This is a genomic window from Colwellia sp. D2M02 (genome assembly GCF_018860755.1).
Lineage (GTDB): Bacteria > Pseudomonadota > Gammaproteobacteria > Enterobacterales > Alteromonadaceae > Colwellia > Colwellia asteriadis.
On sequence record NZ_JAHKPW010000058.1, the window covers coordinates 149,714 to 201,805 of the forward strand.

The 52,092-nt window shown below is 38.4% G+C and carries 41 protein-coding genes; 30 read left to right on the forward strand and 11 right to left on the reverse strand.

Going from position 1 to position 52,092, the window contains the following annotated elements; genetic code table 11:
• The first annotated feature begins 143 nt into the window (after nucleotides 1-143).
• Both KO495_RS10170 and KO495_RS10175 read left to right on the forward strand, forming a co-directional pair.
• Nucleotides 144-812 (forward strand): outer membrane beta-barrel protein, encoded by a 669-nt coding sequence (locus KO495_RS10170; protein ID WP_215980291.1) that lies wholly within the window; start codon nucleotides 144-146, stop codon nucleotides 810-812.
• Nucleotides 813-1,022: 210 nt separating this feature from the next.
• Nucleotides 1,023-2,045, forward strand: coding sequence for a LacI family DNA-binding transcriptional regulator (locus KO495_RS10175; protein ID WP_215980292.1), 1,023 nt, complete (start codon nucleotides 1,023-1,025; stop codon nucleotides 2,043-2,045).
• 113 nt (nucleotides 2,046-2,158) lie between these two features.
• On the opposite strand, the gene KO495_RS10180 is transcribed toward KO495_RS10175, so the two are convergent.
• The 3 genes from KO495_RS10180 to KO495_RS10190 form a co-directional block, all read right to left on the reverse strand.
• Nucleotides 2,159-3,610: an MFS transporter gene (locus tag KO495_RS10180; protein WP_215980293.1), complete on the reverse strand. Its 1,452-nt coding sequence runs from the start codon at nucleotides 3,608-3,610 to the stop codon at nucleotides 2,159-2,161.
• 177 nt (nucleotides 3,611-3,787) lie between these two features.
• Nucleotides 3,788-4,819 carry a glucokinase gene (locus tag KO495_RS10185; RefSeq protein ID WP_215980294.1) on the reverse strand — a complete coding sequence of 344 codons (1,032 nt, stop codon included), beginning with the start codon at nucleotides 4,817-4,819 and terminating at the stop codon, nucleotides 3,788-3,790.
• A gap of 42 nt (nucleotides 4,820-4,861) precedes the next feature.
• Nucleotides 4,862-7,405 (reverse strand): TIM-barrel domain-containing protein, encoded by a 2,544-nt coding sequence (locus KO495_RS10190; protein ID WP_354668382.1) that lies wholly within the window; start codon nucleotides 7,403-7,405, stop codon nucleotides 4,862-4,864.
• Between the two features lie 282 nt (nucleotides 7,406-7,687).
• Between KO495_RS10190 and KO495_RS10195 the strand changes: the two genes are divergently transcribed.
• The 3 genes from KO495_RS10195 (at nucleotide 7,688) to KO495_RS10205 (ending at nucleotide 14,743) form a co-directional block, all read left to right on the forward strand.
• On the forward strand, nucleotides 7,688-9,358 hold the full coding sequence (locus KO495_RS10195) for an alpha-glucosidase family protein (RefSeq protein ID WP_215980295.1): 1,671 nt from the start codon (nucleotides 7,688-7,690) through the stop codon (nucleotides 9,356-9,358).
• Nucleotides 9,358-11,214, forward strand: coding sequence for an alpha-amylase family glycosyl hydrolase (locus KO495_RS10200; RefSeq protein WP_215980296.1), 1,857 nt, complete (start codon nucleotides 9,358-9,360; stop codon nucleotides 11,212-11,214). Before KO495_RS10195 ends, KO495_RS10200 begins: the two co-directional genes overlap by 1 nt.
• Nucleotides 11,215-11,458: 244 nt before the next feature.
• A complete protein-coding gene (locus tag KO495_RS10205) occupies nucleotides 11,459-14,743 on the forward strand; it encodes a S41 family peptidase (RefSeq protein ID WP_215980297.1) in 3,285 nt (1,094 codons plus the stop codon).
• A 136-nt stretch (nucleotides 14,744-14,879) separates the two neighbouring features.
• Here KO495_RS10205 and KO495_RS10210 read toward each other — a convergent pair whose 3' ends face one another.
• The 3 genes from KO495_RS10210 to KO495_RS10220 all read right to left on the reverse strand — a co-directional run bounded on the left by KO495_RS10210 (nucleotide 14,880) and on the right by KO495_RS10220 (nucleotide 18,308).
• Nucleotides 14,880-16,340, reverse strand: coding sequence for a diguanylate cyclase (locus KO495_RS10210; protein WP_215980298.1), 1,461 nt, complete (start codon nucleotides 16,338-16,340; stop codon nucleotides 14,880-14,882).
• Between the two features lie 269 nt (nucleotides 16,341-16,609).
• A complete protein-coding gene (locus KO495_RS10215) occupies nucleotides 16,610-17,941 on the reverse strand; it encodes a M56 family metallopeptidase (RefSeq protein WP_289847617.1) in 1,332 nt (443 codons plus the stop codon).
• A complete protein-coding gene (locus KO495_RS10220; protein ID WP_215980300.1) occupies nucleotides 17,934-18,308 on the reverse strand; it encodes a BlaI/MecI/CopY family transcriptional regulator in 375 nt (124 codons plus the stop codon). Before KO495_RS10220 ends, KO495_RS10215 begins: the two co-directional genes overlap by 8 nt.
• A gap of 264 nt (nucleotides 18,309-18,572) precedes the next feature.
• Here KO495_RS10220 and KO495_RS10225 point away from each other — a divergent pair, with 264 nt between their 5' ends.
• The 5 genes from KO495_RS10225 to KO495_RS10245 all read left to right on the forward strand — a co-directional run bounded on the left by KO495_RS10225 (nucleotide 18,573) and on the right by KO495_RS10245 (nucleotide 23,856).
• Entirely contained in the window at nucleotides 18,573-19,040 is a 468-nt protein-coding gene (locus KO495_RS10225) for a sigma-70 family RNA polymerase sigma factor (protein WP_215980301.1), read from the forward strand.
• Between the two features lie 17 nt (nucleotides 19,041-19,057).
• Nucleotides 19,058-20,008 (forward strand): FecR domain-containing protein, encoded by a 951-nt coding sequence (locus KO495_RS10230; protein ID WP_215980302.1) that lies wholly within the window; start codon nucleotides 19,058-19,060, stop codon nucleotides 20,006-20,008.
• 103 nt (nucleotides 20,009-20,111) lie between these two features.
• Nucleotides 20,112-22,736: a TonB-dependent receptor gene (locus tag KO495_RS10235; RefSeq protein WP_215980303.1), complete on the forward strand. Its 2,625-nt coding sequence runs from the start codon at nucleotides 20,112-20,114 to the stop codon at nucleotides 22,734-22,736.
• 125 nt (nucleotides 22,737-22,861) lie between these two features.
• Nucleotides 22,862-23,452: a biliverdin-producing heme oxygenase gene (locus tag KO495_RS10240; RefSeq protein WP_215980304.1), complete on the forward strand. Its 591-nt coding sequence runs from the start codon at nucleotides 22,862-22,864 to the stop codon at nucleotides 23,450-23,452.
• The gene (locus KO495_RS10245) at nucleotides 23,449-23,856 is read left to right on the forward strand and encodes a YbaN family protein (RefSeq protein ID WP_215980305.1); all 408 of its coding nucleotides are present in this window, start codon (nucleotides 23,449-23,451) and stop codon (nucleotides 23,854-23,856) included. The genes KO495_RS10240 and KO495_RS10245 overlap by 4 nt, the downstream gene beginning before the upstream one ends.
• Before the next feature lie 124 nt (nucleotides 23,857-23,980).
• On the opposite strand, the gene KO495_RS10250 is transcribed toward KO495_RS10245, so the two are convergent.
• The gene (locus KO495_RS10250; protein ID WP_215980306.1) at nucleotides 23,981-25,531 is read right to left on the reverse strand and encodes a tryptophan halogenase family protein; all 1,551 of its coding nucleotides are present in this window, start codon (nucleotides 25,529-25,531) and stop codon (nucleotides 23,981-23,983) included.
• 126 nt (nucleotides 25,532-25,657) lie between these two features.
• Nucleotides 25,658-28,465 (reverse strand): TonB-dependent receptor, encoded by a 2,808-nt coding sequence (locus KO495_RS10255; protein WP_215980307.1) that lies wholly within the window; start codon nucleotides 28,463-28,465, stop codon nucleotides 25,658-25,660.
• Nucleotides 28,466-28,767: 302 nt separating this feature from the next.
• Between KO495_RS10255 and pulA the strand changes: the two genes are divergently transcribed.
• Together pulA and KO495_RS10265 are read left to right on the forward strand one after the other, a co-directional pair.
• On the forward strand, nucleotides 28,768-31,560 hold the full coding sequence (gene pulA, locus KO495_RS10260) for a pullulanase-type alpha-1,6-glucosidase (RefSeq protein WP_215980308.1): 2,793 nt from the start codon (nucleotides 28,768-28,770) through the stop codon (nucleotides 31,558-31,560).
• Between the two features lie 225 nt (nucleotides 31,561-31,785).
• Entirely contained in the window at nucleotides 31,786-32,139 is a 354-nt protein-coding gene (locus tag KO495_RS10265; RefSeq protein ID WP_215980309.1) for a DUF1428 domain-containing protein, read from the forward strand.
• Nucleotides 32,140-32,410: 271 nt separating this feature from the next.
• Here KO495_RS10265 and KO495_RS10270 read toward each other — a convergent pair whose 3' ends face one another.
• From KO495_RS10270 to KO495_RS10280, 3 genes are all read right to left on the reverse strand, one after another.
• Nucleotides 32,411-35,458: an efflux RND transporter permease subunit gene (locus tag KO495_RS10270; protein WP_215980310.1), complete on the reverse strand. Its 3,048-nt coding sequence runs from the start codon at nucleotides 35,456-35,458 to the stop codon at nucleotides 32,411-32,413.
• Nucleotides 35,459-35,467: 9 nt separating this feature from the next.
• Nucleotides 35,468-36,580: an efflux RND transporter periplasmic adaptor subunit gene (locus KO495_RS10275; protein ID WP_215980311.1), complete on the reverse strand. Its 1,113-nt coding sequence runs from the start codon at nucleotides 36,578-36,580 to the stop codon at nucleotides 35,468-35,470.
• Between the two features lie 80 nt (nucleotides 36,581-36,660).
• Entirely contained in the window at nucleotides 36,661-37,383 is a 723-nt protein-coding gene (locus KO495_RS10280) for a TetR/AcrR family transcriptional regulator (protein WP_215980312.1), read from the reverse strand.
• Nucleotides 37,384-37,896: 513 nt separating this feature from the next.
• Between KO495_RS10280 and KO495_RS10285 the strand changes: the two genes are divergently transcribed.
• From KO495_RS10285 to KO495_RS10370, 18 genes are all read left to right on the forward strand, one after another.
• Nucleotides 37,897-38,592, forward strand: a complete 696-nt coding sequence (locus KO495_RS10285) for a hypothetical protein (RefSeq protein ID WP_215980313.1) — start codon at nucleotides 37,897-37,899, stop codon at nucleotides 38,590-38,592.
• A gap of 194 nt (nucleotides 38,593-38,786) precedes the next feature.
• Nucleotides 38,787-39,266: a hypothetical protein gene (locus tag KO495_RS10290; protein ID WP_215980314.1), complete on the forward strand. Its 480-nt coding sequence runs from the start codon at nucleotides 38,787-38,789 to the stop codon at nucleotides 39,264-39,266.
• A 114-nt stretch (nucleotides 39,267-39,380) separates the two neighbouring features.
• The gene (locus KO495_RS10295) at nucleotides 39,381-39,818 is read left to right on the forward strand and encodes a GNAT family N-acetyltransferase (protein ID WP_215980315.1); all 438 of its coding nucleotides are present in this window, start codon (nucleotides 39,381-39,383) and stop codon (nucleotides 39,816-39,818) included.
• Nucleotides 39,819-39,963: 145 nt separating this feature from the next.
• Nucleotides 39,964-40,479 carry a hypothetical protein gene (locus KO495_RS10300; protein ID WP_215980316.1) on the forward strand — a complete coding sequence of 172 codons (516 nt, stop codon included), beginning with the start codon at nucleotides 39,964-39,966 and terminating at the stop codon, nucleotides 40,477-40,479.
• Nucleotides 40,480-40,598: 119 nt separating this feature from the next.
• A complete protein-coding gene (locus KO495_RS10305; protein ID WP_215980317.1) occupies nucleotides 40,599-41,093 on the forward strand; it encodes a hypothetical protein in 495 nt (164 codons plus the stop codon).
• An 82-nt stretch (nucleotides 41,094-41,175) separates the two neighbouring features.
• On the forward strand, nucleotides 41,176-41,733 hold the full coding sequence (locus tag KO495_RS10310) for a hypothetical protein (protein ID WP_215980318.1): 558 nt from the start codon (nucleotides 41,176-41,178) through the stop codon (nucleotides 41,731-41,733).
• Nucleotides 41,734-42,739: 1,006 nt separating this feature from the next.
• Nucleotides 42,740-43,912: a reverse transcriptase family protein gene (locus KO495_RS10315; protein WP_215980319.1), complete on the forward strand. Its 1,173-nt coding sequence runs from the start codon at nucleotides 42,740-42,742 to the stop codon at nucleotides 43,910-43,912.
• Complete coding sequence (locus tag KO495_RS10320) at nucleotides 43,896-44,663, forward strand: retron Ec48 family effector membrane protein (RefSeq protein ID WP_215980320.1); 768 nt, start codon at nucleotides 43,896-43,898, stop codon at nucleotides 44,661-44,663. The genes KO495_RS10315 and KO495_RS10320 overlap by 17 nt, the downstream gene beginning before the upstream one ends.
• A gap of 204 nt (nucleotides 44,664-44,867) precedes the next feature.
• Complete coding sequence (locus KO495_RS10325) at nucleotides 44,868-45,269, forward strand: zf-TFIIB domain-containing protein (protein ID WP_215980321.1); 402 nt, start codon at nucleotides 44,868-44,870, stop codon at nucleotides 45,267-45,269.
• Nucleotides 45,270-45,402: 133 nt separating this feature from the next.
• Nucleotides 45,403-46,041, forward strand: a complete 639-nt coding sequence (locus KO495_RS10330) for a DUF2268 domain-containing putative Zn-dependent protease (RefSeq protein ID WP_215980322.1) — start codon at nucleotides 45,403-45,405, stop codon at nucleotides 46,039-46,041.
• Nucleotides 46,042-46,549: 508 nt separating this feature from the next.
• Complete coding sequence (locus tag KO495_RS10335) at nucleotides 46,550-47,056, forward strand: hypothetical protein (protein WP_215980323.1); 507 nt, start codon at nucleotides 46,550-46,552, stop codon at nucleotides 47,054-47,056.
• Nucleotides 47,057-47,178: 122 nt separating this feature from the next.
• Nucleotides 47,179-47,544: a VOC family protein gene (locus KO495_RS10340; protein ID WP_215980324.1), complete on the forward strand. Its 366-nt coding sequence runs from the start codon at nucleotides 47,179-47,181 to the stop codon at nucleotides 47,542-47,544.
• A gap of 137 nt (nucleotides 47,545-47,681) precedes the next feature.
• Nucleotides 47,682-47,993, forward strand: a complete 312-nt coding sequence (locus KO495_RS10345; protein WP_215980325.1) for a YceK/YidQ family lipoprotein — start codon at nucleotides 47,682-47,684, stop codon at nucleotides 47,991-47,993.
• A gap of 136 nt (nucleotides 47,994-48,129) precedes the next feature.
• Complete coding sequence (locus KO495_RS10350; RefSeq protein WP_215980326.1) at nucleotides 48,130-48,465, forward strand: hypothetical protein; 336 nt, start codon at nucleotides 48,130-48,132, stop codon at nucleotides 48,463-48,465.
• A 158-nt stretch (nucleotides 48,466-48,623) separates the two neighbouring features.
• Nucleotides 48,624-49,682: a ParA family protein gene (locus tag KO495_RS10355; RefSeq protein ID WP_215980327.1), complete on the forward strand. Its 1,059-nt coding sequence runs from the start codon at nucleotides 48,624-48,626 to the stop codon at nucleotides 49,680-49,682.
• A 111-nt stretch (nucleotides 49,683-49,793) separates the two neighbouring features.
• Nucleotides 49,794-50,453, forward strand: coding sequence for a hypothetical protein (locus tag KO495_RS10360; protein WP_215980328.1), 660 nt, complete (start codon nucleotides 49,794-49,796; stop codon nucleotides 50,451-50,453).
• Between the two features lie 122 nt (nucleotides 50,454-50,575).
• Nucleotides 50,576-51,439 (forward strand): hypothetical protein, encoded by an 864-nt coding sequence (locus tag KO495_RS10365; protein WP_215980329.1) that lies wholly within the window; start codon nucleotides 50,576-50,578, stop codon nucleotides 51,437-51,439.
• 145 nt (nucleotides 51,440-51,584) lie between these two features.
• Nucleotides 51,585-52,076 (forward strand): hypothetical protein, encoded by a 492-nt coding sequence (locus KO495_RS10370; RefSeq protein ID WP_215980330.1) that lies wholly within the window; start codon nucleotides 51,585-51,587, stop codon nucleotides 52,074-52,076.
• Nucleotides 52,077-52,092 lie beyond the last annotated feature (16 nt).

Here is a 52,092-nt window from a genome sequence, read left to right on the forward strand (position 1 = left end):
TTCAGAAAAATAATTTTTGCTGATATTTCAATTTGTTAAATATCTCTTAAACCCAGTTCAGGTTAAGTAACCTGTTTTTTAGAATTTAATAGCTACCGTCTTTCATTTTAGTTTAATCGTTATTACGAAGCACAAGGAAGATTATGAGTCATAAAAATATACTATTAATCACTAGCGTTATTGGCATGTTAGCCACAGGCTTTAGTGCTAGCTCAGCAGCCAATTACACCAAACGTGATGGCAAGTGGGAAAGCTCTTTTGCGCTTTTGAGTAGTCAATCAACTTCTATAGATGGGCAAAACGGTAGTGGTGTTGAAATTGATAGCGATGTTGGTTGGGGCTTTACCTTAGGTTATAACCTCAATCCACACATTTTATTAAATTTTGAATTTTCAGCGTTGACGCCTAAGTATGATGCTACTTTCGTTGATGATGGCGGGAGCCCTTATAACGTTAATCATGAAATGGATGTGATGCAAAGTCAGTTTAATGTGGTGTATCACTTTATGACTGAGCGTTTTACACCGTTTGTTCAAGCAGGTGTTGGTTGGAGTTACCTTGATAGTAATATCGCTAAGGGGCCACCAAACTCTATTTGTTGGTGGGATCCGTGGTGGGGTTACGTCTGCGATAGCTACCAAAACACTTTTAACGATACTCGCTTTTCTTACAATGTTGCCGCAGGCGTACGTTACGAGTTAGATAACAGCATGTTCTTTCGTGCTAGTTATCAGCAAAGCTGGATTGACTTAAGTAGTTCTGATAATGCAAATTTAGGCATATTTCACCTTGAATTTGGTTCAATGTTTTAAACGATTTACTTTATCGTTTTCATCGAAAAACCTAAATAAACGTAAGTTATTTAGGTTTTTTGTTTTTTAGGTAAGGTCTTTTTATTATTGAACCGTACTATGCCTGTATTTGTTACGTGTATTTGTTGGTTTACTAAGTTGTTAACAGCTATACATGTTAATAGCACTGAGGTATATTCTGTTGAGTTTTTGTTCTTTTAGGTGCTTGGTGTGAAAGAAAAGTCTACGTCATTTGATATTGCTTATAGAGCAGGTGTTTCTCAATCAACGGTCTCTAGGGCATTACGTAATAGCCCCTTGGTTAATGCCGCGACGCGCAGTAAAATCCAAGCGATAGCAAAAGAGTTAAATTATAAGGTTGATAAAAATGCCAGTAATTTACGCTCTCAGCAAAGTGATACCATTGCGTTATTATTGTTTGAGGATCCGACTAATGACGACTCAGCAATAAACCCATTTTTCTTATCTATGCTTGGTAGCATTACACGTGCTTGTGCAAGTAAAGGATATGATCTACTTGTTTCTTTTCAGCAAGCCAGTGAAGATTGGCACGCCGATTTTGAAGACAGTAATAAAGCTGATGGACTTATTTTACTTGGCTATGGCGACTATGTTGATTACGAAGAAAAATTGGTCAAACTGCTTGACCAAGGTACTCATTTTGTTCGTTGGGGCGCTGAAGTTAAGCATTTACCCATTATTTCTGTAGGCTGCGATAACTTCACTGGTGGCAAAGAAATTACTGAGCATATAATTAAACTCGGCAGAAAAAGCTTTGCGTTTTTAGGCAGTGCTTCAAGTCATGCTCCAGAGTTTTTTGAGCGTTATAAAGGTCACTGTCAGGCATTAAAAGCACATCAGTTGACGGTAAACCCAGCGCTGCAATTTAATGCTATGTATACTGAAGAGTCTGGCTATCAAGCCGCTTGTCGATTGATTAATAGCGGTGAAAGTTTTGATGCTATTTGCGCTGCTTGTGATTTGATTGCAGTTGGTGCAATGCGTGCTTTACAGGAGCATGGTTTTAAAATTCCGGAGCAAGTTTCTGTGGTTGGCTTTGATGATATCGCGATAGCGAGTTTTACCTTTCCACCCTTAACAACGGTTAAGCAAGATACTAAGCTGGCAGGAGAGTTACTGGTAAATACATTGTTGAGTTTGATTCATGGTGAAGAGGCGAGTACGACGCTAATTCCTCCTGAGCTGGTAATGCGAAAGTCTTGTGCTAGTTAACCTGAGCTCGGCTTAATAAATGTTTCTCTTAAACCTAAAAAGCCAAGTAACTATATAAAATAGCCCTTGGCTTTATAAGCATCGATGATTGGTGCTTGCCCACACCTGAGTGTTTATGTTTGTTCAGCAGTTTCTTTTACAAAATAAACGGATAATGCGGCAAGTAACATCGAAACGCCTGCGAGCATCATGATATAAATGGCTTGATTATCAAAAACTGTTGTTAGTATCCAACCAGCTAAAATACCTGAAACTATCTGCGGCGCAGCAATACTAAAGTTAAATATTCCCATATAAACCCCAGTTTGCTTCACTGGCAGCGAGCCCGCTAAAATAGCATAAGGCATTGCTAATATAGCTGCCCATGCAATGCCAATACCTATCATAGGTAGTAGCAATAATACGGCACCATGAGGTACTGATATTTGGGTAATACCTAAGTTAACTAAAACGAGTTCAGGGCTTTGTAATAATATAATACTTAAATAGCCTATAGCGCCTGCTAGCAGTGATAAACTATATGTTAACTTTCTACCAATAGCATTAGCCACTTTAGCCATAAAGAGTGACGCTATTGCTGCAAATAATGAATAAGCAGCAAAAATAATACCGACCCAGTCGCCAGCGGCTCCTTTCGCTTGAGCAATATTGGTTGGTATTACGCCGATACTATTTAAATAGGTAGGATCAAACCATTTTGCCTCTACTCCCCAAATATGCTGAGTTATTGCTGGCATGGTATAAACCCACATAATGAAAAGCGCAAACCAAGAGAAAAACTGCACTAAAGCTAGCTGCTTCATAGTGCTTGGCATGGTTTTCATTAATGAGAAAAATCCTAATAATTTCTCAAATAGTGACAAGGGTTTTACTTGTGTTTCTATTGGCGCTAAACCATGAGTACCAGGGGCATACTCTTTGGTACGTAATACGGTCCACAATACTGAACCCAACATAACACTGGCGCCTAAATAAAACGCCCAAATTACCGAAGGGGCAACGTTGCCAGCACTAGCGGTATTTTCTAAACCAACAACATTGGTGAGTACAAAAGGTAATATTGACCCAAAGACAGCGCCTAAATTAATTAAAAATGACTGTATTGAGTAACCAATATTTCGCTGCTGAGCAGGTACCATATCAGAAACTAAAGCTCTAAATGGTTGAAAAGCTAGGTTAAAAGAAGCATCCATCACTGCTAGCATCATAGCGCCAAACAATAAAGGTGTTATAAAGCTGGCGAGTGTTGCTGAATTTGGCATTAGTAACATACCAATAGCTGCGGCAATACCACCGGCCAAAATATAAGGGTTACGGCGACCTAGTCGGTTCCACGTTTTATCCGAAGCAGCGCCAACAATTGGTTGAATAATCAAACCCATAATTGGGGCTACTAGCCAAAATAGTGATAATGAATGTAGATCAGCCCCTAAGTCAGATAATATGCGGCTCGCATTAGCATTTTGTAATGCAAAGCCAAACTGTACACCGAGAAAGCCAAAGCTTACATTCCAAATTTGCCAAAAACTTAGGCGGGGCTTGTGTTGGTTATTAATGTTGCTCATTTAAGGCACTCTTTATTATAATTTTCGCTGAGAAATTTGAAAAAACACATTATTACTGGGAGAGTAATAATGTGTTACACCAAGAGATGTCAAATAACGTGTGTTGTGCTGTTGGTTGAGCTTTAATATACGCACTTTGTCGTTTTAGCTCTAGCGCTTACATACGTATTCAGGATGTTACATTTCACCTTGTAAAATTACTGCAGCGGCGCCAAGTAAGCCTGGTTGTTCTTCGGTTATTACGTAGGTTGGCGCTTGCTCGGTAATATATGATAAACGGCCCTTAGTCTCAAAGCGTTCCCTAAAGTCACTATTTTTTAAGTAGTCGATAAAGCGAGGGACAATACCTCCAGCAATATAAACACCACCTTGACTATCCATAATCAGAGCAAGGTTACCAGCAAAGCTCCCTAATACATTGCAAAAAAGGGTAAGTGACTGCTCGCAAACTTCGCAGCTTTTATCGATAGCTTTACTGGTAATATCTTTAGCGGATAGCTTCTCTTTTACTGTGGTGATTTCTTTGCCTTGTGTTATCCATAACAGGGCTTGATAAATTTGTTCTAAGCCAAAACCTGACAGTAATTGCTCGTATGAAACACGTTTTTTTATCTGTTGAATAAAGTTAAGTACTTTTTGTTCGGTGTCATTGATAGGGGCAAAGTCAATATGTCCTCCCTCACCGCTAAAGCAATGCCATTGTGTATCACCAGCAGCCTTAATAGGCACCAAATTAGCGACTCCTAAACCTGTGCCAGGGCCGCATACCGCTATCGGTTTACCTGCAACGGTAGCACCACCGCCAATTTTAACTTTTTGTTGTTCTGACAATAACGGAATAGCCATAGCGATTGCGGTATAGTCATTAATAAAACGTAAGCTGTTTAGGTTTAGCGTTTCTTTAAGGTTTTTTTGTGAAAACTGCCAAGGTAAGTTTGTCATGCTAATTAAGTCATTATCTACTGGGCAAGCAATAGCCAAACAAGCATTAACACGAAAGGAAGCTAATTGTTTCTCTTCAATATAGTGCTTTAGTACCTCAGTGAGGCTATCAAAAGCTTCGCATTGGTAAGTTTCAATGTGAGATATTTTTACTTTCATGGCAGCGCTAGCATCTGGTGTTGCGAGTGCAAGGCGAATATTAGTACCACCAATATCGGCAATAAGATTAACCGTATTGTTATTGTTAGCTTGTTGAGTAGTTTTCATAAGTTGCTTATCGTTAAAGTATAATGATTAATTTTTTGTCATTTAAAGTAAAGTTAGCGTTGCTGGTTGATGTTGCCAGCTGAACTTTACCGTTAATGTTTTGTTTTTTTCATGCCAAACGCTGTTAGTAATGGCGCTATTGTTTAAATGAATCGCTGTTGGCGGCTTTTGCCAATTATGGATCACCATTGTGATAATGCGCTCTTGTGGCATACCTTGATAACCAAAACCGCTATTGATTTTGTTCAGTGAACTATTGAGGCTATTAAGCTGATTTTTACGAGAGAGCTTAATAGTAAGTTTTTGCGCTTTTTGTTCAGCCTCAAATTGCAGTAATTCAAATAAACCTTTATCCATAGCGTGTGCAGTTTTTCCGTCATCTTCATACATCTCATAGCGAGCGGAAGTTACAGATGAATCCGCATAATAGTGTAAGTTTAGTCTGCTGTGCTGATAATCTTCAGTTGACTGAATTGCATCAACCATAGGAATAAAAGAACCCGCTCGCACTAACACCGGTAAGGTATTGATATCGGTGGCAAGGGTTATGGTCTGTTTTCCTTGGTATTTAGGGCTTGGTTTGTGCTCTGCTGGAAAGTATTCAAACCAAACGCCAGCAGGTAAGTCGACTTCAATATGCTTAACGTCAGGATTAACGACTGGGGTCACTAAAAAAGCATCGCCCCATAGGTAGCTGTGCTTATTGTCTATGAGGCTTATGTCTGCCTCGTCTTCAAAAAACAGTGGGCGCATTAGCGGCATGCCAGTGCGACTATTTTGATACGCTAAGCTATAGTTGTAAGGCAGTAGTTGATACCTGAGTTTGATAAATTTTCGTAAAATATCTTGGGTATTTTTATCATGAAAGACTACTTCTGCAGCAATGTTATCCTGTGCATGGGGGCGATAAATAGGTTGGAAAACACCGTATTGTAACCAACGAATGTATAACTGCTTATCAAAGCTTTCCCCGCCAGCAAAGCCCCCTAAATCAGAGTGAGTATAGGCCATGCCTAATATACCCATTTGTAAACTTAACTCAACTTGTGGCTTTAATCCGCCCCAAGAACGACTAACATCACCTGTCCATGGGATCATCCCGTAGCGTTGTGAGCCCGAAAACCCTGAACGCATTAAAATAAAAGGTCGCTCGTTAGGGTTAATGGCTAATTGGTTATTATAAACCATTTTAGCCCACTGATGGCCGTAAGCATTATGAATAGCATCACCATTAACCACACTGTTATCGCTTAAGGTATGTAAGGTGTCACTTGGATGCACTTCAGGCTCGCCTAAGTCGCCCCACCAGCCAGTCACGCCTTGTTGGTATAAATCGGTATAAATATTATTAAACCATTGTTGACCTTGGTTACTAAAAACATCGACTAAACCGGTGTTTCCAAAATAAAAGTCGAAGCGCTTAGGGCCTCCATCAGCATTTTTCGCTAACGCTTGTTGCTCGCTTGCTTCTTGCCATTTACTTGATGTAGTTAAAACAAAAGGCTCAGTAATTAAAACGGTTTTCACCCCTTGTGCTTTAATATCTATCATCATTTTTTGGGGCGTAGGAAAAGTGTCTTTATCCCAAGCTAAGTTACCCATATGCCCTTTAATATCTTTACCAAACCAATATAAATCGAGTACGAGTGCATCAAGAGGAATGTCTAAATCAACAAATTTTTTTACCGTGCCTCTCACTTGCTGTTCGTTGCGGTAACCAAAACGAGAAGCAAAATTTCCTAATGTCCAACGGGCAGGTAGCGGCTGTTTTCCTGTGACATTCACATAGTTATTAATTAACTCAGGGTAGGTTTCTCCGGCAAAAACAAGGTATGCCATACGACCAGAAACGGCTGAAAATTGCATAATGTTTTGCTCAGCATTTGCTAGGTCTAAGTAGCCTTTGGCTGAATTATCAAATAAGACAATGTACTTGTTACTCGACATAACTGCGGGTAAGCCAAAATTCATTTGGCTTGATTCGGTGGTATAGCCATAGTGGGCTTTATTATATAAAGGCATAGCATGGCCACGCCTATTCATACCAAGAACGCGCTCGCCACCACCGAGTAGTTTTTCGGTATCGTCAAGGTGAAAACGAAAGCCTTGTACTGCAATATTTTGCTCATTTTCCTTAACTGAACCGCTAAAGTAACCAGACTCCTCCGCTAAGAGTAGTTTACTTGGTTGTTGGTTATTTTGCTGATAGTAACGGATGGCAAAAGGTGACTTTTGAATAACAGCGGTTAACTGCTTCGTTGTAAAGGTGAGTTGCTCTTGGCTGTCTTTGGTACTAAAACTAGATTTTGGCGCTTGCTCTTTTATAGCAAAAGAGGGGAGTTGCTGCGCAGGAAATTTTGATTGCTCTATTTGATATACCACTTCTACCGCACCGCTGTAATTGCTTAAGCTGACACGACCTAGCTTAGTATTAATGACTAGACTATTATTTTTTATTTCGTGACTAAGGTAGTGGTTATTATTAAGAGACTCGCTCGCGAGTACTTCATTGACGCTGCCTGATGTAAGAATACATAAAACAGATAACAGGCATAGCGATAAATTTTTAAATAATAGAGAACGCAAAGTAATACCTTAAGTGAGAGTGGTAATTGGTCAGTATTCAAGATGATAACCTTAGTATTGTCTTGCCAGCATCTTGAATACGTATGCAAGTCATATTAAGTATTAGCGAAAAAATTACATACGTATGTAATTTTTTATAAAGCCTATACATACGTATGCAGAGACTATTACCTACGTTTTTAATTGCGTATTCTTATTTGAAAGAATTATTCCGTGTTGATGGCACTTTTTACAAGCAATAGGCTTAAGTGGCTCAATTGGCGCAAATGTTGAGGTTTTCAAATGAGTGAACAAATGTGGTGGCGTGGTGCAGTTATTTATCAAATTTATCCGCGTAGCTTCTGTGATGCTAATCAAGACGGCATTGGTGATCTTCCTGGTATTATTAGCAAGTTAGATTATATTGCCAGTTTAGGGGTTGATGCTATTTGGATTTCGCCATTTTTTAAGTCGCCAATGAAAGACTTTGGTTACGATATTAGCGATTATCGTGATATCGATCCTATTTTTGGTACTTTAGCTGACTTTGATGAGTTAGTTGCCAAGGCGCATGAGCGCGGTATTAAGATTATGATTGATCAAGTACTTAGCCATACCTCAGACCAGCATCAGTGGTTTATTGACTCAAGAGAAGATCAAACTAACGATAAAGCTGACTGGTATGTATGGAGCGATGCTTCTCCAGACGGCACAGCACCTAATAACTGGCTTTCTATTTTTGGTGGTTGTGGTTGGACATGGGATCCTCGTCGCCAGCAATACTATTTACATAACTTTTTATCGAGTCAACCTGATCTTAACTTTCATAATGATGAGGTAAGAAAAGCGGTATTAGACAATATTGAATTTTGGCTAAAGCGCGGTGTTGATGGCTTTCGACTTGATGCGATTAATTTTTGCTATCACGATGCTCAGTTACGAGATAACCCGGCAAAACCAAAAGAGTTGAGAACGAATATTGGTTTTGATGAGAAAAATCCTTATGCCTACCAGTATCACTATTACAACAACACCCAAGATGAAAACTTAGGCTTTATGGAAGATATTCGACGTTTACTTAATAAGTATCCGGGTAGCGTTGCCTTAGGTGAAATATCGTCAGAAGACTCACTAAAAACCATGGCTGAATATACGCAAGGTAACGAGCGTTTACATATGGGCTATAGCTTTGACTTACTTACCGATAACTTTAGCGCAAGTTATATCAAACAAGTAGTTGAAACTCTTGAGGCGCGAGTTGCCGATGGTTGGCCTTGTTGGGCCATTTCAAACCATGATGTGCAACGTGTAGTCACTCGCTGGGGAGGCTACAAAAGTAAAACCTTTGCTAAAATGTTGTTTGCCATGATTGCTTCTTTACGCGGTAGTATTTGTAGTTACCAAGGTGAAGAGCTGGGCTTAATAGAAGCCGATATTGCGTTTGAAGATATTCAAGACCCTTACGGGATTACTTTCTGGCCACAATTTAAAGGCCGAGATGGTTGTCGTACTCCGCATCCATGGCAGCATGACTTAGCTAATGGCGGCTTTAGTGAGGCTAAACCTTGGTTGCCGGTATCGAAAGACCACGTAGCTAATGCGGTTGACTTACAAGAAGAAGATATTGATTCAGTGCTAAATAGCTATCGACACTTCAATCGCTGGCGCAAGCAACAGCCAGCGTTATGTTACGGTGATATTAGTTTTATTAACACAGCAGAGCCTTTGTTAACTTTTGTTCGCCATTATCAAGGTGAGCAGTTATTAGTTTGTTTTAACTTCAGTGAGCAAGAGCAAAAAGTCGATATTTCACAATTTAATGCTTTATGTGAACTTGACATTAATACCGAAAACTTAAATGAAGTAAAAGGTCATAAACTGGCGGTAGCCACTCTTACTAATAACATTCTGCTAATACCTGCGTTTGGTTGTTTTTATGGCAAATTAAACACTGTAAACAAAGCGAGTAGCTGATGAAAAGTAATCTGGCAAAGATAATACGTAGAGTAAATCCTGCTCTGAGCAAAGCTGGTTTAGTGTTAGCTTTTAGCTTTAGCGTTAGCGCTTTGACATTAGCAGCGAACCTTACTACTGATACAAGTGTTGACAGCAGCTCTAACCACAATCAATTGTCCGTAGCTACTAGCACTTTGGTCGCTAAAGCTAAAGATCTTCGCCCTTATCAAGAACGCGACTTTCAAGATGAGGTGTTTTACTTTGTGTTACCCGATCGCTTTTATAATGGCGATGCGGCTAATGATTTTGGTGCATCACTTAGCGATACTCAGCGTGCTTTATCACGTGGTGGTTTTGATCCAACGCATAAAGGCATGTATCACGGCGGTGATTTAATCGGCTTAACTGAAAAGTTACCCTATCTTGATAACATGGGTATTAGCGCTATTTGGTTAACGCCTATTTTGCGTAATCGCGCTGTTCAGGCGGGTACCTCAGGTTATCATGGCTATTGGATTTTAGACTTTACTGAAATTGACCCTCACCTAGGCAGTAATGCCGAATTAAAGCATTTTATTGACCAAGCTCACCAACGCAATATTAAAGTTTTTTTTGATATTATTACTAATCACACCGCTGACGTGATTAAGTATGAAGAGTGTCATGGTAAAGCTGGAAATGCTTGGTTAGTAAAAGGCGACGACTGTCCTTTTAAGTCAAGTGAACAACTCGCACAGGGCGAACGTTACACACCGTTAATTCCACTGGGTGAAGAAGCGATTAAATCACCTACATGGTTAAATGATCTTAAGTATTACCATAACCAAGGGGATTCATTTTGGCAGGGTGAGAGTGCGGTTCGTGGTGATTTTGCTGGTCTTGATGATTTATATACTCAACATCCGCAGGTTGTTGCTGGCATGATTGATATTTATAAAAATATTATTGATGAATTTAAACCTGATGGCTTTCGTATTGATACGGTAAAACACGTTAATATTGAGTTTTGGCAAGCGTTTTCACCTGCACTAATGCAACACGCTAAAGCGCAAGGGATTAAAAACTTCTTCATGTTTGGCGAAGTGTATAGTTTTGAACCTGAGCTTTTAAGCCGTTTTACCACCGAAGCGAAAATTCCCTCGGTACTTGATTTTGCTTTTCAAGGCGCAATGGAAAAAACGCTAGTGCAGCAACAAGGCACCGATGTTTTAGCAAAATTATTTGCTCAAGATCACCTTTATCAAAGTAACAACAGTAATGCTAATCAGTTGGTTAACTTTACGGGTAATCATGACATGGGGCGTTTTGCCTATATGCTCAAAAATAGCCCGAAAAATTACAGTGAAGCTGCGCAAATAGAGCGTAACTTACTTGCCCACGCGATGATGTTTTTTAGCCGTGGTGTGCCAGTAATTTATTATGGCGACGAACAGGGCTTTGTCGGAGATGGTGGTGATCAAGCTTCTCGCCAAGATATGATGCCCTCAAAAGTAGCGAGTTATAATGATGATGATTTATTAGCAACGGATAACAGCACTGCCGATAATAACTTTGATGTTAGTCACCCCTTCTATCAGCGCTTTAGTGAATATGCTGCGTTATACCAGCAATATCCTGCATTACGTTTTGGTCAACAAGAGGTTGTTTATGCTCAAGATAGTGCCGGTATTTTTGCGATAACCCGAGACTATCAAGTAACTGAGAATAGTGATAAAAAGTCACAAAAGTTGTTAGTTGTTTTTAATACCGCGACACAAGCTCAACCTCTGACCAAGGTTATGAAGCAAAGTGATGTTCAGCTAATTTATCGTTCAGTGAATAGTGGTAGTTCAGATGAAATTGCAGCGTTGAGCTTTGCTATTTACCAACTTTAATCATAGCCCAGCAAATCTAATCACAGCCCACCGAAAAATAGCTTGCGCGCATAATGTTACGCTCAAGCTATTTCTACTTGTTTATAAAAAACTGCTCTATCTTAGATGTTATTTGTTAATATAGTGTTGATTCTCACACAAATTAAGATCTGTTTAGCTGTCTAATCATGCCTGTAGCTTCAATAGAAGTTAGTGGCGAAAGCATAATAGTCTTAAATATAAGTATTAATAAAAAGGATAGAAGATGAAAAAGCTTATTGGCCTTTGCTGTGTTTTACTCTGTCAGTTTGCCTCTGCGCAACAAGGCTATTACCGCTCGCCAACATTACAAGGTGATAATGTTGTATTTACTGCTGAGGGTGACTTATGGCATTACTCCTTAAAAAACTCCTCGGCTAAACGTTTAACTACTCATCCTGCTGAAGAAAAACAAGCGCGTATTTCTGCCGATGGTCAATGGCTTGCCTTTACTGCCAACTATGAAGGCTCAACGGAAGTTTACGTTATTGCACTTGCCGGCGGTGTAGCGAAGCGCGTTACTTTTGAAAACAGCAATGTGCGTTTGCAAGGTTGGCACAGTGACGGCAGTATTTTATATGCAACGAATAGCCGTGTTGGACCAACAGGGAACTGGACTTTAAAAACCGTTAATCCTGAAACATTTCAAACAAGCTTTATTCCGTTAGCCGACGCCATTGAAGGCAGTATTGATGAAAAAAACAATACGCTATTTTTTACGCAATTTGGCTTACAAGTCTCTTCTGATAACGCTAAAATTTATCGCGGTGGTGCCCAAGGTGAGTTATGGCGCTTTCAATTAGAGGGTAATAAAGAAGCAAAACTGTTGACCAGTAAACATCATGGCGATGTTCGTCAGCCTATGTATTTTGACAATAACGTCTATTTCATTAGTGATGCCAGCGGTGCTGATAATATTTGGCAAATGAATACCCGCGGTGAAAAATTAAAACAAGTTACTCATTTTAAAGAGTGGCCAGTTCGTTCTGCTGGACTTGATGAAAACCGTATTATTTTTCAACAAGGGGCTGATTTAAAAATATTGGATTTAGCTTCTAAAAACGTTACAACTCTTGATATTCAGTTGAGCTCTGATTTACCTAACTTGAGAGAGAAGTGGGTAAATAAGCCACTAAAACACTTAACCTCGGCAACCATTTCATCATTACCTAAAGTGGCCATTACCGCGCGTGGTAAAGTTGCGATAGCCAGTACTGATAAATCACGTTTAATCGAAGTGTTTACCCCACCAACGTCACGAACGCGCAATGCTATTTTAAGCCATGACGGACAATGGGTTTACGCCATCAATGATAGTAGCGGTGAGTTAGAAATCTGGCAGTTTGCTGCTGATGGCTCAGACAATGCTAAACAGTTAACTAATGATGGTAATATTTTCCGCTGGAATATGCACTTATCGCCTGACGGAAAGAAAATTGCGCATGATGATAAGGCCGGTAATTTATGGTTACTTGATATAGATTCAGGTGAAAATAAAAAACTACTTGAGAACAATGACGGCTTAAGCCCTTTTCAAGATGTGGTGTGGTCAAGTGACAGTCATTATTTAGCGTTAACTCGCTCAAAACAAAAAGATCAACGTAGTCGCATTGAACTTTTTAGTATTGCTGACAATAAAGGTAAGTTACTTACCACAGATAAATATAATGCTTATTCGCCGGCGTTTAGCCCAGATGGTCAGTGGTTATATTTTCTCTCAGACAGACATTTTAACGCGACACCATCATCACCTTGGGGTGACAGAGTGATGGGAGCAGTTTTTGATCGTCGCAGCCAAATTTTTGCTTACCCGTTAACGGCAAATGCACAATTTCCATTCCAGCCAAATAATGAATTGTTAGCGGCACAAGCACGCAGTGATAAAGAAGCAAAAGAGCAAGCGAAAGCAGACTCAAAAAGTAAAGATAGCTCTGTAACAACAGCGCAAGAACAGTTAAGTTGGGAATTACTGGGTGAAACATTATGGCAAGTACCCGTACCGTCAGGTAACTTTAATAAGCTATCAGTTACGGATAAACATTTATATCTATTAGACCGGGCTACGGGGGCAGGTAATAGCCCGAGCTTACATGCAATTGAAATAAAAACTGACGCTAAACTTAAGTCTTTAGTGAAGGACATTGCCGACTACCAATTAACAGCAGACAACAAACAAGTTTTTGTTCGTAAAGCTAAAAGTAATCAAATGTTGATTGTTGACGCTAATGGTAACTTCCCTGCTAAAACCGCAGGTTTGACTGTGGATACTGCTAGCTGGCAGTTACTGATTAACCCTCAACAAGAGTGGCAGCAAATTTTTCATGATGCGTGGTTAATGCATCGTGATTTCTTATATGATGCCAATATGCGCGGCCTTGATTGGCAGGCTGTAAAAGCCAAATATGAGCCATTATTAAATCGCTTAACCGACCGTCACGAGCTTAACGATATTTTTAAGCAAATGATGGGTGAGTTAAACGCTCTTCACTCGCAAGTGCGTGGTGGCGATTATGCCAAAGACAACAGCGCCGCTAAAACCGCAACATTGGGAGCAGCCCTTAAACAAACAGCCGCTGGCGTTATAGTTGAGCATATTTATCAAACCGACTCAGAATTACCTTTGATGAACTCGCCATTAAACCAGCCTGGCGTAGATGTTAATAATAACGACATTATTGAAAGTATTAATGGTCGTAAAGTTACCAATATTGCTCAAGTGAACGCTGCTTTACGCAATCAAACGGGTAAGCAAGTATTATTAGCGCTAATACGTGGTGATAATGTGCATAAAACCGTTGTTGTCCCTGTAAGTACCCGCAAAGATTATCAATTGCGTTATCAGGATTGGGTTAACTATAACCAAACTAAGGTCAGTGCTAACAATACTAATATAGGTTACTTACATTTACATGCCATGGGCGGTAATGATATTGCCAGTTTTGCGCGTGAGTTTTATCATCAAATTAATAAAGAGGGTTTGATTATTGATGTTCGCCGTAATCGTGGTGGTAATATTGATAGTTGGATTATTGAAAAGCTGTTACGACGAGTATGGATGTTTTGGCAGTCGCCTATTGGTGAGCCAAGCACTAACATGCAGCAAACCTTTAGAGGCCACTTAGTGGTATTAGCCGATCAAATGACCTACTCCGATGGTGAAACCTTTACTGCGGGTATTATCGCTAATAAGCTTGCTCCTGTTATTGGTAAACAAACAGCGGGTGCTGGTGTTTGGTTACGTGGTGCTAATCAACAATCTGATGGCGGTATGGCAAGAGTGGCAGAGTTTCCTGTGTATGCGATGGATGGACGCTGGATTGTTGAAGGGCATGGCGTTAAACCAACAATTGAGGTGGATAACTTACCTCATGAAACCTTTAACGGTAAAGATGCTCAATTAGAAGCTGCGCTTAAGTATTTAAACAAAAAGCTTAAAAAGCAGCCGATAAGAAAAATGCAACCTAAAGCTTTTCCACCAGTTGATCAGCCGGCAGATGATATTGTTAAATAACAGCTAAAGTTAATTCATACTTGGTGTGAATTCCATTACATTGAAAAGCCAGCTTTGCTGGCTTTTTTATGGCTGTTTTTTAGCTGGCTTTTAGCTAGCTATTAACTAATCACTAACTAATTCTTAACGGTTTCTACTATACGGCGAATGCTTTAATGCAATTTCTTCCCTCATTTTTTGCTTGGTAAAGTGCGGTATCTGCCCGTTCAATCCATGAGGCAATGTCATCATTGGCTGTTGATTGCGAAACACCAACACTAATTGTTAAGTGTATGTTTAATTCAAAGGCTGTTTCATCAACGGCTTTGACTAGGCGCTGTGCTAAAGCAATCGAGTCAACTTTGGTGGTTTTAGGTAATAATACAATAAACTCCTCGCCACCCCATCTGGCCGCGATATCCCCAGCACGTAATACTTGAGATAGCACGGTTGAAAATTGCTGAAGCACTTTATCTCCCACATTATGACCATGTTCATCATTAATTTTCTTAAAAAAATCAAGGTCAATCATCATAATTGCAGAAATACATTGATGCCTAAGTACATTATTAAAGTGGTCTTTTACCGTCGACATAAAATAGTGTCGGTTATATAAATTGGTCAAATTATCGTGAAATGAACGATATTCAAGGTTTTTATTAGCTTTGGTTAATTCTTCTTTTATTTTTTCAAGCTCTTGGTTTTTATCATGTAATGCTGCGAACACTTTCATGTTAACCAGACTCCGCCATAAAAAAATAAAGAAGATAATGGCGGCGCTAGCGGTAAGGTAATACAGTAATGTGTTGTCTGTTTGTTTCACTATTTTTACGTTGGTCCATTTATTTAAAATAGTGTTGTGTTGTTTACTGGTGATTTGATCGATGGCTTGGTTAAAAGCTGGGATTAAGTGGGCATTCGCTTTGGTAAAACCAATACGTAGTTGGTCTTGTAAGGAAATCCAGCCATTAATTTTTAGCGTTTCTAGCTCTAGTTGATTAATTGTTAAATTAATGGAATAGAGAGAGCCAGCATAAACATCGATTTCGCCTTGCTCTACCGCTTTTAAACCTTGGGCTTCTGAGTCCATTATTTTTAATTTCATTTCAGGGTAATTGCGCGGAATCTCTTCCAGCAATCGATAACCAGAAACTACGCCTAAAGTCATATCTCCTATTGCAGGTAACCCTTGCATAAAAGGGATGTTTGGTTTACTTACCAAAACATTAGGACCGAAAAAATAAGGCATAGAAAAAGAGAGGAATTTTTCACGCTCAGTGGTTCTGTTAAGCATTAAGGTTAAATCACAAGCGTTTGATTGAAGTTGTTCTATGGTTTGATGCCATGAGGGGCTTGGCTTTATCGTGAAAGAGTAGGGGGTTAACTGTTTGAATATTTCAAGGTAATCGCTAGCAATACCAGTATGTTGACCATTAATAACGCCTTCGAAAGGCATCCAGTCAGGGTCTACGCAAAAGGTTAACTGCTGGTTTTTTTCTTGAGCGAAAGCGCCAAAAACACAGAGCAAGGCTAATGACAATGTAAAGCCTCTTAACACTTGTATGGCAAATGTTAAGTGCTGTTTAATAATACCTGTAGCGTAATACCTATTGAACAACTTCCTGCTACCTTGTGGTTTAGCATAATTATGTCGGGGGTAGTATTTAGTATAGAGCAGATTATTATTTATACGACTTTTACGAGGGGCAATATTTAGGGGGTTGCTACTTACTCACTCAGTTAGCGTTTATTAGTGTAAAGTAGACGTAGATAACATCAGTATTTATCTACGTCATCGTTTTATTTTTTCATTCAGTTAATTTGTTAAGCTAAGTTAAGCTAATCTAAGTTAAGCTAATCTAAGTTAAGTTAAGTTAAGTTAACAAATCAATTGCTTACCTTGATGCGTTCAATCAGGGGCTCTGGTTGTGTTGACGATTCATCCATCAAATAATCTAATTGCACTAATAAGTTTTTAGTTACTTTATTACTCGCTTTATAGCGCCACTGTTTTAAAGCCGTTACCGCTGTTTTATCAAAAACATAAGCAGGTTTAGCATTCACCACTTCAACATTCGTCACACTACCGTTTTCAAGCACATCAAACTTTAATACCACCGAGCCTTCAGTACCAGCTTTAGCGGCTTCAATAGGATATTTAGGTTCAATGCGATGGGTTGGCTGTACTTCAAATTGTTTGTGGTCTTGTTTTTGTGCCTCCTTTAATTGGCTACTGGCATAGGTAACCCCAGCCACTAATGATGTTGATAGTAATGTTACTAGTGCTAACATGGCGACTTTACTGATAGGCTTTTTATGGTCCATTTTTTTGATTTGTTCGATACGATTAAACATAAAAGATTGTTCTCCATTGTGTTTGAAACTCATTAATGTAAAGGCATTAGGCGGTGAGGTTTCAGCCGCTACTACTAAGGCTTTACAATATTCGATCCTGGACTGAGTCTGTTTTCGCGATAAAACAAATTGATCGCAGGCATGCTCTTGATCTTGGCGAAATGCTGCATAAGCTCGCCAAGCTAGCGGATGAAACCAAAATAACGCTAAGAGCAAAAGCGCGACTTGGTTCGCCCACATATGGTGGTGAGAAAAATGACAAACTTCATGAGCAATAATCAGCTGTTGCTGCTCTGGGGTATAAAGTTCGTTAAAATCCTCAGGAATAACTAAGATTTGCTTAAACAACCCCATTAACATTGGACTATGAACATGGCTACTTTGCGCAAGTGTCAAAGAGTTAGTGCTGCGGTTGAGTTTTTTAATTTCTTGAGTAAACGCATGATGGCTTGCTGGTTTGAGCATTAACTTTTTTTGATAATCAACATGCAAGGTTAACCAATAACCTGCGAGCATAGAAAAGCCCAGTAGCCAAATACTAAAAAGTGTTAACTCAATTGAGACATTATGGCTCAAGTGTTGGTTAATCGTTAAGGTTGGCTTAACGATGTAAGCCTGTATTGAGTTATGGGTAAAGCTATCGTTAAAGCCATAACCTCCAAAGCGAATAACCTCGTTGATAATACTTGCAGCAATAGGCGTAAGCGTAATAACTAAGCATAAAGGCAGTAATAGCCATAAGCGATAGCTGTTTTTGGCATCAGTGTTTTGCCTCAACGATTGACGAATCATTAAAATAAACATAAGAATGCATGTTAGAGGTAATAACGCGTTGACTAATAAAGCTACTAAGTCGCTAATCATTATTTTTTTCCCAGTCAGAAATCAGTGCTTTAAGTGCGGCGACATCTTCTTTGTTCAAATCATTCTGTTTCGCAAAGTTAGCCACTAAAGGCGTTATTTTTCCGCTAAACATTCGCTCGATAAAGCTCTGACTCTCTTTTAGGGTGTAAGCATCACGCTCGACTAACGGTGAATATAAATAATGGCGCTGTTGCTTTTCAAAGCTAATCGCTTGTTTTTTTACTAAGCGATTGAGTAAAGTTTTTACGGTTTTTTCATGCCATTCTTTATGTTGATTTAAGCGTGCAATAATCTCATTAGCGCTGGCAGGTGCTTGTTGCCACAGTGCATCGAGTACTTCAAATTCAGCATTACTAATTTCGGTCATAACAACTCCTATAACTTTTGATTACAAATGTAATTTATCCTTATAGATTACATCCGTAATTCTTTGTGTCAAGTTATTATTGCTGCATCATCACAATCATTCTCTATAGCAGAGTTTTAAAGAGCGTAACGCTGAGCGTTAGGGTAACAATATCAATATTTGATAATTTTCCACCCTCATATATTGCATGTAAACGATAATGATTGTTATTAACCTTCTTTACTGGTAGCATCCTGCTCCTTTTTAGAAACAGATGGGTGTACATTGGAAAGATATTACACTGAGGTTTTAAGCTTTATCTCTCGCTCAGTGGGCTGTCGTAGTAAAGCAGAAAACATAGTACAAGAAGCTTATGCTCGTTTACTTAGTCGCCGTATTAAACAAGAACAGCCTGATGATAATCACCAACGGGCACTGTTTTTCACGACGGCAAAAAATATTGTGATTGATAACTACCGTCGCAATAAAAAATTTGTTGAGCCTGAAGAACGTGAACTTATAGCGCCATGCGATTATGAGCCAGAAGCAAAATTAGCGAGTCAACAACAGCTCAATTTGCTTTATACTTGCATTGAAAAGTTACCACTGAAAACCAAACAAGCCTTTGTCTTATATAAGTTTAAAAACTTAAGCTACCAAGAGGTTGCTGAACAAATGGCTATTTCAGTGAGTATGGTTGAAAAACATTTAGCGACGGCCATGCTTGCATGTCGTGATGTATTAAAAAAATAAGTACGAGAATCACAACAATGACAAGTCAGCAAACACCATTGCAATTACAACAGCAAGCTAACCAGTGGCTCGAGTTACAACGAACAGGGCTAAATGCAAAACAACAACAGGCATTTTTACGTTGGCTAAACGAAAGCTCGGATCACTACGATGCTTATCAACAAAGTCAGCAAGTTGACCAGCTACTTGCACAATTAGGCGAGGGTAAAACCGCTGCGATTAATAAAGCAGTTACACTTTCTCCTATTCGAAAAGTGTTGGCCATCGCTGCCAGTGTCACAATTTTAATGGTCAGCCTAACTAGTTACTACTTTGGGGGAAATACTGATTCCAACTTTACTGCTAACTATCAATCTGCTCGAGATGAACAAATTGACTTTAATCTTCCTGATGGTAGTAAGCTTAGCTTAGATGCACAAACACAGCTTGCCTTAGCGTTTGATGCTAAGCAGCGCGTGAGTCATTTAAGCCAAGGTAGGGCGTTATTTGATGTGGCAAAGAACCCACAGCGGCCTTTTATTATTAATACAAATAGAGCCGATATTACCGTATTAGGCACACGCTTTAGTGTTGATAGCAAAGTTGACAGTACGCGAGTTAGTGTAGAGCACGGGCGTGTAAAAGTGCAAAGCACTCGCTATGGGGAGCCTGCAGTTGAATTAGTACAGGGTCAACAAGCAGTGCTTAGTGAGCACGGTGTTGAAGTACTCAATATGAATCCACAACTTGTTGATGCTTGGCGTAGTGGTCGTTTAGTCTTTAATAACGTGCCATTGAACGAAGTATGTGCAGAATTTAGCCGTTATCACGATGCTAATTTTAAGTTTAGCGAGCATAGCGTTAGTAGTATGATGCTATCTGGTACCTTCAATGCGTCAGAGCTCGATAATTTTTTAAATTTATTGCCACATGTTTTGCCCGTAAATATTAAAAGCAATAATAATCAGGTGGTTATAAGTAAAAGTTAAGTGTGACTTAAAATAACCGCAAAAAAAATCAAAAAAACATTGAGGGATTCGCATTCTCATTCGTTTTCATATAAACACATTTGCTCTATATGGAATCATTGTAATGTTCACCTCCACGCAACACAGCTTAAAGCTAACCACTCTTACCCTTGCTTTAGGACTGCTTTTAGCTCAGCCTTTGGCTGCTCAAACTAGGGCAAACCTAGTCAGCTTTAATATTGCTCAGCAGCCACTTAGTCAGGCGCTTAATCAACTTGCTGAGCAAGCCAATATGAGCTTAATTGCCGACGCAAGTTTGTTGGTAAACATACAAGCGCCTACGTTAGATGGCCAAAGAACGGTACGTGATGCTTTAACGAGAGTCTTACAAGGTACAGAACTAACTGCTGAAATAGTGGGTAATAATATTATTCTTAAAGCAGCTGACACCACAGCCGAGAGTGATGTTGCCATTGTTGAGTTGCCTGCTTATTCAGCCAGTCTTAATGAGCCACGACGTGATATTGAAGTTATCGTAGTTAAAGGTCAGCAAATTAACCTTAATCGCGAGCAATTAGAGCGTACCAAGGGTAGTTCAAACTCAGATATTTTCTCAACCCATACCAGTATTGAAGCAAACAATATACGTAATGAAGCGGGGGCGCTTGATATTGGTATTCGCGGTGTACAAGGCGAAGGGCGAGTACCGGTGTTTATTGATGGTAGTTTGCAATCAACTCACACTAACCGTGGTTATATGGGCACATCTGATCGCAGTTACATTGACTCAGATTTTATCAGCACAGTTTCTGTTGAAAAAGGCTCATCGGTTAAGGGCAGTTTATTCAATGCTGGTGCTATCGGGGGGACGGTTAATATTACCACCTTAAACACCAACGATATTCTTAAATCGGGTCAAAGTGTCGGTGCGTTAATAAAGCTAAAAACATACAACAATAATCACACTCCAACTGTTAGCGATGATGCTAACCAACAGCAGTATTACCAGGTTCGCAATAATAATAGTAGTAGTGATTTTGATAATGGCGGCATTATGGCTGCTGGCGCCTATCAAACAGACAAGCTTAAAACCGTTTTTGCTTACAGTAATAAAAAAATTGGTAACTACTTTGCGGGCAAAAATGGTTATGACCACTTTGTTGAAGAATACCCGTGGGGGCATATATTGCCGCCAGTCAACCAAGGTGGAGAAGTGGTAAATACCAGTTTTGAAAGTGAATCTTACCTCGCCAAAGTACAGTATGCCTTTAATGATGAGCATGAAATAGAGTTAAATACTCGTCATCATCAACAAGAAGCTGGTGAAATGCTGACTTCATACTGGCATAAGCAAAGAGAAGGTGATTTTTGGATATTGCCAAATGGTGAATATGGTGAAGTGCCTGCGGGCATTGAAACTATGCCACAATGGGAGCCAGGTACCGCTAAAGTTAATAGTGCTAGCGCTTTGTATCGTTATTTACCAGCCAACAATGCATTAGTTGATTTGAAAGTTAACGCTTGGGCAACAGAGGCCAAGTTAGCGCAATATAATGCCTTAGGGAGTAACTTTGGTCCAAATGCTCTGCAGTACTTTCATGAGTACAGCAATCAACGTCAGGGTTTAGGTATCTATAATTCATCATCTTTTAACCTCGCCACTATACCAACTACCCTAATGTATGGTGCGTCTTGGCAAGACGAAAACCTAAAGCCAAAACCAGGATCAGTAGAGGATTTTTACGGCGACCTCACGACCTCACGTGATGGTAAACAAACCGTGCGCAGTGTATTTGTTAATGCACAAATTGATTTAGAGCCAGTTGAACTGTCGCTTAACCTGAACCATCATGACTCAAAAACGACAGATAACCAGACGGGGTTAAGCCAAGAGTTTGATCCTAAAACCGATATAACGGCACAGGTTTATTATAGTGTGCTAAGCAATACCGCACTAAAATTTAAATATAGTAAAGCTTATAGAATGCCAAACCTCTATGAAACCACGGTTTCTAATGAAGTGTTTTCATACTCTCCGTATTACCCTGTAACACCTGAAAATACTAATACTTTTGAATTTGGAGTTGAGAGCAGCTTTGTTAATACGCTAACGCCCGGAGATAAGTTAACGCTATCAGCTAGCTATTTTGATACGCGTATTGAAAATATGCTAGCTACTGGAAATTTACCTAATAAAGACCCTAATGCAACAGAGTGGCAAACTTCTGCTTATACCTTTACTAACTACGATTCATTTGAATTACCAGGGATTGAACTTAGCATTGATTATCAAGGCGACCTATTTTACAGCACGCTTTCATATACCAATTATACAGATATAGAAATGTGCTCTAGTGAGTATGCTGAGCTTGAAGGCGTTGAAAAGTGCAATAATCAGGGGTTTTCAGGTAGCTTAACACCGCTACGCATTCCACCTAAAAGAAATCTTGTCGTCTCGCTTGGTAAGAAGTTATTAAACGATAAACTCGATACGGGCTTTATTTACAAAGGCCATTCTGCCAAAGAACACCCCGGTGGCTTTTTAAGTGGTACTGGCGCAAAAGCCGTTAAAAAAATTCCAGCCAGTTATCAGCTTGATTTCTATGTTGACTATCAATTTAACGACACTATTAGTGGTTACACCACAGTAACCAATTTGACTGATCGCTATATCGTTTCATCTGGTTCAATTGTTGCTATGCCTGAGCCCGGACGTACGATTACTCTAGGTCTTGAAATCAAAATATAAAGTGCTAGGACAGTTAAACCGCGGCTCAAGCTTGTTTATATCAAAGAAAAAATACTTTTATACAAGTAACAGCACAGTAAAAATTATTGTTATAAACCACCAAAACACCGTTAAGGAAGTAAAACATGACAGCAGCAGTAAGCGCCTCATCTCGGGCACTAGCACTTCGACAAGGCACTGCCGATTTACATGACAATATCGACAAAAGCATTATGGAAAAAGACCCATTTGCGAATGTTGATAATTATGTGAAATTTTTATCACTACAATATTATTTTTTAAAAGATGTCTCCGCACTCTATGAGCATACACAATTAAGTAAACACATTGATGATTTAGTTTCACGTCGCCGTCTTGGCTTATTAGAACAAGACTTTATTGACTTAGAATGCAGGCTTCCGACTAGCACGCTTGTGCCACTTATTGATAATAATACCGACCTAGCAACTGCGCTTGGTTGGCTATATGTTGTAGAAGGCTCAAAAGTTGGTGCTGCAATGTTAGGAAAACAAGCGCAAGCTCGTCTACACTATACAGGAGAGTTTGCTGCACGTTATTTAGCTGGCCCAGGGGCTGGACGTGGCAGCGCATGGCGTCACTTAGTGCAATTAATTGACACTATTGAATTAACCGCAGCACAAGAGCAAGCACTGATTAATGGTGCTCGCCAAGCGTTTACCCGTTTTCAACTTTATCAGGCACAAGTTTATTCATGAATTTAAAGGTAACTTTAGTCTCCTATAAAAATATTGGTTACCAACTACTGGGCTTAGCTCTGGTTGGATTGGGCATTATTGGTATTGTTTTGCCAGTAATGCCGACCACTATTTTTTTCATTTTGGCATTGGCGTGTTTTACACACTCATCGCCAAAACTGACGGCTTGGTTACTCAATCACCCTCGCTATGGCGCAAGTTTGCGTCATTGGCAGGCACATAAAGTAGTGCCGATAAAAGCGAAATGGTTTGCTGGAGCGAGTATGCTCGCAGGGTTAATTATTTTATCTTTAAGTAATGCACCTTGGTGGGTTGTGAGTTTAGTGGCCGCAATAGAGGTTATTATTATGATTTACCTAGTTGCTCGGCCATCACAAGTGCCTCAAAATGAGCTTCAACATTGATACTTATCACGCTTTATTATTTGATATAGCAGGCTACATCATTAAATCGGCTTATGGCTGCAGCATCTAAAAGACTACTTCGAACAACTACCTTCAATATACAACACCACTAAAAAGGAAAAAACTATGCAAGCAAAAAATCATCATGGCTTGGTAGTTTTTCAACAGTGCGGGTAATGAGGGTTTTCAAGCTTGTCATTAAGTCGCTAAGTTGCTCTTCAGATAAGGTATCAGCTAAAGTGTGATAATCCTCAGGAATAATGCCTTGCCCTATCATCACTTGTTGCCATGCTATTTCAGTGAATAAATCATCAGGCTTACAAAATACATTCCCTGTTTTTTTAAATAACGCTATTTTATTGGCTAATGATGGTGGCACTTGCATGCGCTGACAGGTACGCCAAAACTCACTGTCGCCTCGGTTGTTGAGTTTGTAGTGCATAATAATAAAATCACGAATAGCTTCTAACTCAGATTTTGCTTGGCGATTAAACTCATCAACGGCGGCTTGTTCAATACCATTATGTGGAAAAAACTTTAACAAGCGTATCGCTGCCGTTTGAATTAAGTGAATATTAGTCGACTCAAGGGGTTCGAAAAAACCACTAGATAAGCCAATAGCAATCACGTTGTTATGCCACTGCTTACGACGACGGCCTGTTTTAAAGGAAATAACTCGAGGCTCCCCTAGCGGTTTGCCGTCAAGGTTATTGAGTAATTGCGCTTTTGCTTGTTCATCACTGAGGTGTTTACTTGAGTAAACTAAACCATTGCCGGTTCGGTGTTGCAGTGGAATACGCCATTGCCAACCAGCAGCATGTGCACTAGAGCGAGTATATGGTTCAATAGGTGTTATTTTTTCGCAAGGTACGGCAATAGCACGATCACAAGGCAACCAATGAGAGTAATCTTCAAAACCAGTATTGAGTGTTTTTTCAATAAGCAATGCGCTAAGGCCGCTACAATCAATAAATAAGTCTCCTGTAATCTGCTCACCGTTTGCTAATACTAGGCTTTTGATAAAGCCAGTGTCGTGATGTTGATTAACGTGCATCACTTTTCCTTCAATACGCTTTACGCCCATGCTCATCGAGTGCTTTTGAATAAATTTAGCGTATAAACCTGCATCAAAATGGTAAGCATGAGCAATACCCGGTAGGTTTGTGTTAGGAATATTATGAATAGGTGCAAACTTGTTTTGTTTAGCTGCCTGATAGTTAAGTGAGTAATCCCAAAAACTCTTATGAGCGTTTACTGGCATAGCGTTATTTTGTTGCTGTTCCTTTAGCCAAAAATGATGAAAGTCACAGAATGCGAATTTTTTTCCTATGCTGCCAAAGGCGTGCATATAGCTATTATTGTGTTGACCCCAGTCAGTAAACTCTATACCGAGTTTTATGGTTGCTTGAGTTTCTTTAATGAAGGTTTTTTCATCAATACCTATTGCACTATTAAAGTTAACAATAGGGGGAATACTCGCCTCGCCAACACCAATGGTGCCAATATTATCAGATTCAATTAAGGTAATATTTAACGACTTACCTAAGGTTTTTATCAACAATGCGGCTGTCATCCAACCTGCGGTGCCACCGCCAACAATAACGATATTTTTGATTGTGTTTTTAACGCGACTATTAGTTTTATTTTGTGCATTATTTTGAGTGCTATTTTGCATTCGCGAACCTTCCTTAATAGTGTTATTAACGTTCATGCTTTTATTTAGGTTTATAGCCTGTCATAAAAAAAGCCCTAATAATGCAACATTACAAGGGCTTTTGAAGAAGTATTAAAAGACTGCTATTTACATTTTGTAGCTAAAGCCTAAAAGGTAAGTGCTACCGTAGTCTTGGTAGTCGCGTACTTGTAGAGCATTATCACCCTGTAATGAGGTAAATGGCTCTTCAGTTAAATTATAACCTTGTAAGAAAATAGATAAGCCTTCTAAGCTTTCAAAGCCACCTTCACCAAAGTCATAACCAATTTGTGCATCCCAAATTGTTTCACCCATAATATCTACTTGCACAGTATCAAAACCTAAGCCGTAAACATCACCTTTAAATGCCCCACGCTTACGCATACTTGCTCGTGCTGAAAATCCATTTTTGTCGTAGTAGAAGGTAGCACTGGTGATACTGTCAGATAAGCCTGGTAGCTCATAGTCGTTATCATTTTGATCTTTCATGTCTGACTCAATGCCAGTGTAGCTGGCAATAATACCAAAACCATCAAGGCTTTCATGAACCATGTTAAAAGGTAACGTTGCTGATAATTCATAACCCCAAAGTGTGCCGTCACCGCCATTCACTTTACCGTTACCTGTACCTGTGGTTGTAGCTGGCAATTCACCTGTAGCAGGGTCAGCAATGCCCGTCATATCAACTGCGTAGCTGCCGTCAAAAATCCAATTTTGTAAATCTTTATGAAAAAGAGCTACAGCAAAGTAACCTTCTGCACTGAAATAATTTTCATAAGATAAATCTATGCCAATCGCTTCTTTGGGCTCAAGTGCAGGGTTACCACCAGATACACTCCAGTAGTTACCTTCACTGTCAGGTTGTTGATTGTATGTTGCATTAAATGAGGCATTCATTTCATCTAAACGGGCACGTGAAATTGTTTTAGCCGCGCCAAAACGTAATGTTTGACTATCATCAATTTGCATTGATAAGTTTAAGCTCGGTAAGAAATGATGGTAGTCATGACTAACATCGGTAGGCTCTGCGACTACTAAGCCGTCAATCGTATTAAAAGCACTACCTTGTGAAGATTGCTCAGTATAAACGTAGCGAACACCTAAGTTACCCGTTACTGGCATACCTGCAATTTCAGTGGCTAATTCAGCTTGCGCAAAAGCAGACATTACTTTCTCATTAACGGTCCATGATTTAGTCGCATGTTTTGGATCCGTTAAACTTTCTTGCAATAAATCATAATAGCCATCGTTAATTAAGCCCATTGTGTCATAGGCAATCATATCGCCCATGCCAATAAAGTCTAGGTTAGCTGTGCCTAAACGATATTGCTCTGGTACTGATAACATGCCGGTATTATCAGGGTAACTAAAGCTACTTAGGGTCATAAAATACCCCTCTGATTTTTTAGTTTTTTCTCGTTCACGATAGGCAACACCGTAGGTGATTGCTGAAATGAAGTCAGAATCAATATCTTGGCTAGCCGCAAATTTTAGCGACATAAGTTCATCATCAATAGTTGGCGTATTGATAAAACCGTCTTGTAATTGGTTTTCGTATTCTGTGCCTGTTACACCGTATTTATCATTAAGTGCACCACTCCAGCCCCAGCTTAATGGACCACCTAGTTGAATTAGGTTGTAGTCACTGTAGTCTAAACCGTGGGTAAATTTTGCCCCAGTATTACCCGAGTCAAAGGTGTAGCCTATGTCATCAGCAACACCTCGGTTGTCGCCTCGGCCAGTACCAGCGTAGCTTTCTACACTGTAAACGTCACGCTCAACTTTTGAGTAACTAGCATCAAAGTCTAAGGTCCAGTTATCGTTAACTGCCCAATTGGTATTAAAACCAAATGACATCAGCTCGGCATCACGCTCTTCGTAATCGTTACGTACTAATGCTCGTTGTCCTTGCGTTGTTGCGCTCGTTATAAAGCCTGTATCAGCGTCAATGGTAACGCTATCGGGAGAAATAGAGCCTTGGCCCCAAGCAAACGGTACTTCAATGCCACGTAATATTTTGGTATCTAAAAAGTCGACATATAAGGCATCAAATGTCATTTTTAAATCATCTCTTGGCGCAGCTTCAATAACAAGCATAGCTGAGTCACGCTCTAAGGTAGAAGAACGAACGAAAGGTTTCGCCCCTCCTAAAATAGAGCCTTGTGAGCCGTCACTGTATTCAAATTCAGGATAACCCCAAGAATTCCAACGTTTTTCTTGGTTAGGTGAAGTCATGGTTGTATAAGCAAAGGCAACACCTAAAGTGTCATCTGCAAATTGGTCCATGTAAAAGAATGTGCCCTTTAAGCCATCGTCATCACCATTAGGGTTTAACTTCTCAAAACTGGTTTTTTCATAAGTGCCGTTAAATTGAATAACACGGTCATCTTGGCTTAAAGGCTTGATAGTTTGTAAGTCAATAACACCTGCAATACCTTCACCTTCTAGGCTGGCATTAGGGGTTTTATAAACGGTAACACCGCTCATTATTTCAGATGGGTATAGGTCAAACTCAACGCCGCGGTTGTCACCAATAGAAACTTGTTCACGACCATTTAAGGTTGTGCCGCTTTCATTTTCACCAAATCCGCGAATACTTACTTTACTTGCACGACCGTCAATGCGCTGCGCAGCGAGACCCGGTAAACGAGCGATAGATTCTGCAATAGAAGAGTCAGGTAACTTACCAATATCTTCAGCAGAAATGGCTTCAACTACACTCGATGAATATCGCTTTAAGTTAATTGATTCAACAAGGCTTTTACGAAAACCTTTTACTTGTATTACTTCAACAGCTTCTTCTGCTTTTTCCTCTTGGCTTTTGGCTTCTTCGGCAGCAAAACTTGTAGCGCTTAATGCCATTAAGCCACTTGAAAGTAGAGCTAATGACATTTTGCTTGGTTTAAAATGTAACATTGAATATTCTCCCCTAACCATCCGTGAGTTATTTATTGGCTAAGTCCTATCAGCCTAATAATTATATGCTTGTGTAATGTTTTATATTTATATTGTGATTGTTGTCATGCGCCTTTATGGGTGGCTACTATGTCAACAACTTTAATATAAGGCTACAGCTAATGCTTAGATACTACATGCATACGTATTCATAAGGGTGGGGCGGTATTGAATACGTATGCAACCTAACGCTAAGCGTTTTTAGTTTTACTTTTTCACCGTAAATTAGTGAACATATTATTTTCAGCTAAATGAAGAACGCCATGAAAAAAATTTCTCTCTATCTACAACTCTTGTCTTTAAGCATATTGTTAGCTGCTTGTGATACCAAAGCACCAGTGGCAATTGAAGCTGTTGATACGTCAAGTAATATACAAGCCTTAGCTAAAGGATTTTCTGCGCACTGGCTAACGCCTCAAATTATTCTCTTACCTAAACAACAAACGAATAATCGTTACCAGTTAACTAAGCTAGCCGCTAATACTGTTGATACTGTGGCGTTAACGGCAACCACACTTCCAAAGAAATTAGCAGAAAAATTTCCACACCTTACTGGCTTTCAGTCTTATAAAGTAAATATAAGCAATGAGTTAGCTAAGCAGTGGCTTAAGCATTCACTCGTTATTACTTCATTGGATGCCGACAAACAACTAATCGCAGCAACGTATATACAAACAGGGGCTGTTATTGATGCCTTATATACCAGTGTAGACAACGATGCTGATGAAGTGACTGATTTAGGGGCAAACATTAGTGAGCAAGGCGTTAGTTTTAAATTATGGGCTCCAACGGCACAAGCAGTGTCTGTGCTATTGTTTGATGAAAACCTACAAGCCATGCCTAACGCTCAGCTAGCCATGATCGAAGATAGTAAAACAGGTGTTTGGCAAGTGACCACAGGTGATGAGGCAAGTTATGCCTATTATCAATATCAGGTACGTGTTTATCACCCAGCGTCTAAAAAAGTAGAGACGCTACAGGTAACAGACCCATACTCGCTAAGTTTATCGGTTAATAGTGAGTACTCGCAGGTTGTTAATTTAAATGATGCTACAACTCAGCCAAGTCATTGGGCTGAACACAGCATACCCAGAGTAAAAAATATTGAAGATAATATTTTTTATGAAACCCATATTCGTGACTTTAGTGCTAACGATCCAAGTTTAACTAACCCTAAATTTAAAGGTAAATACAAGGCTTTTAGCGAAGAAAACTCTGATGGTATGCAGCATTTGAAGGCGCTACAGGCCTCGGGGTTAAATAATATTCATTTATTACCCACATACGATATAGCAACGGTGAATGAAGAGGCGAGTCAGCATATTGATATGGCTGACAGTCTAGCGAAAGTGTGTACTATTGCCGCTAAAGCGAGTATTTGCCAACAAGACTATAATGAGCAGCAAACGCTTAAATCGCTATTAAGTAGCTATGCAACTGACGGTAAAAAAGCGCAACAATTAGTGAGCGAATTACGAGCAGTTGATAACTATAACTGGGGCTATGATCCTTTGCATTACACCGTGCCAGAGGGCAGTTATGCCGTTAATGCTCAAGGGGTTGCACGCTTAGTAGAATTTAGAGAAATGGTACAAAATCTACATGAGCTAGGTTTTAGAGTGATCATGGATGTTGTTTATAATCATACTTATGCTTCAGGGTTAGATCCTAAATCGGTATTGGATAAAATAGTACCTAACTATTATCACCGTTTAGACCCACTAACAGGCGCTATTGAGCAGTCAACTTGTTGCGACAACACCGCGACAGAGCGTGTGATGATGGAAAAGCTGATGATAGACTCTTTAGTGATTTGGGCACGTGATTATAAAATTGATGGTTTTCGTTTTGATTTAATGGGACATCAGCCTAAATCGGCAATGCTTAAGGCACGAGAAGCAGTGCGCAGTGTTGATAGTGATACCTATTTTTATGGTGAAGGTTGGAATTTTGGCGAAGTGGCTAATAACAACCAGTTTGTGCAAGCGAGCCAATTAGAGTTAGGCGGCAGTGAAATAGGCACTTTTTCAGACCGATTACGTGATGCCGTGCGCGGTGGTGGCAATAATACCCGTGCTACACAGGGCATTGGTAACGGACTGCTAATGCAAGCTAATGAACTACAAACAACAGCGCAAAGCCAAGCAAGTTATGAGTTATTAATGAACCAATTACGTATTGGTTTAGCTGGAAATTTAGCGGATTTTCCGATCACGGATAAACAAGGTAGGCCATTATTAGGGAAAGATGTTCCTTATGGCGACCAACCAACAGGCTATGCTAAGGATCCTGCGGATACGATTAATTATGTTTCTAAACACGATAATCAAACACTGTGGGACAATAGCCAATATCGACTAGCCTTTGATGTGTCAACGCAAGATAGAGTAAGAATGCACTTACAAAGCTTGTCATTTGCTTTATTTGCTCAAGGCATACCCTTTGTTCATATGGGCTCAGAGTTTATGCGTTCAAAATCATTTTTACGTGATAGCTACGATTACGGTGACTGGTTTAATCGCGTGGATTTTTCAGCACAAGAAAATTACTATGACGTTGGCTTACCACCAGCAGAAAAAGATCAAGCTAACTGGCCGCTTATTCAGCAAGTGCTTTTAGGGCATGAAGGGCGAGATAAGGTTGACGCTGAAGATATTGCCTTTAGTAATCAAGTGTTTCAGCAAATGTTAGCGATACGAATGAGTACGCCATTATTTAGACTAACCACAGCGCAAGAGATTATTGAACAAGTAAGCTTTTTAAATATTGCTGGTGCCAGCCAAGATGGCTTGTTAGTAATGCAAATAAAAAGCGGAGCGACACAGGAAAACAGCACTCTTGATGACAAACATAACTACCAAAGCGTTATAGTAATATTTAATATTAGTCCTAAAACACAGCGCTTTAGCTATAGTGGCGCAAGTACTTATATTTTACACCCACTACAGCAAGCAGGAATAGACGAGCAAGTTAAAGCCAGTAAAATCAGTGCCGATGAGTTTGAGGTACCTGCTTTATCTAGCGCGGTATTTGTTAGTTTAAAAGCATTGCATTAATACCTTACGCGAATACCTTAGCGCGTTAATAGCTTATGAGAATACCTTACGAGAGTTAATACCTTGGCACGTTAGCACCTAGGCACGTTAATACCAATAGATTAGAGTGCTAGGTAACTCGAGTTCCGGTTATTAAGTTTTCATTATTATTTTTTTGAAATGATGCTAGGCTTTATTTTCAAGTAAACCTAAAATCAGGCTCAGTTATTTATTAAGGAGAATATTATGTCTTACATTGACGGCTTCATTGCAGCAGTTCCGACGATCAATAAAGATAAATACATTGAACATGCAAAACTTTCTGCCGTTGTTTTTAAGGAGCATGGCGCATTAAAAATAATGGAAACGTGGGGAGATGACGTACCTGATGGCGAGTTAACTTCGTTCCCGCTGGCGGTGCAAAAAAAAGATGACGAAACGGTAGTTTTCTCTTGGGTAACTTGGCCATCGAAAGAAGCGCGTAATGTTGGCTGGCAGGCGATTATGGAAGACCCAAGAATGCACCCTGACAATAATCCCATGCCATTTGACGGCAAGCGATTAATTTATGGCGGTTTTGAGACACTTATTAGCGAGTAAAGCTAACGGGTGCTTACAAGCTATAGTGTTGACTTGAAACAGTATAGCTTGTTGTTGAAGTCGCAATGAAAAAGGGACTGTTCTTATCAAACAGTCCCTTTTTTAATTAAGCTAAATTAGCTTGCTTTAACCTAACCTAACCTAACCTAATCTCACTTAACTTAACTTAACTTAACTTAACTTAACTTAACTAGAACTAGCTAAGCTGGTTCGAGTGAGTGGCTAACTATCTATTACTTTAGTGCTGCTTCAGCGCTACTTTAGCGCCAAGTTACGCAATAACCTTTTCTCTTCTTTTCGCTAGCAATAAATAAAAGCTTGGCAGAATAAATAAAGTGAAAATAGTACCAATAAACATACCCGCCACTAAAATAATACCAATACTATTACGTGCTTCAGCGCCAGCACCAGTTACTAATACTAACGGGAAATGCCCCAGTATGGTCGCTGCTGTTGTCATTAATATAGGACGTAAACGCGTCGTTGCTGCTTCGGTTACCGCGGCTAATTTTGTTGCGCCATTTTCTTGTGCATGATTAGCAAACTCAACAATTAAAATACCGTTCTTAGCAATTAAGCCAATTAAGGTAATTAGCCCTATTTGTGAGTAAATATTCATGGTGGTGAATTCAAGGTAAGAAATCAACAACGCACCTGATAACGCCAAAGGTACACAACCTAGCAATACCACTAGAGGGTCTCTAAAGCTATTGAACTGTATGGTTAACACTAAAAATACAATCAGTGATGAAATAGCCAATACCATTAACAAGGTATTACCTTCTTTGCGTAACTGACGTGATTCACCAGCATAATCAATACTGTAGCCAACCGGCAACAACTCGCTTGCGGCATTTTCAAGTGCAGATAGCGCCGCCTCTTTATTTGAGCCTGGTGCAACACCACCAAATATTCTAAAAGAGTTTTGTTGAGCAAAGGTACCTAATTGACGAGGTACCGTTTTCCAGTTTAAATCAGCGACAGCTGAAACTGGCAGTAATTCACCTGTTGGCATTTTAATGTTGAGTGATAATAACGACTCAGTTTTACTGCGGATAGTATCGTCTACAATTGGAATAACGCGATATGCTTTACCCTTAGCGTCGAAGCGGTTAACAAAGTTACTCGACAATAAAATGCCAAGCTGCTCACTGACATCCGCCAAATTCATGCCCAAATCAGCAATGCGTTGACGATTAAGTTTAAGTTCAACTTGCGGTAAATCAATTTTCAAATCAGTATCGGCAAAAAGAAATTGACCACTACCAAAAGCGGCACCCACCAGTTGGTCAGCATACTGCTTCATTTCTGAATAAGGCTCAGATGACTTGACCACCATTTCTATTTCATACTGACCAGATGTTGGCAGTGAACTTGGTAATAGCGGGAATAAGTTTAGCCCTGGGATTTGTGACAATTCACCGTACAAGCGCGGAATAAGTGCTTGGGCACTGTAGTCTCGCTCGCTTGGGTCAACTAACTCTAAACCACCAAAACCACCACTAGTGAAAACAACTTGCCATACTTGCTTGCCACCTTCTATTGTTTGTAGTTTTTCAACAACTGGACCCATTTGTCCGACATTGTAGCTAAGTGATGAGTCAGGTGGCGATTGAACAGCAAAAAATATTCCAGACTGATCTTCAATGGGAGCTAATTCTTTTTTTGATTGCATATAAAAAGGCACGGCTAACATAGATACCACAAAAGCAATCAAAAATACTTGTCCTTGCCACTTAAAAATATGCCCTAAAAGGCGCGCATACTGATGCTGAACCTTTTCAAAAACATGGTTCACTTTTCGGGTTAACCAGCCTTCTTGACCACCTTTAGGTGAAACATAAGCACTCATAATAGGCGACAGCGTTATGGCGACAATACCTGAAATAATAACGGCAATTGCTAGCGTAAAAGCAAACTCTTTAAATAGTACACCTGTTAAGCCGGATAAAAAGCCAATTGGTGCGTAAACTGCCGCGAGCGTTAATGTCATTGAAATAATAGGCACGAGCAGTTGTCGAGAGCTAGTTAATGCGGCATCAAACTTAGACATACCTTGGCGCATTAAGCGGGCAACGTTTTCAACCACAACAATGGCGTCATCAACCACTAAGCCGACAGAAAGTACAATAGCAAGTACCGTTAATAAGTTTAGCGAAAAGCCCATTAAGGCCATAGCGCCAATGGCACCTAAAATAGAAATAGGAATAGTGATTAATGGCACCATCGCACTTCTAAATGAACCCATTAGCATTAATACTACAATGCCCACTAAAATAACGGTTTCGATTAAGGTAGTGAAAATTTCTTCTAAAGCACTGCGCATGTAAAGCGTGCCGTCGTAGGCATAGTCAATAGAAATACCGTGCGGTAGAGTTTTATTTAACTCATCAACCTTTTCATAGAGGCGATCGCCAATGGCTATTTCGTTGGCACCAGGTAGAGGCCAAATAGAAATATAAACCGCGTCATTGTGATTTAACCTAGCAGTAACGCTAGCGTCTTCTGCTGCGAGTTCAACACGGGCAATATCTTTAAGGTAAACGGTGGCACCGTCTATTTCAGCTACCACTAAGTCCTGAAATTCGCTAACTGTGCTTAACTGAGTGTTTGCAACAATATCAATGCGTTGATTATTGTTTTCAGCATAACCCATGGTGGCAATAGTATTGTTGGTTGCCAGCGCTTGATAAACCTCTTTTGCGCTTAAATTAAACACATTTAGTGAGTCTGCATCTAACCAAATACGCATTGCTGGCGTTCTTGCGCCTTCAATGCCAACCCGTTGTACACCTTCAATAGCATTTAAAATAGGGTTAACTTGACGGGTTAAATAGTCGGTAATTTTTGACAAATCATTACCGTTAGAATGTACGTTTAAATAAAATACGGCAAAAGGTCTGTCGGCACGACTCACCGACACTACAGGGTCTTGCGATCCTGCTGGTAATTCAAAGCGTATTTGACTTAAACGTGAGCTTAGCTCAGCAAGTGCACGAGTACTATCTTGATTGAGGTTAAGCCACGCGGTAACGGTACTGCTACCCGAGGTACTAACCGAGTCAACATACTCAACCCCAGGAACGGTGGCAGCTACGCGCTCAATAGGCTCAGTCACAAAACCTTGCACTACATCGGCAGAAGCACCAATGTAGTAGGTATTTATTACTAAAGAAGCGCTCTCAATTTTTGGAAACTGTAAAACTGGAATTTTATTCGCAGCCCATAAACCCGCAATACAAATAATAAGCGAGAGTACAATAGCAACAACGGGGCGGCGAACAAAAATGTCCATAACAGAAGCTTTACTTTGCGTCATGATATTCCCTTATTTGTCTGCAATAACAAGTGCTTCTTCAGAAGCTGCAACGTAGGTTTTCATACCCGGAAATAACTTGAATGACCCTTTACTCGCAATAAGCTGACCTTGTTTAAGCCCTGAGGTGATCATAACTTGATCGCCTTGACGAGCGCCTACTTCAACCTTCACTTGCTGTGCGCGATAAGACTCACCATTTTCTTCAAGCTCTAACACAAAAACATAAGTGCCTAAAGGATCACGTTTAATCGCTAAATCAGGAACACTATTCACTAAAGCGCTAGCCGTTGTTGGTGCTTTGACCGTAACTAATGTATTCGGCTTTAACGATAATGTTGCTGATGGTAATTGTGCACGATATTTTAAATTACGTGATGCGTGAGAAAGTTGTGGGTCAATAGCAATAATTTCAGCTTCAAAAACATTGCTGTCATTGGTTGGGTTAATTAAGTGTATTTGTACGGTAGAGCCGAGAGTTAACTCTTGGTAAAACTGCGGCAAATAAAAGTCTATCCACGTAAACTCGTTAACTCCCACTAACTGCAATACTTGGCTGTTATTCTCTAAATATTGACCGACTTCTAAATTATGAATTCCTACGGTGGCATCAAACGGAGCAGTAAGCTCTTTTTTAGCAATAGCGGTTTTCAGTACGGCAATGGTTGATTTAGCAATTTGCACATTAGCTTGTGCTTGATCGACAAGATCTTCACTAATTTCTTTATTTTTTTGTAGCCTAATATAACGATTTAATGTTTGTTGGTTTAGCGTTAATGTTGCTTGTGCAGCCAGTAATTTTGCATCTTCATCGCGGTGGTCGAGTTCAAGTAAAATTTGCCCCTTTTTAACACGACTACCCGATGGTGCATTCAATTTAGTAATTTGCCCTGCAAGCTCATTATTAAGGGTTAATGTTCTAAATGCTTGCACTTCACCATTTACTTGTACTCTGTCTTGGTAGGTTATGGTGTCAACGGTAACAGCGGTTACAACGGCTGCTGGCTCAGGCATACTTGCACCTTGGGCCGCGGTTGCTGCTTGTAATGACGATTTATAGCTATACAAACCAAAGACGACAGCGGCGAGTACTACTGCCACAATTATCCATCTTAATATATTCATCAATGTTCCTTTATAGTGTTTGAACGTATGTTATACGCGTGTCATAAGTGTTGTTAATTGGTCTTCAATGATTGTAAGTATTATCGTAGTCCATGTTTGACTAAGCACTCACAAGTTTTGGTTATATCTTCTTTACTGACTTTAACTTGCCAGTCAAAGGTGTTTATTAAGCGCTGTAAACTGCGGATATGAACATTGTCAGGCTCTAACGCTGGTAAGCACTCTTCGTCGATAACTTCTTGCTCTTTGCTGCGGTTGTGATGCAAGCGTACGGTATAAAAATAGCCAACCGCTAACGCCCAAGATGATAAGTTAATTTCTTCAATATCACGCTCGCCTGAGATTAATTCACCTGAATCTGCCGCTGCTTGTAAAAAGCTTTTAAAGGTACCATCGCAGGTTTGGCATCCCTCAATCATGCTATTAAGCCAGCGTGTTGAGCTGCGTTTCATGATTGCACGGGTATTTACAATGCTTTCTAATTGGTCATCAAAGCTATACATTCTTACTTTTGAAAAATCTAATAAGCTGATAGCAATAATGCGCTCAGGTGTTGTCAGTGGTAATGAAAGTACTTGCTTAAATACACGTCGCCGCTCTTGATACATTTTGGTAGCGAGTGCAATTAATACATCTTCTTTACATTGGACAAATTTATAGACAGACCCCATTGAGAGCGAGGCTAATTTGGCAATAGCCGACATTGAAAAATCTAATAAGCTACTTTCTTCAATAGCGGTGACTGCAGCAAGTAAAATTAATCTTTCTTGCTCTTCAGGGCTAAAACGTGGAGCTGGCGCCATAATAAACCTGTTATTTTATGTTGTGAAATTGTATTCGAATGATATTCAAACGCTATTTTAATCTTTAAATGAATAAGATCAAGCGCTATTTTCATCATTAATCGCGTTGGGCTCATTTGCAATAGGCTTGCTATTAGCGCATAAATCCGCCTTGCTAGTGTTGAAGGTTTCTAGCTTGAGAGCGAAGTCTGCATTATTTTTTAAGAGGAGTAGGTTATTGAACCTATCAACCCTATTAAGCCGAATTAAGGTTATTGAAATATTTCAGTGACTTTTACGTTAAGAACTCAAAACAAAAAAGATAATTTTTAATGGTATGACGCACTTATCGCTTATTAATGACCTTATTTGTGAATGATTTAATTTACTTCATTGAGCTTATTAAACCGCTTATCCTCTTTTTTGTCCGTTAATCATATAGTTGGGAAGTATCGTAGTTGAATTCTTTATAGTTTATTGCAAGCCAAGCGGAGAAAGCGCTTGCGTAACCGAATAAACTTTTTAAGGAGGCTTATGATGCCAAGTACCCTAATGACAACCAATAAATCAGTTAATAATACTTTTAATAAAGCAGCTAAAAAGCGAGTTACTATAATGTTGGCTGTTTTGCTAAGCACAGGATTGCCAACTGTTTGTGCCGCTGAAACTCTGAAAGGCTCTGTTGCAAGTGCTGCAACTGGGCTTAGTTTATACGAAGGCGTTTCAATTGATTTTCAACGCGCAGGAATTAAAGGGGTATTTGATAGCTCTGGGGTTGTTTCAGGCATAGGTATAAATTATCAAACTAAGTTGATGCAATTAACTCGAGATACCGAGCAGGTTAATTTATACGGGCGTATTAATTATCAGCTTAATCAAGGGGAGCAAAATAAAAGCTTAACCCAAAGTGAAATTACGATGGGCGTTAATTGGGCGTATTCAGGCCGCGTACATTACTACGTTGAAAGCTCGCTAATGAAGCAGCAAGTTGACTCAGCTGAAGATAATTATTCCGAGCTTTTTGAATTGGCTCGTATAGGGACTCGGTATAATTTTTATCAAGATAACGCCATTAATATAGCGCTAGAATATCGAGATGGCGTAGATAAGGAATTGGGATACCGTATCGCATTAGAAGCGATTAATGGGCAATACGTATCGTCGAGTATTGGTTATCAAAGTGTTGGTGACAATCAAGTATTATTTCTTTCGCTGCAATCTGCATTTTAGTTTCATGCTTGAAATAAGGCAAAATGCACGCTTTCTACAGAATGTTATGGTTGTTAGCTAATATAGGCATAACTCATTGATTCAGTGTGATTACTCGTATAGAGTTGTTAACAATTAATTTTACGGGGAAATAGTGCAGCTAGAAAAGAGCGCATTTTTCCTCCTAATAAACTGTTATGTATCAGGAGTAAGTTTTGACTATTTATGAATTTGTAAGTTCTTCCATTGCTCTGATTGCATCAATTATTTCTATCGTTGCTCTGGTGAGAACGAGAAAAAATACACACAGGTTAATTGAGTTAGAAGAGGTTCATGCAAGATTAAGTGAACGTCAACTACAGAAAATGGATGAACAAGATCAGCTAAATTTAAAGGCTAACGTAACAGTTAGTTTAGAAAGGACAGGTAGTCAAAATCGTTTTGTAGTTGAAAATTCTGGCCCCGCGACTGCTTCAAATATCCATTTTGCATTAGGGCAAGATAATCAGCACAATCCTTTGGTTTCTGGGGATTATGATAAAAAATCACCATACCCAGCACTAAATCGTAATGAAAGTTATTTCCTCCTCGCTAGTATCCCAAGGAAAGTTACGCAAATGGTTTATGATATTGATGTGCGTTGGTTAAACGAAGATGGCTCACAAACAAAACGTAAATATGCAGTATCAAGATGATACATAACAAGAACTTCAAACGGAAAAAATACAGTTGGCTGTTTTCACTCCGTTTAACATCTTAGCCAACTATATTTTTCCGCTTAAGTAGGCGTTAGGTTTTAAGGGAATTCTGTGGAAGTATCACTTCATCAAATTACAAAAGAAAACTACGAAGAAGTTTGTGAGTTAGATGTCACAAAAGAGCAACAGGATTATGTGGCTTGTAATATGTGGTCATTAGTTGAATCCCAATTCAATGAAGGATATGAAACAAGAGCTATTTATGCTGATGCAGAACCTGTTGGCTTTTTTATGTGGGTAGAAGAGTCCAAAAGTAAAACTTCCATTTGGCGTTTTATGATTGATAAGGTACATCAACAAAAATCAATAGGTCGTACTGCGCTTAACTTAGCTTTAGCAGAGATAAAAAAATCTGTAAACTTACAAGAAATCGAAATTTGTTATAATCCAAATAATCCTGTAGCTAAAGAGTTTTATTCCAGTTTCGGATTTTCTGAGGTTGGTATGGATGAAGATAATGAAGACATGCTAGCTGTTATCACGCTTTAAAACCTAACAAGAAAATCAACTAGGACACGTAACAGTTGGCTACGTTTCGCTTCGCTCACAATTTTAGCCAACCATTACTTAGCCTGTTATTTAGGCGTTAACTGGCTTCGTGTTTGCCACCATTTTAGTTAAGGAATAATAAAGTATGGATAGTATTAAGTGGTATAAATGCCCTGAGATGATAGTTGCTTTATCTGCTCTTCTTATAGGGTTAGTTACCGCATTCACTTCAATTTATTCCGCATATGTTGATAGAGAATATGCCAGAGCATCAGTTTGGCCAAGGCTAGAGATATTCAGAAGTTTTAACACTAATTCATTTAGTTATGGCGTAAGTAATAATGGGACAGGTCCTGCTTTGATAAAATATGCAAAAGTTAAAGATGGTTCTAAATATATAAAAACATGGAAGGAAATAAAACCATTTCAGAATATTAGACAATCACATATTAGTAATCGCACGTTATCACCTCAAAACAGCATTACTCCAGTTTCATATAAAGGAGATAATGCAAAAGCGCTTGTGGAAGCCGATACTTCAATAAGTATCGAACTTTGTTATTGCTCTATTTATGAAGAGTGTTGGGTCATTGATAGAAGTAATCGACCAACAGCGGTCGAGGCTTGTTTTATCGACAATAAGAAAATATTCCTACAATAAACAGCCAGTTAACAAGCCATTCAAGCAGGACTTTTAACAGTTGGTTAGGTTCCGCTTCGCTTCACATTTTAACCAACAATTAAAAGCCTCTTAATGGGGCGTTAGGTAACTTCAATATCATGGATCGAAAGCAACAATTATTAACATCATTAAAAAGTGAGGATGACTTAGGTGTGGTTGTTAGATCACTTATTATAATTGAGCAATATATTAATGAAATCGTTGAGTCAGCAATGATTTCACCAGAATACTTTAGAAATATAAAGCTAGATTTCAGCTATAAAGTAAAATTAGCTCTTTCTATAGGGCTTGATCCAAATTTTGAAAAGATATTGTCAACTTTAGGCACTATCCGAAATGATTTTGCTCATAACTTAAGATCGGTGTTAGGTAAACAAGATGTAAATAACCTCTACCAAAATTTATGTTCTAACGATAAAAAATTGCTGCAAGAAATATTTCAATATTTTAAAGCTAATATACCTGAATTTAAACAAGCTCAATTTCAGTCTATTTCGTCAAAAGATAAGTTTATTTTAATAGTTGTTTTCATCACTGGTACACTTAGTTCGGCGTGTGAACAGTTACCTAACAAGGCAATCAAGCAGGACTAAAAACAGTTGGCTCGCGCTCGTGCCTCGCTAATTTTAGCCAACAATTTTTAGCCTCTTATTGGGGCGTTAGAGTATTTTCATCATGAACCGTTATTTATCAATTGTAATTTTAGTGTTTTTTTCTTCTTGCGCATCCGCTTCATGGAATGAACATTTCGTAAAGTATACCTGTTTGCCCGAACTAGGAATTTTTCAGATCGAACGATTATCAGTAGAATCCCCTGATAATTTTCATGACTCTAAGGGTCTAAAGAAAAAAGCTATAGAAGACAATCTAACGAATAAGAATATATATAGCATTCGTAGTGGTAATCATAAGTTCACTTGCTCTATTTACAATCACAAAATCGATGTTGATTTTGTTCCTGAAAGTTATCGACATAACTGGATTGGTGGAAAAGTGTCTATAAAAATTGGAGAACGACATCTGACAAAAGATTTGGATTTCTTTTCTTCGGTTCCTAGTTTAAGTAAGCTGAAAATAAATTTTAATCCATCTTCCCCATTAATTTATTATTCGAGTAATGTTTCATCTGAAAATGACATTTTTGGTTATGAAGAAAGCGAAATGAACTTAAGTAAAGATACTGTCATTACATATAAAGACATCGTCAATAAATACAAGAAGTCGTCGCAATAATACTCTAACAAGTTGCTTAAACGGACACAAACAGCTGGCTGTGCTCGTTCCTCGCTATTATAGCCAGCCATTTTTAGCCGCTTAGCAAAGCGTTATGCGTCAGATGTGAATTCGATTAAATTTATTTGCTGTTTTTGGCGTTTTATAAATATTATTGCGCTTGTTGCCTTTTCTTTATCTTGGTAGCTTACGTGCGATAATTCTGTTTCAGCTTTTGGTTAAACAGTTTTTCGCCAAAATAGGGCGGTTATAAAAGTCACTGTAATTGAGTGGCTAAAAATTCACGGTTTTGTGTGTCGCACTGAGGTGTTTTTTACTTCTGTTTTTGCTGTCACGAAATCTTATATACGTTGTGCTGCTTGTGGTCATTGCTACCAGTCGCATAACAAGGTGCTTAAAAGGACTAAAACAGTTTGCTCGTTTTTTGCAAAGCAACGCAAAAAAGCCAGCCAACCATTTTAGCCTCTTAGCAAAGCGTTATGTTTACAAGTGAATTCTGCGGAAGCTTCATATTTAATCGAATATTTAAAAAGTGTTTCAAATAAGCTCTAGTCCAACTCTGTTATCCATTAACGACGATTAAATAACTTTTACTAAAGATCTTAGAAAATTTGATAAAGAGGCATTTCTTGCAGTTATGTAAATAACTGTACTAAATCATTGACATAGGTATTTAAGAGTAATACATTACCTGTGCACAAGCGTATCGCTTGTTTATTGCAGCCAACTTAAAATGCTCCAGGTTTTGCCTTAATTGGCGGTTCTTAGGAACCTATGCGCTCGAAGTTCAGGGTCGCCAACCCCAAGGACTACGGTAGTTTCCCTTCGGTCACTACCTTGCCTTGAGGCAGGCGGTCGCACTTTCAGTGCTCTGGATATACTGACTTTAAAAATACAAGCTGCTGCTGAGAGTTAGTTGGTGTAGATAATAGTATTTTTATTTGCTTAGGCAAAATAGGTCTTAGGACTAAGTCAGTATCCATTTCCTAATGGATTTGTGGATAATATGGATATACCAAAGTACAACCATCCCCCATTTGTCGAATTAGACAAATTATGTAAAATGCTCCGAATTTCAAGAACTGAACTTGAAAATATATTATCTTCTCCTTCCGATGTTAGATATAAAGACCCAAAAACTACTGCTTATAAGAAAGACGGTTCTATAAGGAAGATAAAATGTCCTTTAAAAGAATTAAGAAGTATTCAGGAAAAAATTAATAATAATATTTTTAAAACTGGATTCTATTGGCCTAAATATCTGTTTGGTTCAATTCCTAAAAAAGCGGCTTTATCAAATCGGGATTATGTGTCTTGTGTAAGTTTGCATTGTCGCGCTAAAAGCATTTGTAAGATTGATATTTCAAACTTTTTTGATAATGTTCATATATCTCTGGTTAAAAGTGTGTTTAAAAACTTATGCCACTTTTCTGATGAAGTTACCGACGTTTTGGCTGACCTGTGTTGTTATAACGATTTTTTAGTTCAGGGGGCTTTAACTTCTAGTTATTTAGCGACGCTAATACTATGGGATAAAGAGCCTGAACTAGTAGAGAACTTAAAGAAGAAAGGCTTAGTTTATACAAGGCTTGTAGATGACATCACCATTTCCTCAAGGATATCTAATTATAATTTTGATATAGCTACAAAGAGAGTTGAGGTAATGTTACTTGAGAAAGACTTACCCATAAATAAGAGTAAATATGAATATAACTACCTTTCAATTGAACCACTGACAGTTCATGGATTAAGAGTCTCATTTGATAAGCCTAAACTGCCCAAGCATGAAAGTAGTAATATAAGAGCGTCAGTTAAAAATTTAGAAAATTTAGCTCAATTAGATAGTGCAAGAACAAAAATGTGGTTTAGAACTGATTATAATCGGTGCATGGGTAGAGTTAATAAACTTGCTAGAGTTAAAAATCAAAAACACCAAGCGCTGGTAGAAAGATTAAAGGTTATAGAGCCTCTTCCCTCAATAAATGATATTAAATATGCAAGGCTACGCCTTAAAAATCTAGAAGCAGACTACTCAACAAAGAAAAAAACATTTAACTATAAGAAACGTTATTACAAATTAAATCAAAGAATACATTTAATTAGTAAAACCTATCCAGATGTAGCTAAAAAAATCCGTGAATCTCTCAAGGAAGTTCCCCCCGATGAAAAACCCATTTAAAACTCAAACATTTGGACGAATAAGAGAATTTATAGGTGGAATAAGTTGGCACCTTAAAGCTCCATTGATATTTATTTTACTGATTTTGTTTTATGTAATAACGCTAATCATCGTAGAATTTACTACTGATGATAATTTAGTTTGGGCGTTTTGTATGAGCGAAAACTGCCTTGCGTTTATAAATACTCGATTTACAAACACGTTATCACTCATTGATTGGGTGCTAAAAGTTGGAGCAATATGGTTTGCGCTTGGCTCTTTTATTTTGGGGATTAGAACATTCGATTTAGCTCAAAAAAATAGTATAACTAATAACCATATCAACAATTTTAAATCTTTCTGTGATTATATTAATGTTGAGATAAATAACTACCAGTATCTAAAAAGTAATAAAATTGACCTGTATAAACTTTATGATTTAGCTTTTCCGAAATCAAAAGAGGGTGTACTGAGTGATTTTGATGGCTACGAAATAAAACTGAAAGATTGTCGAAGCCAATTAATAAATTCAGCAAAGATCTTTAAAAAACAACCTAAAGGCAATGTTAATAATTTTGATTATGAAAAGCACCAAGCAGCTTTGATCTCCAAATTAGAAAAATTTGGGATAGAACTTTCACACTTACATAGAAATGATTTCTATTTTATAGAAGATGACATCATCCGGTTCATTGATATGGTAACTCAAACATTTACAACTATTGCTGATAGACCTGTTTTATTAGGTTCAATCAATAGGCACTATAGATAGCTTGAAATAATGCATTTAAAATGCTTGATTCTATATGTAATCAATTAGTGTCGATAGTTCCTTTTCTAGCAACTTTGTTTGCCCAATGTAAACATAACAAGTCACTCAAAAGGACAAAAAACAGTTGGTTTTTGCTCCTTCGTCGCTTATTTTAACCAACTATTTTTTGCCTCTTAGTGAGGCGTTATGTTTCAAGGAGTCGAAATGAAGTGTCCAGTCGATGGAGATGTTTTAAGCGCCGAAAAAGCCGAAGCTCATACTGGTTATGGTTGCGCATCATGCAAAGGTTCATGGCTACCAAAAAGCTATATTGATTCAATTCAATATACAAAAGAGTTTGATCCCCATAAATTCTTTAGTACATTAAAAAGCTCAGGGCATGATGCTACCAATTCTAAATGCCCAGTGAATTGTGGTGTTTTAAGTTCTATAAGTGATTTTAATGGTATTAGTTATTGTCCTTCTTGTTTAGGGGTTTGGTTCGAGTCCAAAGCTTTAAAGAATATGCTTAATAACTACCAAACTAAAAGAGAAGATGCAGCTTTTGCTGATATTCCAAATGCATCAGTAGGTATCTTTGATTTATTAGGTGCTTTGTTCAAATAGAAACATAACAAGAAATTAAACAAGGACAAAAAACAGTTGGCTTTTGCTCCTTCGTCGCTTATTTTAGCCAACAATTTTTTGCCTGTTAATTAGGCGTTATGCTTATCTAGGTTTAAGAGTTATACGAAAAGTTATGGCGACTAAAATAAATATTTTAAATGCATCAGAAAGATTCAGTCATGTTCTAGATTTACTGGAGAACAAAGCTCAAGACTCTCTTGTTGAAATCAAAAAGCATATTGAATTGCCAAACATAGATGTTGTAATAAGTCCTTGCTCTGAGGAGTATAAAACCGAAAGTGGCATTCTTGGATGTGTTAGCACACCTTATGTAATTGATGTTTTGTTAGATACTGATCGCAAAGACCTCTCGAATATAATAAATAATGAGTTAACAAGTGTTATCGCTCACGAACTACACCATGTCATTCGGACTTCTTTTGGAGTTCAAGAGAAAAGCCTGCTCCAAGTACTAGTATCTGAGGGGCTTGCTTGTCACTTTGAGACTAAATTCAGTGATGATGCTACATCAAAATTTTTTGCTGACATAAAAAAATATGAATGGCGTAATTTATATAGCAAAATGCAAGCTAATTTGGAAAGTACTGATTTTAATTACCCTGTGTATTTCGGTGGTAAAGATATGGCTAAATTTCCAAATCGAGCGGGCTACTGGGTTGGCTTTAATTTAATTTCAGAATATATTGATAAGTATGGTGGCTGTGCTGTAACCCTTGTCGGTACAGCAGCCGAAGAGTTTGTTGTAACATAAGCATAACAAGTTGCTTAAACGGAAAAATAACAGTTGGCCATCGCTTCGCGATTATAGCCAACCATTATTTTCCGCTTAGCAAAGCGTTATGCGTCAGATGCGAATTCGAATAAATTTATTTGCTAGGTTTGGCGTTTTACTAAAAATTCTGTATTTGTTGCCTTTTCTTTACCTTGGTAACTTACGCGTAATAACGCTGTTTTAGCTTTTGGTTAAACAGTTTTTCGCCAACGTAGTTTGTTGGTAAAAGTCACTGTAATTCAGTGGCTCAAAATTCACGGTTTTGTGGGTTGCACTGAGGTGTTTTTTACTTCGGCTTTTGCTGCCATGAAATCTTATATAGGTTGTGCGGCTTGTGGTAATCACAACCAGTCGCATAACAAGGTGCTTAAAAGGACTAAAACAGTTTGCTCGTTTTTTGCAAAGTAACGCAAAAAAGCCAGCCAACTATTTTAGCCTCTTAGCAAAACGTTAGCTAACTAATTAAATAATCCAACATGGAGTCGTTATGAAGAAAGTATTTTTAGTGGTATCTATTTTATTGTTTTCGCAATTATCTTTTGCAAACACTGCGCAAGATAATGAACCCTTACATAAAATAGTAAAAGATTTTGATAGTGCAATTAAAACCAAAGATAAATCTAAATTTCTCGATTTATTCTATGAAGGTACGGTTTCTTGGGTTGGTGTTTCGGTTGAAAATGATTTTAAAACAGCTAAAAGCAGAGCTGACGCTGCGATAGCCAAAGGTGAGCGCGCTAGAATGCCAATGAAAAACTTTCAAAGTGATCCTGAAAAATTCATCGATGGAATTATTGCTCGTGTTAAAGAGCCTAGAGAAGTATTCGAAAATATAAAAATCCTACACGATGGTGAAGTCGCAACAATATACTTTGATTATGAATTTTACGACGGAGAGGTAAGAAAAAATTGGGGTAAAGAGAGTTGGTTACTTGTTAACACTGAAAAAGGCTGGAAAATCAATTCAGTTATTTTCTCTATCACTCGCGGATAAAAGTTAACTAACAAGCCAATCAAGCAGGACTAAAAACAGTTTGCTCGGTTCCGCTTCGCTTCACATTTTAGCAAACAATTTTTAGCCTCTTATTGAGGCGTTAGCTGTATAAGGATAGTTCAGTGAAAATTCTCACAAATATATGCTCAAATAACCTATCTGAAAGTAAATTATTTTACGTAGATCTTCTTGGTTTTAAAGTTAAATATGATAGTGATTGGTACGTACAGCTTTGCTCACCAGATGAGCCTGAAATAGAATATGGCCTTATTCAAAGGGATCATGATCTAGTTCCTAAAGCATTTCAGCAATTACCTAACGGTATGTATGTTACTTTCGTTGTATCAAATGTAGATATTATTTACGAAAAAGCATTAGAATTAAATTTAGATATTGTTCAAAAACCTACAAACGAGTTTTATGGTCAACGTAGATTTCTTACTAAAGATCCAAGTGGTTGTCTCATTGATATATCGTCACCATTTTAAATGTTACGGTTGGGTATTAATATACAGCTAACAAGTCGCTTAACAGGACAAATAACAGTTGGTTTTTGCTCCTGCGTCGCTTATTTTAACCAACTGTTATTTGCCCATTAGCGGGGCGTTATGTACAAGGAATGTTTATGCGTAAGTGTTCGAGTTTATCTTTTTTAATCTTGTTTACCTTTTTAAGTGCAGGCTGCACAACTATTTACACTCTAGGTAATGAAGAACAAAACAATAAGATCTTCTCTGGAACAATAAGGCAAGTCGAATTAGCTTGTGGTCATGCTGTTTGTGTTGATTTTCCTTTTTCACTTGTAGCCGATGTGGTTTTATTACCAGCAACAATTCCTTGGAGTATTTATAACGTATCTACCAATAGCGCAGAAAAGTATAAAGCATCAAAACAGCCCGATGTTCCGGTAATGTTAGAAAAACCAAAATCAGAGTAACTTGTACATAACAAGCCACTCAAGCAGGACAAAAAACAGTTGGCTTTTGCTCCTCCGTCGCTTATTTTAGCCAACATTTTTTTGCCTCTTAGTGGGGCGTTAGCAGTATCAAGAGGTTTGGATGAATTTTCTGAATATGTCGGAAACAGAAGTATTGGAAATAGCTACTCCAATTATGGATAACTTGATGCAAGCATCTACAGATATTGATCACGCTAAACACGTTAAAGATTTTACAGATAGGGCTAAAGCAATCGTTACCAAAGAGCATTTAGAATGGGTTTGTAAAAAGTATCAATCAGAAAAAGGTATTTTTGGTAAAAGAGAGCCTATTGCGGTTCTTAGACGTCCAGGCTCAGCTGCAATTATTTGGAAACAATATTTCTCCGAAGTCGAAGGTGAGTATGTTGCCGAAATAGTTTTAACATATGTAGATGGCAAGTTTTTAGTAGACCATGCAATGGTGTTCTAATACTGCTAACAAGACGTTTAAACGGACAAAAAACAGTTGGCTGTTTCACTCCGTTCACAATTTTAGCCAACAGTTTTTTGCCGCTTAACGTGGCGTTATAACCATATTGAAGCATCGCACAATTACCATTAAATAATGTATGAGGTTTAAAATTATAAATGACTAAAACAATATCAATTTTTAACAACAAAGGTGGCGTAGGTAAAACATCTATCATATGGAATTTAGCTGTATCATTAGCTGATTTAGACAAAAATGTTTTACTTTTAGATTTTGATCCTCAATGTAATCTATCAATCGCTTGTCTTGGTGATCAAGAATTCGCTAATTTACTTAAAACCTCAACAGCTAATCCATTTGGACAAACCGTAAAAGCTTTTGCGCTCCCTTATATTCAACAGAACAGATTTGGTCAAATACATACTTCTTCGCCCAAAATACCTAATGAGAATGGTAGGTTAGATATTGTTCCTGGTGATTTTTGGCTAAACTCATTCTCAGATGTTTTAAATGTCGGTACCGATGTTATTGGTGGTTCGGGTTTATATAGATTTATTCTTCCTGAGCTATTAACACAAGAAGCATCTCGCGTTAATGGTGTTGAGTATGATTATGTATTGATAGATTTACCCCCATCATTTAATACGTTAGTGCGTTCATCTTTATATTGCTCAGACTATTTTCTTGTTCCGTGTACCCCAGATCTATTCTCATCATATTGTGTTGGTTTAATTGGAGATATGCTTCCTTTGTTCATTCAAGATTGGGAGCAGGGTAAACAACGATATCTTCAAAATAATCCGAATGATCCTGTAATCTTATCAAAAGGGAAGCCAAAGTTCGGAGGGTGGGTTTTTAATAATTTTGATACAAGGCATAGAAATGGAGTTAAGCGGATGGTTGCTGCAGACGCAGTACACCAAGCTTCAATCGAAACTGCCATAACAGATATGCTAATACCTAATTTAAATAGTATAACTAGCTATCAAGCAGTCCCATCATTTGTTAACACTGATCATGTTGTAGGAATCGAAGATTTAAATGTTATGGCTTCAGATAGCATTTTTCAAAATATACCTATTAGGTATTTATCTCAACATCGCCCAACAACACGGCTTCGTGGTCGGGGTTCTTGGGCTGCCAATCAAATCGAACTTATGGATGATATGGCACAGGAGTATGAAGACCTAGCATTATATATCGAACAAAACTTTTAGTTTTTAATTTAATGGTTATAACAAGTTGCTTAAACGGAATAAAAACAGTTGGTTATCGCTACGCGATTTTAACCAACCATTTTTATCCGCTTAGCAAGGCGTTATATTTACATGGAGGTTATCATCGATATTCTTGCGCCACTTTTTTATGATCAGGATCCAAGGAGAATAGTATTCCGTTATATTGTGGAGGGGACCGACGTTAATATTGGGGATATTCTTTTTACTGTTGAAATCGCATCCGATTATATTGACCTTTATACTAAATATCCAAATGACTACTCATCTAATTATCTTGAGGTTCGTGCTGAATATAAAGGATTTATCTATGCCATAGAAGTTGACTCTGGTGATATCATAAACTCGAACCAAGTTGTAATGAAAATTAGCAGACAAAGTGAAAGGTTCAGGTCAACAAAAGTAATCAAATTTTTTTTTGTTCTAGGATCCATATTTATATTACATGCATTGTCTGGACTGTATTTCGGAGAAATGTTTATAGGGTCTAAAGTAGACTCTGGAGGTTCTACTGTTACAGGAAGTGAGCTGTATCTTTTTGTATTTGTTCAGATATCTTGGGGTGTAGGGATATCATTATGGGGTTTTCCTACAAAATACCCAAAGAATATTGATGATAAAGTGCTTGATTCACTAAGTTTGGAAGACTCTCTAAAACTAGATCGAAAGTTAAATTATCCAAGAGCAATAGTGTCTGGAATTCTTATGATTGGCTCAGTTATTACTTTATTTACATATGCGTTTATAAATTAGTATGAATCTGTTGTAAATATAACAAGCACTTCAAACGGAACAAAAACAGTTGGTTAGGTTCCGCTTCGCTTCACATTTTAACCAACTATTTTTGTCCGCTTAAGTGGGCGTTAGGTGTCTCCATGTATCGAGTTTTATTCACTCTTTTACTATTCATCCCCGATATTGTCCTAGCATGTAGAACTCTAGATTGGGGACTACTAACCACAAAAGATGCACTGATAAATAATGCTCATACAATAGTTTTAGCGAAAGCCAAAAACTATAATTTAGGCGTTGATGATAATTATCCAGTAACAAAAAATCATCGAATTGAATTTTCATTTATTGTTGAGGAAAGCTTAAAAGGTAAACCAATTAAGGAGATTTCTCTTCTTGGTTATGATGCTGACCATCGTGAGGCGAAACCGTCTGACTTAAACGGCCATCAAAAAGATGCATTTTGGAGAAGAGGCAGCGGCGGTAATCTGACAATAGGAGGAGATTGTGGGGCGTATGGGACATTTGAAATAGACCAACAGTACCTTTTAACTTTAAAAGAGGGCTTTCATATCAATTCTTTTGAGCTTGTGAATTCCAAGGATGATTTATGGTATAAGTATGTCAAAGAACGTATTAAAACAAATAAGGAAGGCTTTACTAAACTTAGTACACCGAGTTTTGATATAGCATCATGTGACGGATCCAAGTTTGAATTTGAACAGCCAGATTCACTTAAATTAATAGTAAGTAAAGTACCTGTAAAAATGAGTGATGATGTAGAAATAGGTGATGTTATAGCTGAAGGTACAATAAAAGTTAACTCTTTTGGGGGTGTCTCTTCTGAAGATATTAATGTTAAACGTCGCAGAAAATTGCACAGACATTTTAATAAAACGCTCCCCCTATTGATTAGCGAGACTTTAAAAAAGTTGAGTTTTTCAACTTCTGCTCAACCAAATGAAAGGTGCTTTAAGGTCGCCTTAAAATACAACCCTACCAGTTAAATAGTAGCGGCTTTTCAAACACCTAACAAGAAAATAAACAAGGACTTAAAACAGTTGGCTTCCTTCGCTGCGCTCGGTATTATAGCCAACAATCTTAAGCCTGTTATTTAGGCGTTAGCTCTTTCAAATAACTATAAGGATATACATGAAATATTTACGAGTTTTACCTCTTCTCACTAGTATTATTATTACAACAGGTTGTAGCACTTCAAGCACTGTAAGTAATTATTCTCGTATGGATCAATTATACGGCAGTTGGAATTGCAAACTATCAATGGAAGAGGAAGGGGTTAAAGTAGCAATGGATTATGACGTAAACTATGTACGTAACGGTAAATCAAATGGTTTTGGTACCATAATGTTTAAAGCTCCTGAATTACCTGAAATGGAATATTCAATGGCAGCTAGCTCCAATTGGGAATATAAAAGCGGTTACCTGATTGAAACGACGACTGAAATAAAATTAGTGAATATAAGTCACCCTGAATTTGATGAAGTATTTAACTTAGAAAGTATGTTTCCTCAAAATATTAGTGAATCTTCAGAGATACTAGTATTAAATAATTCAGAGTTAAAACTAAAATCAGAAAGCGATGGGATGGTTTATAGCTGTGATAAAGTGCTTAACAAGAGCTAACAAGAGACTATGGCGT

What these genes read in the sequence shown, in the direction of transcription:
- KO495_RS10365 (WP_215980329.1), top strand. Translation starts at nt 50,576, where the DNA reads ATGTATCGAGTTTTATTCACTCTTTTACTATTCATCCCCGATATTGTC.
- KO495_RS10235 (WP_215980303.1), top strand. Translation starts at nt 20,112, where the DNA reads ATGTTCACCTCCACGCAACACAGCTTAAAGCTAACCACTCTTACCCTT.
- KO495_RS10195 (WP_215980295.1), top strand. Translation starts at nt 7,688, where the DNA reads ATGAGTGAACAAATGTGGTGGCGTGGTGCAGTTATTTATCAAATTTAT.
- KO495_RS10315 (WP_215980319.1), top strand. Translation starts at nt 42,740, where the DNA reads ATGGATATACCAAAGTACAACCATCCCCCATTTGTCGAATTAGACAAA.
- KO495_RS10360 (WP_215980328.1), top strand. Translation starts at nt 49,794, where the DNA reads ATGGAGGTTATCATCGATATTCTTGCGCCACTTTTTTATGATCAGGAT.
- KO495_RS10205 (WP_215980297.1), top strand. Translation starts at nt 11,459, where the DNA reads ATGAAAAAGCTTATTGGCCTTTGCTGTGTTTTACTCTGTCAGTTTGCC.
- KO495_RS10240 (WP_215980304.1), top strand. Translation starts at nt 22,862, where the DNA reads ATGACAGCAGCAGTAAGCGCCTCATCTCGGGCACTAGCACTTCGACAA.
- KO495_RS10305 (WP_215980317.1), top strand. Translation starts at nt 40,599, where the DNA reads ATGGATCGAAAGCAACAATTATTAACATCATTAAAAAGTGAGGATGAC.
- KO495_RS10350 (WP_215980326.1), top strand. Translation starts at nt 48,130, where the DNA reads ATGTCGGAAACAGAAGTATTGGAAATAGCTACTCCAATTATGGATAAC.
- KO495_RS10245 (WP_215980305.1), top strand. Translation starts at nt 23,449, where the DNA reads ATGAATTTAAAGGTAACTTTAGTCTCCTATAAAAATATTGGTTACCAA.
- KO495_RS10250 (WP_215980306.1), bottom strand. Translation starts at nt 25,531, where the DNA reads ATGCAAAATAGCACTCAAAATAATGCACAAAATAAAACTAATAGTCGC.
- KO495_RS10215 (WP_289847617.1), bottom strand. Translation starts at nt 17,941, where the DNA reads ATGATTAGCGACTTAGTAGCTTTATTAGTCAACGCGTTATTACCTCTA.
- KO495_RS10180 (WP_215980293.1), bottom strand. Translation starts at nt 3,610, where the DNA reads ATGAGCAACATTAATAACCAACACAAGCCCCGCCTAAGTTTTTGGCAA.
- KO495_RS10230 (WP_215980302.1), top strand. Translation starts at nt 19,058, where the DNA reads ATGACAAGTCAGCAAACACCATTGCAATTACAACAGCAAGCTAACCAG.
- KO495_RS10320 (WP_215980320.1), top strand. Translation starts at nt 43,896, where the DNA reads ATGAAAAACCCATTTAAAACTCAAACATTTGGACGAATAAGAGAATTT.
- KO495_RS10255 (WP_215980307.1), bottom strand. Translation starts at nt 28,465, where the DNA reads ATGTTACATTTTAAACCAAGCAAAATGTCATTAGCTCTACTTTCAAGT.
- KO495_RS10355 (WP_215980327.1), top strand. Translation starts at nt 48,624, where the DNA reads ATGACTAAAACAATATCAATTTTTAACAACAAAGGTGGCGTAGGTAAA.
- KO495_RS10200 (WP_215980296.1), top strand. Translation starts at nt 9,358, where the DNA reads ATGAAAAGTAATCTGGCAAAGATAATACGTAGAGTAAATCCTGCTCTG.
- KO495_RS10220 (WP_215980300.1), bottom strand. Translation starts at nt 18,308, where the DNA reads ATGACCGAAATTAGTAATGCTGAATTTGAAGTACTCGATGCACTGTGG.
- KO495_RS10270 (WP_215980310.1), bottom strand. Translation starts at nt 35,458, where the DNA reads ATGACGCAAAGTAAAGCTTCTGTTATGGACATTTTTGTTCGCCGCCCC.
- KO495_RS10345 (WP_215980325.1), top strand. Translation starts at nt 47,682, where the DNA reads ATGCGTAAGTGTTCGAGTTTATCTTTTTTAATCTTGTTTACCTTTTTA.
- KO495_RS10185 (WP_215980294.1), bottom strand. Translation starts at nt 4,819, where the DNA reads ATGAAAACTACTCAACAAGCTAACAATAACAATACGGTTAATCTTATT.
- KO495_RS10170 (WP_215980291.1), top strand. Translation starts at nt 144, where the DNA reads ATGAGTCATAAAAATATACTATTAATCACTAGCGTTATTGGCATGTTA.
- KO495_RS10280 (WP_215980312.1), bottom strand. Translation starts at nt 37,383, where the DNA reads ATGGCGCCAGCTCCACGTTTTAGCCCTGAAGAGCAAGAAAGATTAATT.
- KO495_RS10285 (WP_215980313.1), top strand. Translation starts at nt 37,897, where the DNA reads ATGATGCCAAGTACCCTAATGACAACCAATAAATCAGTTAATAATACT.
- KO495_RS10370 (WP_215980330.1), top strand. Translation starts at nt 51,585, where the DNA reads ATGAAATATTTACGAGTTTTACCTCTTCTCACTAGTATTATTATTACA.
- KO495_RS10300 (WP_215980316.1), top strand. Translation starts at nt 39,964, where the DNA reads ATGGATAGTATTAAGTGGTATAAATGCCCTGAGATGATAGTTGCTTTA.
- KO495_RS10265 (WP_215980309.1), top strand. Translation starts at nt 31,786, where the DNA reads ATGTCTTACATTGACGGCTTCATTGCAGCAGTTCCGACGATCAATAAA.
- KO495_RS10325 (WP_215980321.1), top strand. Translation starts at nt 44,868, where the DNA reads ATGAAGTGTCCAGTCGATGGAGATGTTTTAAGCGCCGAAAAAGCCGAA.
- KO495_RS10330 (WP_215980322.1), top strand. Translation starts at nt 45,403, where the DNA reads ATGGCGACTAAAATAAATATTTTAAATGCATCAGAAAGATTCAGTCAT.
- KO495_RS10275 (WP_215980311.1), bottom strand. Translation starts at nt 36,580, where the DNA reads ATGAATATATTAAGATGGATAATTGTGGCAGTAGTACTCGCCGCTGTC.
- pulA (WP_215980308.1), top strand. Translation starts at nt 28,768, where the DNA reads ATGAAAAAAATTTCTCTCTATCTACAACTCTTGTCTTTAAGCATATTG.
- KO495_RS10335 (WP_215980323.1), top strand. Translation starts at nt 46,550, where the DNA reads ATGAAGAAAGTATTTTTAGTGGTATCTATTTTATTGTTTTCGCAATTA.
- KO495_RS10310 (WP_215980318.1), top strand. Translation starts at nt 41,176, where the DNA reads ATGAACCGTTATTTATCAATTGTAATTTTAGTGTTTTTTTCTTCTTGC.